General features: G+C 44.6%; 52 protein-coding genes (2 of these 52 cut by a window edge). 27 read left to right on the top strand and 25 right to left on the bottom strand.

Annotated elements, in window-relative coordinates:
- Both JN178_RS15850 and JN178_RS15845 read left to right on the top strand, forming a co-directional pair.
- Positions 1-751 carry the 3' portion of an HD-GYP domain-containing protein gene (locus JN178_RS15850; protein WP_202262366.1) on the top strand. It extends 389 nt beyond the left edge of the window, so the window shows 751 of its 1,140 coding nt (coding positions 390-1,140); its start codon lies off the left edge, out of view; the stop codon is at positions 749-751.
- A 242-nt stretch (positions 752-993) separates the two neighbouring features.
- A complete protein-coding gene (locus tag JN178_RS15845; RefSeq protein WP_202261595.1) occupies positions 994-1,944 on the top strand; it encodes an IS110 family transposase in 951 nt (316 codons plus the stop codon).
- Between the two features lie 102 nt (positions 1,945-2,046).
- On the opposite strand, the gene glnG is transcribed toward JN178_RS15845, so the two are convergent.
- The 4 genes from glnG to glnA all read right to left on the bottom strand — a co-directional run bounded on the left by glnG (position 2,047) and on the right by glnA (position 6,802).
- Positions 2,047-3,456: a nitrogen regulation protein NR(I) gene (gene glnG, locus JN178_RS15840; protein WP_202262365.1), complete on the bottom strand. Its 1,410-nt coding sequence runs from the start codon at positions 3,454-3,456 to the stop codon at positions 2,047-2,049.
- Positions 3,446-4,531 (bottom strand): nitrogen regulation protein NR(II), encoded by a 1,086-nt coding sequence (gene glnL / locus JN178_RS15835; RefSeq protein ID WP_202262364.1) that lies wholly within the window; start codon positions 4,529-4,531, stop codon positions 3,446-3,448. The genes glnG and glnL overlap by 11 nt, the downstream gene beginning before the upstream one ends.
- Positions 4,532-4,662: 131 nt before the next feature.
- Complete coding sequence (locus JN178_RS15830; protein ID WP_232369597.1) at positions 4,663-5,289, bottom strand: DUF4124 domain-containing protein; 627 nt, start codon at positions 5,287-5,289, stop codon at positions 4,663-4,665.
- Between the two features lie 103 nt (positions 5,290-5,392).
- Positions 5,393-6,802 carry a glutamate--ammonia ligase gene (gene glnA / locus JN178_RS15825; protein ID WP_202262363.1) on the bottom strand — a complete coding sequence of 470 codons (1,410 nt, stop codon included), beginning with the start codon at positions 6,800-6,802 and terminating at the stop codon, positions 5,393-5,395.
- Positions 6,803-7,248: 446 nt separating this feature from the next.
- Here glnA and typA point away from each other — a divergent pair, with 446 nt between their 5' ends.
- From typA to JN178_RS15810, 3 genes are all read left to right on the top strand, one after another.
- Positions 7,249-9,081 (top strand): translational GTPase TypA, encoded by a 1,833-nt coding sequence (gene typA / locus JN178_RS15820; protein WP_202262362.1) that lies wholly within the window; start codon positions 7,249-7,251, stop codon positions 9,079-9,081.
- 241 nt (positions 9,082-9,322) lie between these two features.
- Positions 9,323-9,709 carry a response regulator gene (locus tag JN178_RS15815; RefSeq protein WP_202262361.1) on the top strand — a complete coding sequence of 129 codons (387 nt, stop codon included), beginning with the start codon at positions 9,323-9,325 and terminating at the stop codon, positions 9,707-9,709.
- 97 nt (positions 9,710-9,806) lie between these two features.
- Positions 9,807-10,970 (top strand): MalY/PatB family protein, encoded by a 1,164-nt coding sequence (locus tag JN178_RS15810; protein ID WP_202262360.1) that lies wholly within the window; start codon positions 9,807-9,809, stop codon positions 10,968-10,970.
- Between the two features lie 106 nt (positions 10,971-11,076).
- Here JN178_RS15810 and JN178_RS15805 read toward each other — a convergent pair whose 3' ends face one another.
- Entirely contained in the window at positions 11,077-12,273 is a 1,197-nt protein-coding gene (locus JN178_RS15805; RefSeq protein ID WP_202262359.1) for an Nramp family divalent metal transporter, read from the bottom strand.
- Between the two features lie 315 nt (positions 12,274-12,588).
- Here JN178_RS15805 and JN178_RS15800 point away from each other — a divergent pair, with 315 nt between their 5' ends.
- On the top strand, positions 12,589-13,161 hold the full coding sequence (locus JN178_RS15800; RefSeq protein WP_332460850.1) for a UPF0149 family protein: 573 nt from the start codon (positions 12,589-12,591) through the stop codon (positions 13,159-13,161).
- 69 nt (positions 13,162-13,230) lie between these two features.
- Here the strand turns inward: JN178_RS15800 and JN178_RS15795 are convergent, their stop codons facing one another.
- The 3 genes from JN178_RS15795 to JN178_RS15785 all read right to left on the bottom strand — a co-directional run bounded on the left by JN178_RS15795 (position 13,231) and on the right by JN178_RS15785 (position 15,665).
- Positions 13,231-13,422: a hypothetical protein gene (locus JN178_RS15795; protein WP_202262357.1), complete on the bottom strand. Its 192-nt coding sequence runs from the start codon at positions 13,420-13,422 to the stop codon at positions 13,231-13,233.
- A 136-nt stretch (positions 13,423-13,558) separates the two neighbouring features.
- Positions 13,559-13,987 carry a CopD family protein gene (locus JN178_RS15790; protein WP_159626537.1) on the bottom strand — a complete coding sequence of 143 codons (429 nt, stop codon included), beginning with the start codon at positions 13,985-13,987 and terminating at the stop codon, positions 13,559-13,561.
- Position 13,988: 1 nt separating this feature from the next.
- Entirely contained in the window at positions 13,989-15,665 is a 1,677-nt protein-coding gene (locus tag JN178_RS15785) for a chloride channel protein (RefSeq protein WP_202262356.1), read from the bottom strand.
- Positions 15,666-15,858: 193 nt separating this feature from the next.
- Between JN178_RS15785 and JN178_RS15780 the strand changes: the two genes are divergently transcribed.
- The 12 genes from JN178_RS15780 (at position 15,859) to JN178_RS15725 (ending at position 27,878) form a co-directional block, all read left to right on the top strand.
- The gene (locus JN178_RS15780) at positions 15,859-16,566 is read left to right on the top strand and encodes a DUF6776 family protein (RefSeq protein WP_202262355.1); all 708 of its coding nucleotides are present in this window, start codon (positions 15,859-15,861) and stop codon (positions 16,564-16,566) included.
- A 60-nt stretch (positions 16,567-16,626) separates the two neighbouring features.
- Complete coding sequence (locus JN178_RS15775) at positions 16,627-18,012, top strand: class II fumarate hydratase (RefSeq protein ID WP_202262354.1); 1,386 nt, start codon at positions 16,627-16,629, stop codon at positions 18,010-18,012.
- 217 nt (positions 18,013-18,229) lie between these two features.
- Positions 18,230-18,988, top strand: coding sequence for a septum site-determining protein MinC (gene minC / locus JN178_RS15770; RefSeq protein ID WP_202262353.1), 759 nt, complete (start codon positions 18,230-18,232; stop codon positions 18,986-18,988).
- A 55-nt stretch (positions 18,989-19,043) separates the two neighbouring features.
- On the top strand, positions 19,044-19,853 hold the full coding sequence (gene minD / locus JN178_RS15765; RefSeq protein WP_159626547.1) for a septum site-determining protein MinD: 810 nt from the start codon (positions 19,044-19,046) through the stop codon (positions 19,851-19,853).
- Complete coding sequence (minE, locus tag JN178_RS15760) at positions 19,853-20,110, top strand: cell division topological specificity factor MinE (protein WP_159626548.1); 258 nt, start codon at positions 19,853-19,855, stop codon at positions 20,108-20,110. Before minD ends, minE begins: the two co-directional genes overlap by 1 nt.
- Before the next feature lie 192 nt (positions 20,111-20,302).
- Positions 20,303-21,760, top strand: coding sequence for a sensor histidine kinase (locus JN178_RS15755; protein WP_202262352.1), 1,458 nt, complete (start codon positions 20,303-20,305; stop codon positions 21,758-21,760).
- Positions 21,757-23,232, top strand: coding sequence for a sigma-54-dependent transcriptional regulator (locus tag JN178_RS15750; RefSeq protein WP_202262351.1), 1,476 nt, complete (start codon positions 21,757-21,759; stop codon positions 23,230-23,232). The genes JN178_RS15755 and JN178_RS15750 overlap by 4 nt, the downstream gene beginning before the upstream one ends.
- A gap of 62 nt (positions 23,233-23,294) precedes the next feature.
- On the top strand, positions 23,295-23,711 hold the full coding sequence (locus JN178_RS15745) for a hypothetical protein (RefSeq protein ID WP_202262350.1): 417 nt from the start codon (positions 23,295-23,297) through the stop codon (positions 23,709-23,711).
- Positions 23,712-24,016: 305 nt separating this feature from the next.
- Positions 24,017-24,661, top strand: coding sequence for a sugar transferase (locus JN178_RS15740; protein ID WP_202262349.1), 645 nt, complete (start codon positions 24,017-24,019; stop codon positions 24,659-24,661).
- A 452-nt stretch (positions 24,662-25,113) separates the two neighbouring features.
- The gene (locus JN178_RS15735; RefSeq protein ID WP_202262348.1) at positions 25,114-26,067 is read left to right on the top strand and encodes a glycosyltransferase family 2 protein; all 954 of its coding nucleotides are present in this window, start codon (positions 25,114-25,116) and stop codon (positions 26,065-26,067) included.
- On the top strand, positions 26,064-26,879 hold the full coding sequence (locus JN178_RS15730; protein WP_202262347.1) for a glycosyltransferase family 2 protein: 816 nt from the start codon (positions 26,064-26,066) through the stop codon (positions 26,877-26,879). The genes JN178_RS15735 and JN178_RS15730 overlap by 4 nt, the downstream gene beginning before the upstream one ends.
- Before the next feature lie 9 nt (positions 26,880-26,888).
- Entirely contained in the window at positions 26,889-27,878 is a 990-nt protein-coding gene (locus JN178_RS15725; protein WP_202262346.1) for a GGDEF domain-containing response regulator, read from the top strand.
- 18 nt (positions 27,879-27,896) lie between these two features.
- On the opposite strand, the gene JN178_RS15720 is transcribed toward JN178_RS15725, so the two are convergent.
- Entirely contained in the window at positions 27,897-28,715 is an 819-nt protein-coding gene (locus JN178_RS15720) for a polyphosphate kinase 2 family protein (RefSeq protein WP_202262345.1), read from the bottom strand.
- 198 nt (positions 28,716-28,913) lie between these two features.
- Between JN178_RS15720 and erpA the strand changes: the two genes are divergently transcribed.
- The 4 genes from erpA to JN178_RS15700 all read left to right on the top strand — a co-directional run bounded on the left by erpA (position 28,914) and on the right by JN178_RS15700 (position 32,833).
- Positions 28,914-29,258 carry an iron-sulfur cluster insertion protein ErpA gene (gene erpA / locus JN178_RS15715; protein ID WP_159626566.1) on the top strand — a complete coding sequence of 115 codons (345 nt, stop codon included), beginning with the start codon at positions 28,914-28,916 and terminating at the stop codon, positions 29,256-29,258.
- A gap of 250 nt (positions 29,259-29,508) precedes the next feature.
- A complete protein-coding gene (locus JN178_RS15710) occupies positions 29,509-29,994 on the top strand; it encodes a (2Fe-2S)-binding protein (RefSeq protein ID WP_202262344.1) in 486 nt (161 codons plus the stop codon).
- On the top strand, positions 29,994-32,219 hold the full coding sequence (locus tag JN178_RS15705) for a xanthine dehydrogenase family protein molybdopterin-binding subunit (protein ID WP_202262343.1): 2,226 nt from the start codon (positions 29,994-29,996) through the stop codon (positions 32,217-32,219). Before JN178_RS15710 ends, JN178_RS15705 begins: the two co-directional genes overlap by 1 nt.
- Positions 32,220-32,260: 41 nt before the next feature.
- Entirely contained in the window at positions 32,261-32,833 is a 573-nt protein-coding gene (locus JN178_RS15700) for a glutathione S-transferase family protein (RefSeq protein ID WP_202262342.1), read from the top strand.
- Between the two features lie 20 nt (positions 32,834-32,853).
- On the opposite strand, the gene JN178_RS15695 is transcribed toward JN178_RS15700, so the two are convergent.
- Entirely contained in the window at positions 32,854-33,855 is a 1,002-nt protein-coding gene (locus JN178_RS15695) for a D-2-hydroxyacid dehydrogenase (protein WP_202262341.1), read from the bottom strand.
- 153 nt (positions 33,856-34,008) lie between these two features.
- Here JN178_RS15695 and JN178_RS15690 point away from each other — a divergent pair, with 153 nt between their 5' ends.
- Entirely contained in the window at positions 34,009-35,811 is a 1,803-nt protein-coding gene (locus tag JN178_RS15690; RefSeq protein WP_202262340.1) for a trans-sulfuration enzyme family protein, read from the top strand.
- Positions 35,812-35,960: 149 nt separating this feature from the next.
- Positions 35,961-36,407, top strand: coding sequence for an SRPBCC family protein (locus JN178_RS15685; RefSeq protein ID WP_202262339.1), 447 nt, complete (start codon positions 35,961-35,963; stop codon positions 36,405-36,407).
- 61 nt (positions 36,408-36,468) lie between these two features.
- Here the strand turns inward: JN178_RS15685 and JN178_RS15680 are convergent, their stop codons facing one another.
- The 3 genes from JN178_RS15680 to JN178_RS15670 all read right to left on the bottom strand — a co-directional run bounded on the left by JN178_RS15680 (position 36,469) and on the right by JN178_RS15670 (position 40,263).
- Complete coding sequence (locus JN178_RS15680; RefSeq protein WP_202262338.1) at positions 36,469-37,590, bottom strand: alkene reductase; 1,122 nt, start codon at positions 37,588-37,590, stop codon at positions 36,469-36,471.
- A gap of 141 nt (positions 37,591-37,731) precedes the next feature.
- Positions 37,732-38,931, bottom strand: a complete 1,200-nt coding sequence (locus JN178_RS15675) for an anhydro-N-acetylmuramic acid kinase (protein WP_202262337.1) — start codon at positions 38,929-38,931, stop codon at positions 37,732-37,734.
- Between the two features lie 6 nt (positions 38,932-38,937).
- Positions 38,938-40,263, bottom strand: coding sequence for an OapA family protein (locus tag JN178_RS15670; RefSeq protein WP_202262336.1), 1,326 nt, complete (start codon positions 40,261-40,263; stop codon positions 38,938-38,940).
- Positions 40,264-40,669: 406 nt separating this feature from the next.
- On the opposite strand from JN178_RS15670, the gene tyrS reads away from it, so the two are divergent.
- The gene (gene tyrS, locus JN178_RS15665; protein ID WP_159626585.1) at positions 40,670-41,869 is read left to right on the top strand and encodes a tyrosine--tRNA ligase; all 1,200 of its coding nucleotides are present in this window, start codon (positions 40,670-40,672) and stop codon (positions 41,867-41,869) included.
- Positions 41,870-41,950: 81 nt separating this feature from the next.
- On the opposite strand, the gene JN178_RS15660 is transcribed toward tyrS, so the two are convergent.
- The 10 genes from JN178_RS15660 to JN178_RS15615 all read right to left on the bottom strand — a co-directional run bounded on the left by JN178_RS15660 (position 41,951) and on the right by JN178_RS15615 (position 49,341).
- Positions 41,951-42,304: a DUF1428 domain-containing protein gene (locus tag JN178_RS15660; RefSeq protein ID WP_159626587.1), complete on the bottom strand. Its 354-nt coding sequence runs from the start codon at positions 42,302-42,304 to the stop codon at positions 41,951-41,953.
- Between the two features lie 99 nt (positions 42,305-42,403).
- Positions 42,404-43,738, bottom strand: a complete 1,335-nt coding sequence (locus JN178_RS15655) for an NAD(P)/FAD-dependent oxidoreductase (RefSeq protein ID WP_202262335.1) — start codon at positions 43,736-43,738, stop codon at positions 42,404-42,406.
- A 21-nt stretch (positions 43,739-43,759) separates the two neighbouring features.
- A complete protein-coding gene (locus tag JN178_RS15650) occupies positions 43,760-44,332 on the bottom strand; it encodes a GNAT family N-acetyltransferase (RefSeq protein ID WP_202262334.1) in 573 nt (190 codons plus the stop codon).
- 54 nt (positions 44,333-44,386) lie between these two features.
- Positions 44,387-44,827 (bottom strand): DUF2721 domain-containing protein, encoded by a 441-nt coding sequence (locus JN178_RS15645; protein WP_202262333.1) that lies wholly within the window; start codon positions 44,825-44,827, stop codon positions 44,387-44,389.
- Positions 44,828-44,903: 76 nt separating this feature from the next.
- The gene (locus tag JN178_RS15640) at positions 44,904-45,308 is read right to left on the bottom strand and encodes a rhodanese-like domain-containing protein (RefSeq protein ID WP_159626595.1); all 405 of its coding nucleotides are present in this window, start codon (positions 45,306-45,308) and stop codon (positions 44,904-44,906) included.
- Positions 45,309-45,357: 49 nt separating this feature from the next.
- Complete coding sequence (locus JN178_RS15635; protein ID WP_202262332.1) at positions 45,358-46,272, bottom strand: cobalamin-binding protein; 915 nt, start codon at positions 46,270-46,272, stop codon at positions 45,358-45,360.
- A gap of 49 nt (positions 46,273-46,321) precedes the next feature.
- A complete protein-coding gene (locus JN178_RS15630; protein ID WP_202262331.1) occupies positions 46,322-47,269 on the bottom strand; it encodes a cobalamin biosynthesis protein CobD/CbiB in 948 nt (315 codons plus the stop codon).
- Positions 47,270-47,971 carry a 5'-methylthioadenosine/adenosylhomocysteine nucleosidase gene (locus JN178_RS15625; protein ID WP_202262330.1) on the bottom strand — a complete coding sequence of 234 codons (702 nt, stop codon included), beginning with the start codon at positions 47,969-47,971 and terminating at the stop codon, positions 47,270-47,272.
- Positions 47,972-48,125: 154 nt separating this feature from the next.
- Positions 48,126-48,713 (bottom strand): DUF2726 domain-containing protein, encoded by a 588-nt coding sequence (locus tag JN178_RS15620; protein WP_159626600.1) that lies wholly within the window; start codon positions 48,711-48,713, stop codon positions 48,126-48,128.
- A 172-nt stretch (positions 48,714-48,885) separates the two neighbouring features.
- A complete protein-coding gene (locus JN178_RS15615) occupies positions 48,886-49,341 on the bottom strand; it encodes a hypothetical protein (RefSeq protein WP_202262329.1) in 456 nt (151 codons plus the stop codon).
- Positions 49,342-49,707: 366 nt separating this feature from the next.
- Here JN178_RS15615 and JN178_RS15610 point away from each other — a divergent pair, with 366 nt between their 5' ends.
- A complete protein-coding gene (locus tag JN178_RS15610) occupies positions 49,708-50,613 on the top strand; it encodes a TolB family protein (protein ID WP_202262328.1) in 906 nt (301 codons plus the stop codon).
- Positions 50,614-50,723: 110 nt separating this feature from the next.
- Positions 50,724-53,363, top strand: coding sequence for an aminotransferase class V-fold PLP-dependent enzyme (locus JN178_RS15605; protein WP_202262327.1), 2,640 nt, complete (start codon positions 50,724-50,726; stop codon positions 53,361-53,363).
- Positions 53,364-53,457: 94 nt separating this feature from the next.
- Here JN178_RS15605 and JN178_RS15600 read toward each other — a convergent pair whose 3' ends face one another.
- Positions 53,458-54,873, bottom strand: a complete 1,416-nt coding sequence (locus JN178_RS15600; protein WP_202262326.1) for an FAD-dependent oxidoreductase — start codon at positions 54,871-54,873, stop codon at positions 53,458-53,460.
- A 13-nt stretch (positions 54,874-54,886) separates the two neighbouring features.
- Positions 54,887-57,671 carry the 3' portion of a glutamate synthase large subunit gene (gene gltB, locus JN178_RS15595; protein ID WP_202262325.1) on the bottom strand. The gene runs 1,682 nt beyond the window's last position, so only the last 2,785 of its 4,467 coding nucleotides appear in the window; the start codon falls outside the window, past its right edge; its stop codon occupies positions 54,887-54,889.

Here is a 57,671-nt window from a genome sequence, read left to right as displayed (position 1 = left end):
TAGCCGTATTACGCCTGACAATGCTTCAGAGCATGAAAAACGACTTACCGAAGCTGTGCTATTACTCAACCCGGCACTTGACGTTATCGCTGACGATGACAACCCTGATAAAGTGCAAATTAAGCCGCCAGCTCTGTCGTCTACAGGTATTCCAAAAGATATCAGTAGTGAGAAAAAGCAAGATATCTTATTTTTCCGTGATTTGATGCAAACCATTGAACGTCGTTCCGATTACTGGTCTGGGCGAGGTGACCGAATTGCGAAGTTGGCAAAATATATCAATGACGTAGCAGGTAACCCTATTGATGAAGACCAGCTTGCTGTAGCCAGTTACGTTCATGATTTTGGCATGGCATTTATGCCGCTTAAATTGTTGCACAAAGGCGACGCGCTAAGTGAAATAGAATTCAATTTAATGCGTTCACATGTTTATAAAAGTGCGCGATTGTTAGAGCATCTTGACCAATGGGATATGGCGCGCAAAATAGTGATGCAGCATCACGAGCGAACCGATGGTACGGGGTATCCGTTAGGCATAAAAGAAGACGATATTTGTGACGGCGCAAAGCTTTTAGCCATTGTGGATACATACGATGCTATGACTCACCCACGGGCACACAATCAAGATAATGTACTTTCAAAGAAAGATGCCGTTATTGCCATTAACCGTAGCGCAAAAGGGCAATTTAGTATGAAGTGGGTGCGTGCTTTCAATAAGGCAATGACCCAACTATTGACTAAAGGCCATTGAATTTAGTGTTTTGTATGGATAATTTTTCCCTAAATACACCACATTTCCTTTTCAAAGATGGGTAAAGTGAGGCCCAGACTTTGGCTGCAACCAAAGTTGGCTGTGTGGCAGTTCGATTTAGTGCAGGCTCCTCAATTGAGAGACCGATAACAAACATGAACACCACGCAGTGCTCCAAGCAACATACTCGAATAGTCGACTGGGCCCCGAGCTCGCATTTAGCAAACCAGAGTTAGCTTATTATGAAAAAATCAGTAGTGCAAAACATAAACGTGGGTGTAGATGTAGGCAAAGATTGTCTCGATATACATATTCGTCCGTTGGAGGAATATTTAAAAGTAAGCAACGACAAGAAAGGGATAGGTGAAGCGTTAAAAAGGTTAAGGCAATTAACGGTTGAGCGCATTGTTATTGAAGCGACAGGCCGCTATGAAATGGCGTTTGTATCTGCTTGCGCGAAAGCAGCATTACCTTTTAGTGTCGTCAATCCTGTTCATGTTAAACGCTTCGCTGGTGCGATTGGCCGTAAAGCTAAAACGGACAAACTTGATGCGGCGTTGATAGCGCATTTTAGTGAGGTAATTCAACCTGCCTTGTCGACACTAAAACCCGAGAACATTCAGAAGATGGCTGACGCGGTAGCCCGCAGAAATCAGCTTTTAGAGATGCAGACCCGTGAGAAAAACCGCCTTCAAATTATGCCAAAAACTGTTCAATCAAGTATAAAGGCAATGCTCACCGTGTTAAAAAAGCAAATTCAAAAGATGGACGACGAATTAGCCGATTTAATTCAAAGCTGCCCAGAATACCAGGCAAAAAGTGAACTGGTTCAAAGTATGCCGGGCATTGGCAAGGTGTCGGCTGCGGCCCTCATCAGCTATTTACCAGAACTTGGTTTGATGAATAGCAAACAGGTAGCCGCCCTTGTTGGCGTAGCCCCCATGAACAAAGAAAGTGGCCGATACAAAGGTAAGCAAGTGACTCAAGGAGGACGTCACCAAGTCCGAACGGTTTTGTTTATGGCCATGATGTCGGCGATGCAGTGTAACGCTAAGTTTAAAGCCACCTATGAGAGGTTGGTTGCCGCTGGTAAGCCTAAGAAAGTCGCCATCATTGCCTGTGTGAGGAAGATGGTTGTCATACTAAACTCAATGGTTAGAAATGGCGTTATGTGGGAAGAAAAAGCGGCTTAATGTTTAAGTTGACACCATAGTCGTTTGTTAAACGCGAATGAACTAAAAAAAGGCACGCTATTGTGCCTTTTTTAATTTTTGTCTTTCTCTTTTTAAATGGCGCTAATTGACCCCGAGCTCTTTGAGTTTTCTGGTAAGTGTATTGCGCCCCCAGCCCAAACGCTTTGCTGCATCTTGTTTATGCCCGTGCGTGTGAGCAAGCGCTCGTTCTAGCATTACGCGCTCAAACGTTAGCATGGCATCGTTTAAAATGTTGTACTGACCATCTCTAAGTTGTTTATCGGTCCACGATGCGAGCAGATCAGGCCAATCCGCTGATTCAGATAAAGGTTTATCTACGCTGCTATCAGCATGGATCTCTGGTGGAAGGTCGCTCGGTAACACTTCTTGGCCACTTGCCATCACCGTAAGCCAACGACACACGTTTTCAAGCTGTCTCACATTACCCGGCCAAGGTAACTGCGACATGACGCGCTCGGCTTCTTTTGAAATACTTTTGGCCTCAACATCAAGTTCTTTTGCGGCGCGTCGTAAGAAATGTCTAGTCAACAGAGGAATATCTTCACGGCGCTCAGCAAGAGAGGGGAGGTGTACTCTGATCACATTCAAACGATGGAACAAGTCTTCACGAAATTTCCCTTCAGCTACGCGCTGCTCTAGATTTTGGTGCGTTGCAGCGATGATCCTAACATCTACACTGACCGATTGATGGCCGCCTACTCGATAAAACTGCCCGTCTGCCAAAACGCGAAGTAAACGCGTTTGTACATCAAGCGGCATATCGCCAATTTCATCTAAGAACAATGTACCACCATCGGCCTGTTCAAAACGACCTTGTCTAGCGGCTTGAGCACCAGTAAATGCGCCTTTCTCATGGCCAAATAGTTCTGACTCAACGAGGTCAGCGGGGATCGCTGCCATGTTTAGTGCAATAAAGGGTTTGCTTGCACGAGGGCTGTGACGATGCAAAGCATGGGCGACCAACTCTTTACCAGTACCGGATTGACCGTTTATCAATACACTAATAGAAGAGCGAGATAAACGACCTATGGCGCGAAAGACCTCCTGCATTGCAGGCGCTTCACCAATAATTTCGGTTACCACATCATCTTGCTGTACGTTACTAACAGTAGATTGCTCTCTCGCGTGAGCAAGTGCTCGCTGCGTAAGTGTTACTGCTTCATCAATATCAAAAGGCTTGGGTAGATATTCGAATGCACCTTTTTGATAAGCGTTCACAGCACTGTCTAAATCACTGTGCGCTGTCATGATAATGACGGGCAGCATGGGGTGAGATGCGTGAACTTCGTTAAGCAGTGCCATCCCGTCCATTTGTGGCATTCTGATATCTGAAATGATGACTTCTGGCGCCTGACCACTTTGAAGCTGAAGCAACAGGTCTTCAGGGTTTTCAAAGCTTAAACAGCTAATATTGGCTGTTTGTAAGGCCTTTTGCAGTACCCAACGAATTGAACTGTCATCATCGACAATCCATACTGACTCATTCGTCATCGTCTGTCTCCTTACGATCTATTGGAATGTAAATTACAAATTCGGTATGGCCCGGGTAGCTATCGACGTCGATTTTGCCACCGTGATGGTTGATAAGCGTTTGGGAAATTGACAGCCCGAGACCAGATCCATTTTGTTTACTGGTTACCATGGGGTAAAACAGTGTGTCTTTTATTTCTGGTGGGATCCCAGGACCGTTATCAATAATCTTGATTTTCGCAACCAAGGCGTGGCGCTTTGTTTGAATGGTCATTTGACGTTCAATACGTGTAACGATACGAATCTGAGGATGCTCAGTCTTGCTCTCGATAAGCGCCTGAACGCTATTTCGTATGATATTAAGCACTGCTTGCTGAATCATGTCAGGGTCAAGCATTAAAGGTGGAATACTCGGGTCGTAATCGCGCACTATGGTTATCGGATTTTCCGAGTCAACACGCATTAGGCTGCGCACTTTCTCTAGTGCTTGATGTACATTGCTCCACTCAAAGCGCGGTAGAGAGTTAGGTCCGAGTAAACGGTCAACTAAGTTGCGCAGCCGATCAGATTGCTCAATGATCATTTGCGTGAACTCTTTGTGTTCCTCACTAAGTTCTTTTTCAAGAAGCTGTGCGGCGCCACGAATGCCGCCTAGCGGATTCTTAATTTCGTGAGCGAGCCCCCGCACTAACTCGCGAGCTGCAAAGTGTTGTGCATTTTGTAAATTTTCTCTGGAAATACGTTTTTGCTGATCGATTTTTTTTACTTCAAACAGCAAGCGAGGGCCATCTTCAAGATGAAGGTTGGTTACCGTTAAGTCGGCTGAAACGTAGCGATTATCGCGAAATGCTAACTTAATTTCGTTTTCAGTGAAGTCTTCACCTTTTCTAATTGCGGCTTTTAATCGCGTGGTCTCAATTGTACCGGGCAGAAAAAAGTCTTGCAGAGGGTGGCCAAGCAATTGCTTTTTACCCGTCTCAAACAATGCTTCCCCGGCATGGTTGGCGTAAACGATAGTTAGCTTGCTGTCTACCATCACCAGTGCGGTATTGAGGCTATTTATTAGCTGCTGTGTCTCTAACTCGGTTGTTTGCATCCGAGCTCGTCTCCTTTGCACCATTATTGTGCATTGTAGCGTGCTAATGTGCCAAGTGCGATTTTTTATTCAGTGATGGATCTCAATGCTGAACCGCCTTGGTGCGCTTATTGCGCTTGCGTTGCACGCTATTAGTTATTAATTAACGCCGATGCCTGATGTAGGTAAAGGGTTTGTAAAGGAGACGATGCAAGAGTCTTGCCCGTATTATTAGTTAGCTCAACTTTAAATGTGTGTGCCCCGCGATTGATACCTTCTAACTTGAATATGCCTGAACTATTGCTTGCATATTGGGCATTATCAAAAATTAGTCGATAGAGAGGCGCTTTTGGTGCATTGGGTTGAGCTGCACGAATAGTCAGCTCACCCAAGTTGTTGCGGATAGTCGCTTCTGGTGCAGGCGTGAGAATCGACACAGCATAATTGGGTTTCTTTTTTTCAGGCGGTGGTGGCGGCAAAGTAGGGGGAGTGGCAGCGGTGACAACGTTTTGAGTTTTACCGTCAAATGACATGGGAGTGGCATTGGCTGAAGGTTTATCGGTAAAAGTCACGCTGCCATCGTCAGCGACTACTTTGTAAATTGTATTTGCTTTAGCGCCTTGATGGCTATCATTTAAAGTCGTCGTTGAATCGGTATCCTCAGCGCGTTGTTCAAGCGCGTCACTTGGTTGTGGCTGAGAGGTTTGACAAAACGCAGTAACGCTTTGCAGTGAAGCAAGTAACACTAGAACTGAAATGGCTGTAGACGTAATCTTCACGAGCACCGACCCTGATAAGCTTGATATCGTTATAGTAGTTAAACAATAGACATAAAAAAAGCCCGCAATGCGGGCTTTAGTATGATTCTAAATACTGCGTGAATTAAACGCTGTAGTACATGTCGAACTCAACTGGGTGAGTTGTCATGTTAAGTTTAGTGACTTCTTCAGACTTAAGGTCGATGTATGCATCAATCATGTCGTCAGTCATAACACCGCCAGCTTTAAGGAAGTCACGGTCGTTATCAAGAGCTTCAAGCGCCATTTCTAGCGAGCTTGCAACAGTTGGGATTTCTGCTGCTTCTTCTGCCGGTAGGTCATACAAGTCCTTATCCATCGCATCGCCAGGGTGGATCTTGTTCTTAATACCGTCGATACCCGCCATAAGCATAGCGGTGAACGCTAGGTATGGATTAGCTGTTGGGTCAGGGAAACGTACTTCGATACGGCGCGCTTTATCGCTTGTTACGTGCGGAATACGAATAGATGCAGAACGGTTACGTGCAGAGTATGCAAGCATTACCGGTGCTTCGAATCCTGGAACTAGACGCTTGTATGAGTTAGTAGAAGCGTTTGCAAACGCGTTAATTGCACGCGCGTGCTTGATGATACCACCGATGTAGTAAAGTGCTTCTTCAGAAAGGCCTGCGTACTTGTCACCCGCGAAAATGTTCACGCCATCTTTAGAGATAGACTGGTGGCAGTGCATACCTGAACCGTTGTCACCAACTAGAGGCTTAGGCATAAAGGTAGCCGTTTGGCCGTATGCGTGCGCAACGTTGTGAACAACGTACTTGTAAACTTGGATTTCGTCAGCTTTCTTAACTAGCGTGTTGAATTGACAAGCAATTTCGTTTTGGCCAGCAGTTGCTACTTCGTGGTGGTGCGCTTCAATTACAAGGCCCATCTCTTCCATAACCAAACACATTGCCGCACGGATGTCGTGTGCAGAGTCTACTGGTGGTACTGGGAAGTAACCGCCTTTAACGCCTGGGCGGTGTGCCATGTTGCCGCCTTCAAACTCTTCACCAGAGTTCCATTTTGCTTCTGAAGAGTCGATCTTGTAGAAAGAACCCGCCATGTCAGTGTGGAAGCGAACGTCGTCGAAAAGGAAAAACTCTGGCTCTGGGCCAAAGAAACATGTGTCACCGATGCCAGTTGATTTTAGGAATTCTTCTGCACGACGAGCAACTGAGCGTGGGTCACGCTCATAACCTTCCATTGTAGAAGGCTCAACGATGTCACAACGAATGTTTACTTGTGTTTCTTCAGCAAAAGGATCTACTACGCAGCTTGTTGCGTCTGGAAGAAGAACCATGTCTGATTCATTGATGCCTTTCCAGCCAGCAATTGAAGAACCATCGAACATTTTACCTTCTTCGAAAAACTCTTCATCAACAACGCTCGCAGGAATAGATACGTGTTGTTCTTTACCTTTCGTATCGGTAAAACGTAAATCTACAAACTTCGCTTCACTTTCTTTAATCAGCTCTAATGCCTTTTCTACTGACATCGTGTCCTCCAGGTTTAATGTAAAAATGCGGAATGATCAGCTTCACCCCAACAGTGGAAAAAGTGAAAGCGATTATCATGCCATCTATATGTATGCCGTATTTTGTGGCATCGCACGAAAAGCATCACTTTCGAATTGAAATATTTGCACTATGTTGGTGCAATATTGCACGGTTATGGTTCATGTTGTATGTTGCCGCCGTGATTTAGACTAGATTACTTTATGAACGCTTACCACCCAAAATGCTAAAATGGATGGGTAAAGCAGGAAATCTTTAGTGGAGTTAAGGTTTCGCATCTATTTTTTAAAAAAAGATGCGCAAACGTCGTGGTTTTTCTGTACAATCCGCGCAAATTTTTCTATCTGCATTTTTTTGCAACAAATCTACTGCATACTTTTTCATTTCGAAATAAGTCGGCATCGATTTACACAGGCTCTATATAAGCATGAATACCACTGATATTAGTAAATTGCGTAACATCGCAATCATCGCCCACGTTGACCACGGTAAAACAACCCTGGTAGACAAACTGTTACAGCAGTCTGGCACACTCGAGTCTCGAGGCGAGCAAGAAGAGCGCGTAATGGACTCGAACGACATCGAGAAAGAGCGTGGCATTACCATCCTTGCGAAGAACACCGCGATTAACTGGAATGACTACCGTATTAACATCGTAGATACTCCAGGACACGCCGACTTCGGTGGTGAAGTAGAGCGCGTTATGTCAATGGCCGACTCTGTACTTCTACTTGTAGATGCGCAAGAAGGTCCAATGCCACAAACGCGTTTCGTTACGCAAAAGGCATTTGCTCAAGGTCTTAAGCCTATTGTTGTTATTAACAAAATCGACAAGCCTGGTGCACGTCCTGATTGGGTAATGGACCAAGTATTCGACCTATTTGATAACTTAGGAGCAACAGATGAGCAGCTAGATTTCCAAGTTGTTTACGCTTCTGCACTTAACGGTTGGGCGTCATTGGATGCAGATACCAAAGAAGACGATATGACGGCGCTGTTCCAAACTATTGTTGACCAAGTGTCTCCACCAGATGCTGATATCGACGGCGCGTTCCAGATGCAAATCTCTCAGCTTGACTACAACTCATATGTGGGTGTAATCGGTGTAGGTCGTGTTAAACGTGGTTCTGTTAAGCCTAACCAGCAAGTTACTGTTGTAACTGCTGACGGACAAAAGCGTAACGGTAAAGTTGGCCTTGTGTATGGCTATCTTGGTCTTGCTCGTCACGAAGTTGAATCTGCACACGCGGGTGACATTATTGCGATCACGGGTCTTGGCGAACTGAAAATTTCTGACACTATCTGTGACGTAAATACTGTTGAAGCACTTCCTCCGCTAACGGTTGATGAGCCGACAGTAACGATGACGTTCCAAGTAAACACTTCACCGTTTGCGGGTAAAGAAGGTAAATACGTAACGTCACGTAACATTCTAGAGCGTTTGAAAGACGAACTAGTGCATAACGTTGCATTGCGCGTGGAAGAAACACAAGATCCAGATAAATTCCGCGTATCTGGCCGCGGTGAGCTTCACCTAGGTATTCTTATCGAGAACATGCGTCGTGAAGGTTACGAGCTAGCGGTATCACGTCCGGAAGTAATTCTGAAAGAAGTTGACGGTGCAACGCAAGAACCTTACGAAACCTTGACTATCGACTGTGAAGAACAGCACCAAGGTTCAATCATGGAACAGCTTGGTCTGCGTAAAGCAGAAATGACTGATATGTCTCCAGATGGTAAGGGGCGCGTGCGTATCGACTTTATCATTCCAAGCCGTGGTCTAATCGGTTTCCAAACTGAGTTCATGACATTGACGTCAGGTTCTGGTTTGCTATACCACACATTCGATCACTATGGTCCGTACAAAGGCGGTATCATTGGTAAGCGTAAGAATGGTGTACTTATTGCGAACGCAAACGGTAAAGCATTGACTAACGCTCTATTTAACCTTCAAGAGCGTGGTCGCCTATTCATTGGTCACGGTGTTGAAGTTTACGAAGGTATGGTCATTGGTATTCACAGCCGTGACAACGACCTGACGGTTAACGCGCTTAAAGGTAAGCAGCTTACTAACGTTCGTGCTTCTGGTACTGACGAAGCGCAAACACTTGTTCCGCCAATCAGAATGTCTCTTGAGCAAGCGCTTGAGTTCATCGATGACGACGAGCTAGTAGAAGTTACACCTGAGTCTATTCGTATTCGTAAGAAGCTTCTTACTGAAAATGAGCGTAAACGCGCATCACGCGCACCTAAGTCGTAAGCGACTAACACGCCAATAGCTTTGAAAAATGCCAACATCGAGTTGGCATTTTTTTGTCCTTATAAACGTATTTAAATAGATACTTTTACTACAACCAAATTCGACCAAAGGTTAGTAGCGATAAGCGACTTTACTGCCTATCCTAGTGATGTAGAGTTGCGTTTTTTTATCAGTGCCATGGGTTGCTGGTTGATGTAACGAGCTTTCAAACTTCATCAGAATAATAATTAAGGGGTAGCGAGTGCTTTCAGTTGCAGTGGTTGAAGACGATCAAATTACGCTGGATTTAATTGTTGAGGCGTTAGAAACACAATTAGACGCCACAGTACATCCGTTTAGTCGAAGCAAGTTTGCTCGTGACTTCATATTGCAGCAAACGCACGACACGCTGCAGTTAATCATCAGCGACCAAGTAATGCCCGATTACGATGGTTTGAGCCTGCTGAAAACCTGCCATGCAGCCAGATTAGATATCCCGTTTCTATTGATTACTGCTGACCCTAGCAAAGCGCTAGTGGTAGAAGCTAAAGCACTGCAGGTCGCAGGATTTCTCGCTAAGCCACTGGATATGACCGAACTTGTTTTCAAGTCCAAAGAAGCCCTAGCCAGAACAACATCCGCTATTTAAGTTCATTTTGGTATAGCAAATCGTCGACTGGTGCTAGTTTCTCATAGCTGAAACTTTTACACTGGAGCAATCTCAGTAAGTAGCAACAGGATGAACAGTGAGCGCGCTATTTGACAACACTCCTTCAAGAAAAGACACGTTTTCGTTTAAATGGCAAAAGTACAAAGGTAAAGACGTTATTCCAGCGTGGGTAGCTGACACTGAGTTTCGCTGTGCCCAACCTATCTTGGACGCCATTAGCACGCACGTTGAACATGGCAACATGGGTTACATTTTGCCTGCACACCACGAAGGTGCTATTAATGCGGTATGCCGCTGGTTGAACGACAAGCACAATTGGCAGATTGAACCTGAATGGTTAGTGTGGACACCTGGCGTAGTGCCTGCATTTAATGTGGCGATAAAAGCGACGTGTGAAGAAGGTGATAAGGTACTTATCCAAACACCTAATTACCCACCATTGCTCGCTGCGCCCAAGTTAAATGGGCTAGAGCGTGTTGATATTGGCACTGTGATAGAAACCACGCTTGATAGCAAGGGGTCAAAGGTTGAGCGCTATACGCTTGATTTCGAAGCGTTGGAAAGAGAAGCAGCCGATCCAAAATGTAAGCTATTCATCTTATGCAACCCAATGAACCCTGTTGGTTCGGTATTAACGCAAAGCGAACTCGATCGTATTGCCGCTATTTGCAGTCAACATAACGTCACGCTTTGCTCAGATGAAATTCATTGTGATCTGATTCTAGAGAAAGGAAAGTCGCACATTCCAGCGGGAAGAGAAGCGGCGTTATCACAAAACAGTATTACCTTAATGGCCGCAAGCAAAACCTTCAACATTGCAGGTCTAGGCACTTCGTTTGCCATTATACCAAACCGAAAGTTGCGATTAGCATTTACCCAAGCCGCTGCAGGCATTGTACCTTGGGTAACTGTATTGGGTTTGGCCGCGACAGAAGCAGCATTTACGTTATGTGACGATTGGCATCAAGCACAAATTCAGTACTTACGTGAAAACCGCGATCGCGTTGTTGAGGTGATAAATAGTATTGATGGCCTAAGCATGCTTAAAGCCGATGCAACCTTTCTTGCGTGGGTTGATGCAAGTGGTTTGGGCGTGGAAAATGTACTTACGTGGGCTGAAGAAAAAGGCGTTGGCCCGTCGCCCGGTGTCGATTTTCATAAAGCGGATCACTTTAGAATTAACTTTGGCTGCAGCCGTGACATGCTAGACGCTATCTTAGCGCGCTTGTCGGGTTCTTGATTGACGAGCGTTTAATAGAAAGGCGCTTAATTGGTTAGGGCTCTAATGAAAGGTCAATTAAAACAGCGCTTCATCGATAACGCATCGTGAAGCGCTGTTTTTTGTATTAGCTAAAAACACCAATAAGCTTATAAGCGCCTAATGCTACCACAGTGCCTACTACTACAACGCCTGCTAAGTTACTTTTCCATGTATTTCTAAACTCGCCCAAAGCGTTACTTTTGTTCATCACCACCAACAGAAAAATGGCGATAATGGGCAACAATAAGGCATTAGTTGCTTGGGCAAACAATATGGCGGGCAATGGTTTAAAACCCAAAGCGGCAACGCCAACGCCGATTGCGATAATAACAAACCATACCGTTTTGAACCCTTTACTTTGCATATCATCTGACATACCTAATGCACCGGTAACTGCGTAAGCTGCAGCGAGTGGGGCGGTGATAGCACTTGTTAGTCCGGCCGCAAATAAACCAAGCGCGAAGAACCGTTGTGCTTTATCACCGAGCACTGGCTTTAGTTGTTCGCCCATATTGCTGGCGTCCATTGAGGCAGCTTGACTGAAAAATGCCATCATTGCCGTGGCCATAACGATCATGGTAATGAGGCCGCCCATACTGATGGCTCTCGCTGACTGTTGTCGACAGGCAGTTACTGCCGCAATTTTATCTTGCCCCCGAGATGATTTAGCCACTAAGCTGGCATGCAAAAAGAGGTTGTACGGTACTATGGTAGTGCCAATTAGCGCCAATACAGTGGTAATGGCGTCTGTATCGAGCCGAGGAGAGAGCATTTGTGAAAGCATAGCGCTAACATCAGGCTTGGCGACCAGTAGCGTTACAAGAAACACACCAGCCATAATAAACACCAAATACACTAATACCGTTTCTATCCACTGATAGCTTCCAGTCCACAAAAGTGCTATCGCAATTACGCCTAAAATACTTGCCCATGTGCCAATCCCAATATTAACAAATGCATCTAAGCCAATGGCGGCCCCTGTTAAATTACCCGATTCATACGCGGCATTACCAATACCAATAGCGGCGACAATAAGCACGATAAAAAAGTGTTTTAGCCAAGGCTTGTAGGCCATGTTTTTCATCGCGCTGGCCAGCCCTTCTTGACTGGCTACACCCAGTCTTGCGGCCATATCTTGAAGCACTATTGTGGCAAAAATAGAGAAAAGTAGGGCCCAGACAAGATGGAAGCCAAAGTTTGCACCTGCCAAGCTTGCTGTGGTTACTGTACCTGGGCCAATAAAGGCGGCCGCGATAATATATCCTGATTTATCTTTTGCCATTGCAACGACTCTTAGTTAAGTTTTGCTATCATGACAATAGGGCTGCGAGTACGCAACACTCTCGCTACACCAATTCAATTTGTTGAATTGATATTAACCCTATTGTCGCGTACCCAGCTCTGAGGTGGAGTAAAACAGCCAGTTGGCCATTGCTCTCAGAAAAATGGCTGCGCAGCCTAACGTTTCACAAAATAGAACGCAAATTAAAATGAGAATTAAACGGTGAGTGAAGAGTTTCCGATACATATCATTTCAAACACAATCGAGCACCCTTGCTTTAAGCAAGTACTTCCCTCTGTACCAAGGGTCGATGGAATGATTTTCGCAGTCGCCGCAGCGCCTGAAATTCCAATGCCAGAACAATGGATGCCATGGGTTATCACCAATAGTGCGAGTCATCTAATAGACAAAGACGTCGATAAACTTGCTGAAACATTAATGGATGGGCTTCGTGCTCATTTGGGGTTTATGCGCAGTGATGCCATCCCGTTACCTGCTCATATGTTTGCGCCTGAGCAAACTGACGAGGGCGTAAGACCAACAACTGCGCTAGCCGATTGGCTCAATGGTTTATTGCAGGCGCACAAGCAGGTGGAACCCGTATGGCAAAGCGCATGGGAAGTTCATGCAAAGAAAAATGTTGTTAACACGGACGATAACGAGGCGCCTGAAGTACGTCTGTCGCGGTGTCTCAAGCTCTTCTCAACCCTTGCCAATATTGATCTTGCGCTTCAATACCGCAATGAAGAGCAAGCGCAACAGCTAAATAACAATCTCGCACTGTTAATTAAACAGCTGCCTGCCTTGTTAAAAGATTATACGCAGTTAGCCGGTGAGTTAGCAGAAGCTTTACCTAATCAGTTTGAAACCTTCGTCAAACCGCAGTAAATATTCACTATTGGTTAAGTGCATTTAAGGTAGCGTATACCATTTCAGTGTGGCGAAAGCACCGTGTATTCAGCGATTACGGTGTTGATGGTGACGCTGAACAAGGGAATGCTTTAGCGATGCAGTATAGCTATCAAGCTCAAGTTTTGCGCGTTCATATTGTTCGTGTAAAGGCAATGATGCAGGGTCGCGCATAAGCGCTTTAAATGCGATGTCGGTTTGCTTAAGAAGGTGCTTCAAGTGTTGGTTACTATCATCCATGTATTTGTATTCCGTCATCAACGAGTAAAGTAGCTGAGCAAATGCACCCTGGCTCAGCAGCGGTTTAAAGATAACACTGGCTCCTTGAGTGTTATCTTTAATACTACAGTTTTTTTCCGCTAGCGCTAGCTTATATTTACAAAGGTTTAACAACTGCTAGGCAGACTATGGCAAGTATCAACAATACCGGCGCTTCGTTGATAATTCGATAAAAGCGTGGAGTATGCCGATTTTCGTCTCTTGCAAACTGCTTCATTAACTTAAACAAATAGAAGTGGTAGCCATAAAGTGCAAGTAAAAGCAGTAATTTTATGTGCAACCATCCCGACATTTTAAACCATGTTCCCCCGTAGCTGGCAATAAGCGCTACGCCGAATACCAGGGTTAATAGGGCGAATGGTGTAACGAAAAACCACAAGCGCCGCTCCATGACTTTGAACTCGTCTTTGACGACTTGAGAGGTTGTCGACGCGTGGTACACAAAAAGGCGAGGAAGGTAGAAAATTCCCGCCATCCAAGCAAGCATGAAAAAGATGTGTAATGCTTTAAACCATAAAATGTACATACTAGTATTGGGCCTTTTGTAAGAAACTTTGCAATATATTCCACGTAATAACGCCAATAATATCGTTTAGTTCCTGATCGTAAATATACACTGCGCCAGAACGCGAGTTTTTAAGATGTTCGTAAACTTCGTGAAGTGTTGACTGTGCGTTAATGCCTTCCATCTGGTAATAACTTAATGCGGTGGCATCGTGTTCTAAGCTTACGTTGTATTGGACCAGTTTATACTGCACATCTATTTCAAATTTTGATTTTTGAATAACAATGGTCGTCGGGTTTTTCTCAAGAAAATCCGTTAATGCCTTTTCTGGTGCGTCGTGAAACAGTTTGTAGTCGGTGTTCATCGCTGCAAGTACCCCGGTTTTTTCTAATGCTTCACGAATTGAAGAAATTGCATAGGGCAGGTTTTGATAATCAAGCTGTCTGATGAATATTGAGCGGTTGCCAAAAAATTGGGTAGACGTTACGTAGGCTGGCACAATGACAAGCATAGCGGGCAAGATAATTTGAGGGCTGTAAGAGAGCTCCATCACAGCAGACAGTGCCGCAAGAGGCGCGTGCAACACGGCTGTTAGCATGCCTGCGATACCTAGTAAGGCAAAACTATTGGTAAACTCAGGAACATCAATAAAATAAGAAAGTGGTAGTAATAACACGGCGCCCGCCAACATGCCGATCACCATTACTGGGCCAATAATGCCGCCAGGTATACCGAGACCAATTGCAAAGACCGCCAATATAACTTTAAACACCAGTGTTGATACAAGTAATAGTGTGCTGGGCGAAGTGTCAAACAAGTGCTCCACATCAACAAAGTTTGCCCCTAGCGCTTCGGGGATAAACATGCCGATAGTACCAGTGATAACGGCGGCCAATACTAGACGCCAGACCATCGAAACCGGTCTAAATAAGGTCATAACGCGCATGAGTTGGCTATTGAACAAGACTGCCAGCATGCCTAACAAAATGCCGAGCAATACCAAGTAAAAATACATCCATTGACTGAACGCATTAAACGACAAGAAAGACAGTTCGTTAATTTCGCCAAATACAATGCGCGTCAGCACTGAACCGCATGCCGCAGCTAGCATTACTGGAACAAAGATATGAATTTTGTACTCTCGTAACACAACTTCCATCACAAAAATGACCGCGGCGAATGGAGTATTAAATGACGCTGAAATACCGGCGGCAATGCCACAGCCCGCCAGAATACGAATACTGTTGTAAGGTAAACGAAGCCACTGTCCTAAAAAGCTGCTTCCCGATGCGCCCATGTGAACACTCGGGCCCTCGCGGCCAACAACAAAACCACCCGCGAGTGCTAGCATGCCGCCAAAGAATTGATTTATTGTCGTTCTGAAAGGAATATGGCCGTAAAAGTATTTAACGCGATGTATGACAAAGGGAATGCCGAGGCGGTAATGCTTGAACCCGGTTAAAAAAGCAATAAACAAGATAAGCGCAACGCTTATCAACGGCATAAGGAGCCACACTAGCCAGTCGTGCTTTAAGTACGATTGCAATGTAGTAATGCCCGTGGCTTGCAACCATTCTACGCAAAGTCGAAATAGGATAATAATGAGCGCTGCACTTGTGCCCCCAACAATGCCAAGCACGCACAACTGCACTGATGTACGTGGGTGAGCTACTTCCTCTCTTAAAGCCTGCAAGCGCATGATGTGATACAGTAGATTCGACGTAACTGGAAGCTTACCATAAACACTTAAATTTCATAATGTTTTAGGCTCTATGTCGAGTTCGCCTATTCGTGCGAGTATTACTAATATTGGGTGACGTATAAAACCACCGCCAAGCCGTGTTTTAACGTGCGCTGTGGTATTGAAGGTGCGTAGTTGGAAAATTGCAATAATGACAACCGATCAATTAAAACAAATCGTAGGTAACTACAAATGGACTTTCATCGTCGCCATTGCGCTATCTGCAATGGTGATATTTGGTTATCAACTAGCACGCGTTGTTGACCAAGGCGATAGCAAAAAAGTGGCGGCACAAAATGAAACTATTGCCATTTTGTCAAATGAAAACAACACGCTGACTACACAAGTTAATCAACTTGAAGTAGCGCTAGAACTAGCAAAGCGTGAAACAGATTCAATGACTAAAAAAGTGAGTGAGCAAAAAAGAGAACTAGAAGCACAGCAAGAGTTGCTGACGTTTTATGAACGCGTTATGGCGCCTGAAAAATCTGAAGCCATGCTGGCTATCGAAGGCGTTGAAGTATTCAAAATTGATAAGAATCGCTTTCAACTTCGTATGGTGCTGTTGCAATCTCGTCAACAAAAAACAGTGATTAACGGCAATTTGAAAGTGAGTCTGCAAGGCACGAAAGAGGGCCGTGAACTTAGGCTTAAATCAGGCGAAGCCCTCTTCCTGTCTGAGGATATCAAGTACCGCTTTCGTTTTTTCCAAGCAATTAATGTAGAAATAGTACTACCTGAGGGCTTTGAGCCCGACACCATTTTGTTTTCATCATCGGTGTATCAATACAAAACGCGCAAAGAAACGTTTGAATTAAGTGTCCCGTGGGAGCAAGCGCTCGCCGTAGAGCTAGAATGATCGTATCGCTGTTTTTTACCTATAAAAGAACAATACGCTCTGATAGGTAAGGAAACGACGATGGCAGAAACGCGAATAGAAAAAGACAGTATGGGGGAGTTGGCCGTGCCGGTGGACGCTCTGTACGGTGCGCAAACCCAACGTGCAATAGAGAACTTCCCTATAAGCGGGCAGGCCATGCCAGAAGCGTTTGTTCGTGCGCTTATTACCATTAAAAAAGCCGCCGCTCGCGCTAACCAGAAATTGGGTGTGTTAGACGATACACGCGCACAAGCAATAATTGATGGGTGTGACAGCCTGTTAAGTAACGCTAACATCATGAAACACTTTCCGGTAGATGTGTTTCAAACGGGCTCGGGTACGAGCTCTAACATGAATGCTAATGAAGTTATCGCGTATTTGGCGAGTAAACAATCTGATAGCAATGTACACCCCAATGACCACGTTAATTTAGGGCAAAGTTCAAACGACGTTATTCCTACCGCTATTCATGTTAGTGCTGCAATAGAGGTAAGCAATGAATTAGTGCCAGCCCTAGATATACTCATAAAGATAATAGAAGACAAAGCCCAAACCCTTAGTGCTTATTGTAAGACGGGGCGCACCCATCTTATGGATGCTATGCCAGTTAGAATGGATCAGAGTATTACGGCGTGGGCATCGCAGTTAAAGCAACATCGCTGGCATCTAAAGACCCTGCAAGCTCCCTTACATACGTTAGCCCAAGGCGGTACTGCGGTAGGAACAGGGGTGAACTCCCATCCTGAGTTTGCGACGACTTTTTGTGATGTACTATCGCAGTTAACCGGGCTTGAATTTACACCGGCACAAGATTGCTTTGCCTTAATAAGCGCACAAGACACGGCGGTAGCCCTGTCGGGAGTGCTCAAAGGAATTGCGGTTACATTAATGAAGATAGCTAATGACCTGCGGTGGATGAATTCAGGGCCATTGGCGGGCTTAGGTGAAATTACACTACCAGCGCTTCAACCAGGCTCATCCATTATGCCAGGAAAAGTAAATCCAGTAATTCCAGAAGCGGTCGCGATGGCCGCCGCGCAAGTGATGGGCAATGACACTACAATTTCGATAGCAGGTCAGTCTGGAAACTTCGAGTTAAACGTTATGCTTCCCTTGATAGCTAATAACCTTCTGACAAGTTTGTCGCTAATCACCAACAGTGCAGTTGCCTTGGGCGAGAAAGCAATTCGCGACTTTTCTGTGAATCAAGACAACTTAGCGTCGTCGTTATATAAAAATCCAGTATTAGTAACGGCGTTAAACCCTATCATTGGCTATGCAAAAGCCGCAGAGATTGCCAAAGCCGCCTATAAAGAGAAAAAGCCAGTGGTAGAGGTGGCTGCACGCATGACTGATATCCCAAAAGACGAGCTTGAAGCGTTGCTAGACCCAACAAAATTAACGTCAAAACAGCCCCTAGATTAATACCGTTTTATTTTGTTTATTTCAGCCTGCTAGCAATTAGTAGGATGGGGTTGGTTATTATATGACCGGTTGTTGGCACGTTCTTCGCTTATTCATGCTTTCTCGCTGCTTAACAGTTGCCGTAGAAAGGATTTTTGATACAGTGACGTCATAAACAGGCTTGGCCTTTAATGTATGTAAAGGTTGTGAGGTTACAGAGCCTTTTCGGGAAGAACAAATGACAGAAACGTGCTTTCGCATGAAAGGCACAACGCTAACCAGCATTGTGCTAGAAGTAGTAGATTTTGAACCAGATGTTTTTGAGTCGCAGTTAAGCCAAAAAGTGGCAAGTGCGCCTCAATTTTTTACCCGCTCATCACTCATACTGCACATAGTGAAGCCGCTAGCGGCAACAGAGTTTGAACTACTGGTAGCGCTATGTAGACGCTTGCAGTTGCAACCGATGGCAGTAAAAGGTGAGGTCGGGGAGTTAAAACCCATTATCAATGACTTGGGCTTAGCAGATGTTAGCCAAAGCAAATTTACTGATTCTGCGCTTAAGGCGCAGCGAGTAGACGTTGCAACTCAAGACGACACCAAGAAAAATAGTCAAGAAACGAGTGACAAGATAGCACCGCAAGTTGCTAAACCACAAGTTGCACTATTTAAGCCAGCAAAAGTAGTGGCTCGTCCAGTGCGTTCTGGGCAACAAGTGTATGCAGAGGGAAGTGATTTAATTGTAACTGCGTCGGTGAGTGAAGGCGCTGAATTGCTTGCTGATGGCAATATACACGTGTATGGCACACTACGAGGAAGAGCGCTCGCAGGTGTTAAAGGTAATACACAAGCTCGCGTGTATTGTCAGGCGCTCGATGCAGAGCTTATTTCAATTGCTGGGCAGTTTATTATGCATGAATCGGTTAAAGGTGACTGCTGGAAAAAGCCTGCTCAAGTGTATTTAGAAGAAGAAACATTACGCATAGTGCCTTTGGCATAAAAACGTTAAAACAATCGCGCTAAAAATGTGCTGTGTGAAAAATAGGAATTAATAGATGGCAAAAATAATCGTAGTAACATCGGGTAAAGGTGGCGTTGGTAAAACAACATCAAGCGCAGCAATTAGTACTGGCCTTGCGTTAGCTGGACACAAAACCGTTGTCATTGATTTCGATGTAGGCCTTCGAAACTTAGACCTAATCATGGGCTGTGAACGCCGAGTTGTGTACGACTTCGTTAATGTAATTAATAAAGAAGCTACGCTGAAACAAGCGCTTATTAAAGACAAGCGCACTGACAACTTATTTATCTTACCTGCATCTCAAACGCGAGATAAAGACGCACTGACCATTGAAGGTGTGCAAGCGGTGCTAGATGAGCTTAAAAATGACTTTGATTTCATTATTTGTGACTCACCTGCAGGTATTGAACAAGGCGCACAAATGGCTCTTTACTTTGCGGATGAAGCCATTGTAGTAACAAACCCAGAAGTATCATCGGTACGAGATTCAGACCGTATTCTTGGTATTTTACAGAGCAAATCGTTGCGCGCAGAAAAAGGTGAGTCGGTTAAAGAACATTTGCTATTGACGCGCTACAACCCAACACGCGTAGAAAGTGCAGAAATGCTTAGTGTTGCCGATGTAGAAGAAATCCTTGCTATTCCGCTTCTAGGTGTTATCCCAGAATCAGAAGCGGTACTTAAAGCGTCTAACCAAGGCCAGCCGGTCATTTTAGATTCTGAAGCTAACGCGGGGCAGGCATACTCTGACGCGGTTAAGCGTTTGTTGGGCGAGAGTGTGGAGCATCGTTTCCTTGAAGCCGAGAAGAAAGGATTCTTTAAACGCTTATTGGGAGGGAAGTAATGGGCATTTTTGATCTGCTGAAGAAAAAGCAAAAACCAAGTACAGCCGCAGTGGCGAAAGAGCGTTTACAAATTATTGTTGCACACGAACGCAAAAAACGCAGCGAGCCTGATTACCTTCCTATGATGCAACAAGAGATCATTCAAGTGATCAGGAAATACGTGACTATCGCGGATGACCAAGTTTCGGTTCAACTTGATAACAACGATGATTGCAGTGTCTTAGAGTTAAATGTGACGCTGCCTGACTCACAGTAGCGAGCAATTTGATACTTCATTTATAAAAGCGACCTAGCCTGTCTGACTAGGTCGCTTTTTTTATTTGAAATATAAAAAACTATTCTTTTTTCAAAGACTTTATACGTTTGGCTTATGTACAAAGTGTGTTTCTAATCTAAACTGAAAAAACACATAACGCATCAGTGGTCATTGTTTTCATAGGAAGTCGATATGCAACGGAGTTTAGAGCAAGAAGTTGCGCACCTCAAAAGGCGGCTAGAGCGCGAGAAAAAAGCGCGTGAGTCTGCAGAACAATTACTCGACGATTATGCAAAAAAGACCTTTATTGCTAACGAAAAGCTGCGAGACGCTGTTGCTGAAGTTGAGCATAAACAACAAGAAATAGAGTTCTTTGTAAAATCAACAACTGAATCAACCAGCGCAGAGAGTAATCAAACCTTGGTAGAGTCTTTACTTGGACTCTGCGCCACGTTTACTGACGCGAAATTTGCGGCGAGCTTTTATACCAATAATGGTATGCAATGCGAATCTCCAAGGGTTATTCGAAATAGCTTTAATACCACGCAAATAACGGATATCGAGCAATTAATCCCGTTTGACACTGAAGGTCTTCTTCCTTATTGGTGCATTCAAGAGCTAACATCGCCTGAAGCCGATAATTTATCTACGTGGCTGGTTTATTCCAATTTTCATTATGTCGATGGTGTTGATGGGTGGCTTGCCATGCTCATAGATTCAGCAGCTATTGATGAGGAAAAGCTTTACGTGCTTGACGCACATATTGCCCAGCTTCGACATAGCTTGGAAAAACTGAATGATAAAAGCGATACAGAGCAAATAGACGGCCTCAAAGTTGAGCTATCCGACGCGCGTAAGCAGCTTACTATAGCAGATAGGATGTCCTCTCTTGGCTTATTGGCCAGTGGTGTTGCCCACGAAATCAATAACCCTCTTGCGTTTATATCGGCAAATAACCGGTACTTAAAACAAGCATTGCTTCCGGCTATTAGTGGTTTGAAGCAAATTGCCGAGCAGTATGAAGGCACTGAGGCTGGTGATGCCATTCAAAATAACAATTTGGTTCGCCTTGAAGAAACGATTGCTGAAGTGTTGCAAGATAACATGGATGGAATAGACAGGCTTAGCAAGATAAGTGATAGTTTGCGAAAATTTGTTCATACCGGAGCAGATGAACTTTCTGCTGTGAATGTAAATGATGTTGTAAGTAATGTGGTTAAAATGGCATCGTTTAGTAAACAGAACAGCCAGCGTATTGATGTCGAGTACGCAAGTGGTAGCGCAAATGTAAATGCTAATCTTGGCGAGCTAGAGCAGGTGCTTCTAAATATAACGATAAATGCACTTCACGCTACCGAAAACAGCGGCAGTGTAACTATTAGTGTTGACGAGCACGTTGATAGTGTGTGTATCCACGTTAAAGACAATGGCGTCGGTATAAGCAAAGAAAATATGGCTAAAATTTTCTCACCGTTTTTTACCACTAAAGAGGTAGGAAAAGGCACGGGGCTGGGGCTGGCTATATCAAAAAGCATTGTAGAGGCCCATGGAGGCTCACTTGATGTGGAGTCTGAGTTGGGGCAGGGGACGTGCTTCACAATAGCGCTGCCTAAGGTAATGACAGCAGTAAATGCAGAGGCGATGGAATGACAGATAAATTAGATATCTTATTGGTTGATGACGAAGTAGCCGTCCAGCGCGCGCTTAAACGTACTTTAGAGTGCCTGATACCCTCCAATATTGATACGGCAAGTAGCGGAGAAGCTGGGCTTGAAGCGTGTCAAAACAAAACTTATGACATCGTTATCAGCGATTTATCTATGCCTGGTATGAGTGGTACCGAATTTCTTAAGCAGCTTTCTCATTCAGCACCTGAGACAATTCGCATAATGCTAACGGCGCACAGCGAGGCAGAACATGTTTTAGACGCCGTGAACGAAGCTAATGTATGGAGCTATCTTAAAAAACCATGGGACGATACACGGCTTGAGCTTGTTATTGGTCAAGCCGTGAAAATGCGCAAGACATTAATCGAGCGCAGCATGTTGCGTACAGCACTGGTTAAGGCTGAGTCACGAAGAAAGCGCACGGTTGAAGGTTTTATTGGTGAGTCAAAAGCGCTCAAAAATGTGTATTCGATTATTGAAAAGGCAGCGCCAAGCTCGGCCTCGGTATTTATCACCGGTGAAAGTGGCGTGGGTAAAGAAGTAGCAGCCTCTGCTATACATAACCTAAGTAAGCGCAAACACGACAATTTTGTGGCGCTTAACTGCGCCGCTATTCCCTCTGAGTTAATGGAGTCGGAAATTTTTGGTCATGTAAAAGGTGCATTTTCTGGTGCAGTTTCAAATCGTGACGGTGCAGCAACGCAAGCTGATAATGGCACGTTATTTTTAGATGAACTCGGCGAAATGGACATGGGGTTGCAGGCAAAAATTCTGCGCTTTATTCAAACAGGCACATTTCAGCGGGTAGGCTCGGGCAAGCTGGAAAAAGTGAATGTGCGCTTTATCGCCGCGACCAATCGGCAACCCCTTGAGGCAATAAAAGATGGGCATTTGCGAGAAGATCTGTTTTACAGGTTAAACGTGATAGCTCTTCATTTACCACCATTGCGGGAACGTGGAGATGATGTGTTGCTGTTAGCAAATCATTTTATGCGTTGCTATATGTCAGAAGAAAGTAAGATGTTCTCTGGCTTTTCTGATGATGCAAAAGCACTGCTGCGTAAGTTTTCTTGGCCTGGCAACGTACGCCAGCTTCAAAATTTAATCCACAGTTGTGTGGTAATGAACGACGGTCCATTGCTGACAGCAAGCATGTTAGCGTCTCAGCTTCCTGTAGAGCAAGCGCGTATCCAAACGGTTGCTGAACAGGAATGCGGGTCAATAGATGCAGCGTCTCATGAGACTGCGATTGCCGAGGAACCTTATGAGTCTGCTGCTTCACTGTCCAGTAAAGAGACGCCTGCACTGAACGAAAGTGATATCCACACGCTTGCGGATGTTGAACGCAAAGCAATTCAGGATGCAATTGCTTATTACGAAGACAATGTCGTTAAAGCAGCCAACGCGCTTGGTGTTAGTCCCTCGACACTATATCGCAAAATTCAGCAGTGGTAGGGCGTTTGGTCGGTACGTGTTGTTAAATACTTGCCTATTTACCTAAGCGAAAAGGGGGGCGTATGTCAAAAAGTAGTGAGCAGTCACACCCAATGCACGACCCTACAGTGAAAAGTCTTATGCAGCGTATGGAGCCGCATATTGCACAAAGCTTCACTGTAGAGCAACAGCTGGCACTTGCACGCGTTGTGGGCCTGCGTGGTGGTCGTGTGCATAGCATTGATATGCGCGCTACGGTCAAATTCCCGTTTTTGCCATGGAGTTTTTATCTTGTCTTTCTGGCAGGGAAAAACAGACGCCCACTTACGGCGAAAGAAAAGGCCTTTGCAGCGGCGTCGCTTTTTCTTATTGCCACATTAACTGTCATGATATTGAGTTTGTTAGGCCTCGTTGCGCTCTACATCATAAAATCACTTTTGGGTATCAATCTATTTGAAAGTTTCTCGCTTGGACTTTTCGACTGGCTAAAATCATCCTGACACGCCTTTAAAGCAGTAACTTATTAAAAGGGCTAAAAGCCCTTTTTCATTTTGAGAAAATGAAAACCTTTCTCTCTCGCAAAATGCCTATTCTTTTTCAGATTAAAAATCGCCCAGCGCCAAAATTTAGAGGGTAATATTTCTTTTTTCTTGTAAGATTTTGATTTTAATTGGTTTTGTCGGGTTGGCAAAAGCTTTGCAGTGTTGAGGGTAACCAAGCGCGATTACAAAGCATCAATAACGTACTTTGTAATCTACAGCAGTATTTTTCTTAGGCACGCAGACTGTGTCTTAGTAGGAGAAAGATGATGAAAACAGTATCCACAAAGTTTAACCACAACGCGACCAATCATAAAGGGTTACCTATTGCAGCACAGAAGATAGTGGCCCTACTTGGATTAGTTGCCTTATCTCCGCTGCTTATCATTGTCGCAACCTTAATAAAATTGGAAAGCCGCGGCCCACTTATTTTTTCACAAACTCGAGTTGGTGAACAAGGCCGTCAATTCAAGTGTTTTAAATTTCGGTCAATGTATACGCCAGACTCTCCTCAATGGGAAGTGGCAGCAAAAATGAAAAGTGACAGAGAAGGCATCTGTCAGAAAATGTACAGTGACCCGCGTATTACCCGTGTTGGCCGTGTTATTAGAAAGCTGTCCATCGACGAGCTACCTCAGCTATTTAATGTGTTAACGGGTGATATGGTGTTGGTAGGACCGCGCCCGCATCTTACGTCTGAGTACGAACAATACGATACAGAAACACTTGTACGTCTTAACTGTAAACCTGGCTTAACCGGCTTATGGCAAGTGTCAGGCCGCGCTGATACAACGTTTGAAGAGCAGTTAATGCTTGATAAAACCTATATTGCGCAACAAAGCTGGTTTTTCGATGTAAAAATTTTATTGGCCACCGTTCCCGCTGTTGTTACTGCAAGAGGCGCTTACTAATCTCCTTGTGTGCGCTGGTTGCCCTAAGCAGCATGTTGTTTATCAGCATGCTGCTTTTTTTATTTTTCAGCGATTATCCTAGTTCTCACTTTCCTTCCAACCCATTCTGTATCGCCTAGTACTGTTGAAAATATTTTGCCACTTGCGCTTTTGAATGCCGCCCGTTAATCCCGTCCGTTGTTTTCTTTTTTTCTTTTCATTGGTTATTTCTATAGGCAGATCTGAAATCGAATGAGCGGCGCACTCTCTTTTGCATCCTGCTTTTCGAGCGTTTCTTGTATTTTGCAAAATGCATAAAATGATGCTGTGCAAAATGAGAATATCACAACCTCGGAATAATGATTTGTGTGCTGGTTTTTGTTTAAGTTTATGAAATGTAGGGTTTTTTATGAATTGGCACTTCCTTTGCTGAATACCTTATAAGTCAGTGTTCTCAGTAGGAAGTAATCAACATGAAAGCATTATCTGTTGTTATCACCATGTACAATCAAGTGCAAAACATAGAAAGAGCAATCAAAAGCGTTCAGCGTCAAGCGCTGAAAGTGAATGAGATTATTGTTGTCGATGACGGCTCGACAGATGGCAGCGTTGAGCTTGTTCGCAATTTGAATGTCGAAAATCTAAACGTGGTTGAACTTTCTGGTTGCGGTATTGCAACAATGCGAAATGAAGGTGCAATGGCTGCAAAGAGCAATTATGTGGCTTTTCTAGGTGCTGATGATGAATGGCTTCCCTTCTTTACGCATGAAATGAGCCAGCTTCAAGAGAAGTATCCTACCTCAGATGTTTTCGCTACTCGTTATCAGTGCATGAGCGATAATGGCACACTGAGAGACGCTGACATTTACTTAAACTCGGTAAATCCTAACGGCTATTTACTGACTGACTTTTTCAAAATGGCAACGCTAGGAGATTTGCCCTTTACCGTATCTTCTATGATGGTGAAAAGGAGCAATTTTTTGGCCCTTGGTGGGTTTGCAGTAAGTGAGCATACCCGTGTACCCAAAGACTTTATTTTGCAAGCTGCGCTTGATGGCACTATTGCATATAGCCCAAACATTCATATGCACTGTCATACTCAGTGTCATAACCCAGGTGTAGAAGACTTGTTTCCCGTCGGTAATTACTCCTCAGCTGAGCGTTTGTACTCAATGGTGATGGCAGGCAATTATTCTGCTCAAATGCTTAAAAGTGTTCAGCGATACTGTGCAGTGCAGGGGCTAAATGCAGCGAAAACGTTTATCAAAAACGGCAATAGTCATATGGCAAAGTCTGTTTTGACCATGCCCATGTGCCAACACTATACGCGCTATTACTTGGCAATGTTTACACTGGTAAAACTGCACGCCGCCAAATCGCTATTAAGCAACGCGGTCGCCGCTCTTCGCAAGGAGTCGCAGGCATGAAAATCAATGCAATCATGTTGATAAAAGATCACGTTGATATAGTGGAAGAAGCGCTGCTGTACGCGATGAAGTTCTGCCATAGAATTTATATTTACGATAATCACTCTACAGATGGTAGCTGGGAGTTGGTAAATGAAATGGCATCTCGTTTCAAAGAGCTCGTCATTTTCGGACAAACAGACGAGCCAAGTAACCGCGGATTGCTTAATCGTATTTATAACCGCTATCACAACGAGTATACAAACGAAGACTGGTGGTATGTGTTACACCCAGATGAGTTACTCAGTGAGTCACCACAGGGGGATTTAAAAAGCGCATTGTTGGCAAACAAGAACGCAATGAATGTGTGGGTGGCACGTTTTTACTTAACTAATCAAGAAGTCACTGAGTTTGAGAGCGAAAATGTAAATGCCTCGATAGTGAAGCGCCGTAAATACTATTCAGTCAACAAAAGCGAACCGCGCTTTTTCACCAACGACCCTGTTCGCAAGTGGGAAGAGTCTTCATTATCACGTATTCCTGCATGGGCAACATCGGTGTCAAAGGATTTTGTTGTGTCGCGCAGTTACCCGATGAGAACGCCACAACAGGTAGAAAAACTGGCGAACAAACCCATGGCATTGAATGATTATCCCTGTGCTAGTTCACTCAACGAGTATCAAGGTGACGGTCACTTTATAGTGGGCAAGTCTGTGAAGCTGAGAGCGTTATTAGCGCGTATTCGAGGTGCCTTTTTAAAAAAACTTGGTATTCGTGTTAGCGCGACAGCAAACACGGTAAAGCACAACGTTACAACAACCAAACCAGTGTAGGAGTAAGTTATGCATAACCGCGCAAAAGCAAAAAAATACAGTGTGCTAATAGTGGAAGATGATGCATTGGCTCGCGCTACGCTTATTGGTATGTTGTGTAAAGAGTTTGACTGTAGCTATGTTGATGATGGCTTAGAAGCAATCCGATATTGCCAAAAGCATGAAACGCCGAATGTCATATTGATGGACTATCACATGCCTGAAGTAAACGGTGTAGATGCCTGCATTAAATTACGAGAGTGCAGTCGTTCTAAAGATATTCCGATAATATTTTTTACCGCAGACGAAGATTGTGAGTTACAAAAACAGTGTTGGACTGCTGGTGCGTCAGACTTTGTTGCTAAACCAGTTAAAGCCGATGTCTTAAAAATGCGGATATTGCATCAAATTAGCGTTAAGGCAAAAGAGCGTCACTTAGAGTCTTTAGCATGTAAAGATCAACTAACGTCATTACCCAATCGTCAATTTCTTATGCAAAGTGCACCGAGATTGATTAAACAGCTGAATCGCGAAAAAGCGAGTTTGTCGGTATTGATGGTTGATGTTGATAATTTCAAGAAGTACAACGATACCTATGGGCACCTTGACGGCGACAAAGTGCTAAAGGCCGTGGCAGGCGCGTTAAGTCAGTGTGCCAGAAGGCCGCTCGATTGCGTAATGCGCTTTGGTGGCGAAGAGTTTTTGATTTTGCTGCCCAAAACCTCGTTAGAAGATGCAGAGTTTATTGGTCATCGCATGACGCAAGCTGTTGAAGATTTGCTCATTACCAACAAGCACGCTAATCATGGTGTGGTAACGGTGAGTATAGGACTTGCATCAACGAAGCAGAAAGGAGCTATCAAGTTTGTCGATTTGATCAAACAAGCCGATAAAGCGCTGTACCATGCAAAGGCGACGGGTAAAAACCGAGTTTCGACAGGAGCAACAGCACGAGTTACTCCGGTAAAAAAGGCTACCTTACAACCTGTGTCGCCGTTAGTGGCTTATAGTTTTGGCTAATGGCTTTACAGACGGAATTCATTTTAACTGGGCTCTGTTAACATTAAGCTGTTGAGAAGCAAGCTCAATAACCTTGTCATCCAGTGGTGGTGGTGTGATATCAACACCTTCACAGAGCATATCGACAATATAGCGCAATGCATCCACCCTGGCTTGCCACTTGTGTTCGCCGTTAATAATATGCCATGGTGCATGGCTAGTGTGTGTTTGGACGAACATGTCATTAATAGCCTGAATGTAGTCTTTTCGCTTGCGTCTGTTGTGTAAATCTTCTTCTGTGAGTTTCCAGCGTTTAAAAGGGTTGTGAAGACGCTCTTCAAAGCGTTTTTTTTGCTCCTCTTCTGAGATATGCATGTAAAGTTTGATGACGCGAACTCCGCTATCACAAAGTGTACGTTCAAACTCGTTAATTTCTCTATACGCCCGTTGCCATTCACTTTGTGTGGCCAAACTATCCACGCGCTCAACGAGCACGCGTCCGTAGTGTGAGCGGTCAAATAACGTTAGTGAGCCCGGTGATGGAATTTGCTGCCAAAACCGATAGAGAAAGTGTTTGTCTTGTTCTTCTTTTGCTGGCTTAGCAACGGGAAATACATGCACACCCCGTGGGTCTAGTTTTTCAGTAATACGTCGAATTGTGCCTCCCTTACCTGACGCATCCCAGCCCTCAAAAATAATCAAGGCGCGACGCTTTTGATGAAAATAGGCCTGCTGGACGTGAAAAAGCGTTTCTTGGATAGACGCTAAGGCTTGCTTATAGTCTTCCTTGTCGCCGAATTGCGATTCAGGGAAGTCATCGAATAATACGGGGGGCGCACTTGCTGTACTAGATTCCATTGTTTGTTCACTATTAAGTAAAGCAGACGTTTAGAGTAAACATTTTTCAGCCCCGCGCCAACTAAGGGGAGTGCAATCCGTTGCCTTCACTCTTGATTCATTAAGTTTCGCCCCAATAGTTGATGAAATTAGTCAAGTATTAGATAATTGCGCATAGTGTTTGTGCGTTAGCACATTAAGTCCGGTTAAGAGGTGGGTATGTCTGTAGAAACGGCGTTGCCAATTGAGTTTTCTGATGCAGCGGCAGCAAAAGTGAAAACCCTTGTGACAGAAGAAGAAAATCCTGATTTGAAGCTACGTGTTTATGTAACAGGTGGTGGTTGTTCGGGGTTCCAATATGGCTTTACATTCGATGAAAAAGTCAATGAAGGTGATATGACCATCGAAAAAGACAGCGTAACCTTAGTGGTTGACCCTATGAGTCTTCAGTATCTTGTTGGTGGCGTTGTTGATTACGTCGATGGCCTTGAAGGCTCACGTTTTCTTGTTCAAAACCCTAATGCCACAACAACATGTGGTTGTGGTGCAAGCTTCAGCGTTTAGCATTTAAAACGCTTATACCTTTCTATGGCATGGTGATTTCTTGCGCCATGCCGACATGTTCTCACTTTCCTTTTTGTTTATTACTATCGTTGGCGCCTTGCTGACAATACTGCCTTACCGCTTTTGAACTTCTATTGGGTCAATTGACCTGTCTTGCCGATAAAGTGCATTGTCTTCACTCCTTAACTTGTCTAAGTTAACAATATAATTACAAGCATCAACATGCGACAACAGGCAAAAAGGAAAAAACATGAACAAAACCTTGTTCGTCAACGGGACCGAATACCCTATTGATGTCCCCGATAACATGCCACTATTGTGGTTTTTACGCGATAGATTGGAATTTACTGGCACCAAGTTTGGTTGTGGAAAAGGTTTGTGCGGTGCCTGTACAGTTCACGTTGATGGCCAAGCTACGCGCGCCTGTGTAATGCCTGTTAGCGCACTGGCAGGGCGCAAAATAACCACCATTGAAGGATTGTCTGAAGATGCTTCTCATCCGCTTCAAAAAGCCTGGGTTGAAGTAGGCGTCCCCCAATGTGGTTACTGTCAAGCTGGCCAAATAATGAATGCGGCAAGCCTGTTGTCTAACAACGCCACGCCAAGTGAGCAGGACATTGATAATGCGATGCAAGGCAATATTTGTCGTTGCGGCACTTATCAGCGTATTAAGAAGGCGATAAACATCGCGGCAAGTGAGTTGGCAAATTATGATTTGGCCAAGGAGGTGTCGTGATGCGTGCAAATATCGAAAGTTTGCTTATTACCCAGCGCGAAAAACAAGCGCAGTCATATACCGTAAAGCCATTATCGTTAAATCGCCGTCAGTTTTTGAAGGCAAGTGCGATTGGGGGCTGTGGGCTCATGGTCGGTGTTTCGCTTAATGTTAACGCGAGTAAGGTGGAAGCGGCAGAGTTTAGTCCCAATGCGTTTATTCATTTGCAACAAGATGGCAGTGTACTTATTTACTGCGGTCGTTGTGAAATGGGACAGGGGATCAGTACTGCTTTACCGTCGGTAGTGGCCGATGAAATGGAAGCTGATTGGTCGAAAGTCACTGTAGAGCAGGCTGAAGGCAACCAAGACAAATACGGTAGCCAAGCGACGGGAGGCTCTGCCAGTATTCGAACCATGTATGAACCCATGCGCAAAGCTGGTGCTGTAGCTAGGGAAATGCTGGTGGCTGCGGCAGCCAAGGCATTCAATACAAGTCCTGACAATTGCTATGCTCAAAATCATTTTGTTATTAACAAGAGCACAAATCAGAAATTAAGTTATGGCGAGTTGGCATGTGTTGCTGCAACAATGCCAACACCTGAAAATCCAACACTGAAGTCAAAGGCTGATTTTCGCTATATAGGCTCTCACTTGCCTCGCCATGATGTATCAAAAGTCGTACAAGGTAAGCGCGTTTACGGTGTAGATACCAAAGTTGCAGGAATGCAATATGCCGCTATTGTGCATTGTCCCGTGATGGGCGGCACATTGAAGTCGGTAGACAAAACTGAAGCCATGAAAGTGCAAGGTGTTACCGCGGTGGTCGAGATTGCGCCTATGAAAGTGCCATTTGGTTCGCTTGGTGGCGTTGCTGTGGTCGCAAATAACTCATGGTCTGCACAACAAGGCGTTGAAAAATTAAAAGTAGAGTGGGATAGAGGCGTACACGGCAGTTACGACACCACCTCCTACATGAAGACGTTAGTTGAAAACGTTGAAAAGCCCGCGAATAAAATTGCTGAGCGAGGGGATGTAGAATCGGCCTTTGAAAATGCTGACCAAACCCTATCGGCGACATTTACCGAAGGGCATTTAGTCCATGCTCCGATGGAGCCGAATGCCAGTGTTGTGTCGGTAGGCGATGGTGCTTGTGAGGTATGGGCATCCACACAAAGTCCTGACGATATTCAATCAGTACTTTCACAGTTTTTAGGTATCGATAAGAAAGCGGTAAAGGTTAATGTCATGATTAGTGGCGGTGCATTTGGACGGAAGTTCAAGTGTGACTACGTGCAAGAGGCCGCGGCTATATCAAAGGCGGTGGGAACACCCATACAGCTAACATGGACGAGAGAAGAAGACACGCGAACCGGCTTTTACCATTCAAACAGTGCTCAACATATTAAAGCGGCGCTAGATAAGGATGGCAATGTCACAGGTTGGCTGCATCGTGCCGCTTTCCCTTCAATAAACACGTTGTTTGACCCTTCAGTGCAATTTGCACCCGCGAATGCCATGAGTGAAATAGAGAACCACCCTTATGGTATTGCCAATTTACGCAGCGAGTCTGGTTTAGCGCCAGCACACACCCGTATTGGCTGGTACAGAGCAGTTTATGCTATTTTTTGGGGCTTTGCTTATGGCGTATTCACTGATGAGCTGGCTGAGAAAGCCGGTATAGATACCGCGACAATGTTGCATCGTTTATACGATAGTAATACTAACCCAGAACAGGCTGAACAAGTAAAACGCTCTAAAGGTGTACTTGACTTAGTCATTGAAAAGTCAGGCTATGGAAAGACGTTGCCTGAGGGAGAGGGGATCGGTATAGCGGTGCATTATAGTTTTCAGACATACATAGCCATGGCGGTGCATGTGCGTATGAAAGGTGACGACTTTGAAGTGCTTCGTGTGGATTCTGCTGTAGACTGCGGACAAGTGCTAAACAAAGACGGTGCTGCGGCGCAACAAGAGGGCGCAGTGGCGATGGGGATCTCATTGGCTAAGTACTGTGAAGTGTCGTTTAAAGACGGTGCAGTGGTAAACAGCAACTTTCACGACTACCCCGTTATGCGTATTACTGACATGCCTGAAGTTCATGTGCATTTTGTCGACTCAGATGCAAAGCCCACAGGACTTGGTGAGCCGGGTATGGCACCGTTTGCGCCAGCGCTAAGTAATGCCATCTATCATGCTTCAGGTACGCGTCATAGAAATCTACCAATCCAGCCAATGCGCACCTAAATGGTGTGTATTGGTTTATTCGATAATGAGCAGGTAACGTTATGAAACTGTACGGTTCTACCACATCACCATACGTGCGTCGTATACGCATTATCTTGGCGTCAACAGAGCATGAATTTCTTAATTTGCAGATTTTTTCTGGGGAAGATCGTGCGCTGTTGGCATCCCGCAATCCCACGTTAAAAGTGCCGTGTTTAGAAGACAACGGGCAGATGATTTTTGACTCGCGCGTCATTTATAATTATCTGGCGGATAAACTCGATTTAGATGGCCTTACGTGGGAAGAAGAGAATCAGCTAACGCTCATTGATGCGGCAAATGATTCTTTTGTTCAAATGATGCTGCTCAAGCGTTCAGACTTCGATATCAGCCAAGACAAAATGTACTTTACGCTTCAGCGAGAACGCATTGAGGCGGTGCTTGAAAGTCTCTGTGAGCAGCTTGATGCTGGCGGGTTTAGTACGTGGACCTACCCTGAAATATGTTTGTACTCTATGGTCGATTGGGTGCTTTTTCGAGAGCTTCACGATATGAAAAACTACCCCCAATTGCTCGAGTTTCATGAAAAGCACCACCACCGTATTGAAGTAACCGCTACCGACCCTCGCGGATAATAAATGCGCCTACAAGCGGGTTAATAACCTTTATCAAAGTCGAACTGATAAAGTAATGGCTCGCTTGCTAGGTAGCGAAAGGCATTTTCTAGAAAGACACTGGCGACATCCGATGGCTGAGATTCAGCTGCGGTGTGGGCAGTAATCGTTATTTTTGGATGTATCCAAAATGCATGGTCTTTTGGCAAGGGTTCTTGTTTAAAGACATCTAACACCGCGTGTTTTAAATATCCTGCATTTAAACACTTAATCAAGGCTTCATCATCTACTGCATTTCCGCGCCCTGCGTTAATGAAAACGCTGTGTGATTTTAGCGCTTTTAAAATGTCATCGGATATGAAGTTTTGAGTTTGTGGCGTATCAGGCATAAGGTTCACAAGATGATCAGCTTGACCTGCAAACTCCACTGCTGATTCTTGCGTGTACATGGCGTGTACACCATCAACAGCAGCTCCACTTCTACTTAACCCTACAACACGCATTTCAAAGGCGTGTGCTACAGGGATAAGTGCTTTGCCAATACTGCCAAGTCCAAGGATCCCCAAGGTTTGTCCGTGCAATGGTATACGTGGCGAGGCTTCCCACTTCGGTGGTTGCGCCTGTTGATTTTGGCGAAACATGGATGTGTTTCTGGCGTGTTCCAACAAATAAGCAAATACATATTCGCGCATTAGTTTACCAAAAATACCTTTTAGGCCGGTAAGGGTGTAGTCGGTTTTACTCGCACGCAGCAAAGGTGCATTACCTGCCCATGTCGACTGACACCATTTGATATTATGACATTGCTCAATTATCTCAGCTGCTAAATCGGGATCTGCAAGCAAGATATTTACGGCTTCAGGTTCAATTTCCTTAGGTGAGGTAGCAATTTTTTCAATATGAATTTTTGTATTCTTGCCCATTGCCAGGCTGTGGGATGTCGCGTTGCTTTCACTTAACTGCGTTGAAATTGCAGTTGCAATATCGTGGGCTTCATCACTTAAAATGGTGACTGATAAGCATGCATCAGCGCCTGAATTCATTCGCTTTTTTCTCCCAGAGTAAACTTTTCTTTCCTAATTAGTCAGCGCTTTTCGTGCGCAAGGTTGTTCTAATAATGTGATTTAAGTTTTACATTTTTGTAAATGAATTGATGTGTAATACATCGAGTTGGTATCAATATTAACGGAATAACTATGCAGTCTACTACGCAGTCTTCAATAAACGTTGCACACGCTAAAGTGCTATCACCAAAACGTAACACTACTGTTGCCGAAACTACAGAGGCACTGGTGGCCGAACAGCTTTCTCATTTTGGTATCGATGCATCAAGTGATTACGGCAAAGCGCTTGCTAATACCGCACACCATTTGTACGGCGCACAATCAAGTGTGATGCAATTGTGGGACATTACCAACAATACACTGCAAGGACTCGATAAAGAGGACAGAGTAGCTTATTTTAACGCCAAAAAGTTCCTTTCTTTCCAAATAGCGAAAATATTAGACACACTGCAAAACCCCTTTAGAGCAACCTATCAGAGTTTATCTGGTGGCAACGGTTCGCAAGGTCATTACCCGCTGTTTGATAACGTTACTGCATTGTTTTCAGCAACCCCTGTTGTGGTGCGCACGGCGACTTACGTGTATGCCTGTACCGAATGGGTAGATGACGCTTTTCAGGGTAAAGAGTTTACTCACCAAATTTATTCGCGTCTTCTCAACCCAACAAATATCTCTTTGGCAAACGCGATTGTTGATATGGAAGCAGGCCCTTATGCTGCAGAGTATTTAGCGTGGAACTTTAACTCAGGCATGGCTGCAATTGATGCGTGTTTGTCGAACGTATTGAGTCATGGTGATGTATTGATTGTATCGCGTAATGTGTATGGTGGTGTTTATCAATTACTGCATGATTATTTTGCTCGTAGTAATCGAATGGATATTCAAATCGCGTGGTTTGATGGTTACGACAAAGAAAGCTTTGCCGAATTTATGCAAGAAACCAAAAAGAAACATGCTGCGCGTTTGGACAACGGCGCTCGTATGCATGTGTATCTAGAGTCGCCATGTAACCCACATGGCTACGTACTCGATGTCCCAGGTATTTGTGAGCTTGCGCACGCTGAAGGCTCGCTGGTTATGCTTGATTCGACGCTAGCGACGCCTGTGCTGCATCAGCCTCTTCAGCACAAAAACAAAGCAGCAAGACCCGATTATGTTATGCACAGCTACACCAAAGACTTGTGTGGTAGCGGCGCGACTACTGCTGGTGTTGTTATCGGCGAAGGCCACAGAATGTTCCAGCCCAAAGGCAGTAATATTAATGGGGTAGATTGGTCTGAAACCATGTTCTGGGATGTGTACTACATCAAGGGCGCATTCTTAGATTCAGAAAAAGCCTTTGATGTGCTTAACGGTATGAAGACGCTAGAACAGCGCATGATGACAAAGGTCATCAATACCGAGGTGTTTACTTCTTTCCTTAATGCACACGAACAAATTCGCGTTAACTGTCATGCATTGCCACAGCACAGCAACGCGGGCCTGCGTGAAAAACAGCATACACACGGTTGGCCTTGCACGCTATTTACGGTCGATATGGCACCAGCGAATTTACCTCGAGATGTGTTCACGCGTTTCTTTGATGCGTTAGAGCCTGCCTTTAGTCACCAAGTGAGTATTGGACAGAACAACACCATCATACTTTGCCCTGCCTTAACGTCGCATTCTGAATTAAGTACAGAAGAGCAAAAGAAAGCGGGTATCGAGCTTACTACCATGCGTATTGCGATGGGTACGGACAACGTTAAACAGCTTATTGCGCATTTCATGTTGGCGGCGAAACACTTTATCGAACCTCATGCCCCCGGTTTCTGTAACAAGTTTATGGCCATGGATGACATCGACACCTTATATCTGAGCGTTAGTGAGCGCGTGTGTGCCCAGCATTTTGGTAGTAAGCCAAGTATGGCATCACTGATGAAAGGGCATGACTAAGTCGAAGCTCACTTAATACTCGCTGCTGTACTTATACTCAAGTAATTAAAGCGGTAGTCGATAATTACAATGAGGATGTACTCCTTCTCCCGGGCCTTTCCTTACGCGGGCTCGGGATTTTTTTTGCTCACGGTTATTAAGGCAGCGCTATGCACCAGTTTAAAATAGATGTCACATTAGATGCATCATTACCCTTTGTTTTTGCGGCATTTCATGAACCTGAATATTTATCAGAATGGTTTGCGCCAGGCGATTGCGTTGTGACACAAATCATGAGTGATTTTAAAGAAGGGGGGCGTTACCGCATTAAGCTGATGGAGCCTAGCGGTGTGGAAATGTCATTAACAGGGGAATACACGACGATTTTGGCCAATGAGCAATTGACCTTTTCGTGGGCGTGGGAAGATGACTTAGAAGACTCTGTGATGACGTCGGTAGACATTCATTTTGAAAAGACTGAAGAAGGATATGTAAGGCTGGTGCTAGTGCAAAGTGGCTTTGCTAACAAAGAAGAGTGTCAGCAGCACAATCATGCCTGGATGTCGTGTCTTGAAAAACTGGCGGTGTTAGCCAATCAGAAAACAGGGTTTAACTGATTCACTCAGTCAGTCAATCAATTAAGGTGGAGCAAGGCCCCACCTTTTTTAACTAATGCAGTTAACATAATGCTTCAAGTGCATCTTTGCCTGTTTCTTCCTTATAAGTAGTGAAATCATTGTAGCCTTCTACGCTATTTCCATACCAGCTAGCAGGATCATCGAATGCGGTTAATGGGTAATCGTTTGCAAAACGAGTAGGTAAATCTGGGTTAGTTATCCACGGTCGGCCAAAGGCCACCATATCACCGTCACCATCACTAATGCGTTTTTCCGCGTCTTCTTTTGTATAGCCACAGTTCCCAATTAGCATGCCATCAAAAAGCGCTCTGAACTCGGCCAATGTCATTGGTTCACCGCGTTCGTGAAATCCAAAGGCAAGTCCGTCCATAACGTGTAAATATCCCACCTTGAGCGCATTAAGTTGTTGTGCAACGTAGGTGAAGGTTTCTCTGAAGTCATCAGCGCCCATGTCGTTAAATACGCCATTTGGTGATAGACGCACACCAACCTGTTCTGCCGGCCATACACTTAGCACCGCATCCATAACTTCAGACAAAAAGCGGTATCTGTTCTCAAGTGAGCCACCATAATTGTCATCTCGTTGATTACTTCGGCTGTCAAGGAACTGATTGATTAGATAGCCATTTGCAGCATGCACTTCAACGCCGTCAAAACCTGCAGCTTTCGCATTAATAGCTGCTTTTTTGTAGTCTGCGACTGTGCGCTTAATGTCATCCAACGTCATGGCCCTTGGGACTTCGTACTCTTTTTTACCTTTGGGGGTGTGAATTTCATCGCCCTCAATTTTTATTGCAGACGCCGATAAAGGTAAATCGCCATTGTGGAAATCACTGTGCGATGCACGCCCCGTATGCCATAACTGCAATACCATTTTTCCGCCCGCTTCGTGAACGCGGTTTACTACCGAGCGCCAACCTTCGACCATGGCATTGGTATAGATTCCTGGCGACTCTACCCAACCATTCCCTTCTTCAGAGATAGATGTTGCTTCTGAAATAATAAGGCCTGCTTCAGCACGCTGAACATAGTGATCGCCGATAATCTTGTTTGGTACACGGTCAGGTCCAGCGCGACCTCGTGTTAGTGGGGCAAGCACCATTCGATTTTTCAATGTTTGGCCAGCCCAATCGAAAGGCTTAAAAAGTACTGAGTCTGTCATTAGTTGTCCTATATCTTTGTTAGTCAAAGTTAATGTGATTACAGAGATAGACACTAATTGGATTGATTCAAGCGCTGCTTTTAGCGCGTTTTGATATAAAAAAGGTCAGCATGCTCTAATGACGGGGCTTGAAACGAAAAACTACTTTTTAAACAGTGCACCGAGCACCGCTGAACGCGATGCGCCCGTGACCTCTGGTACATTTCCGGGGATGTTGTGTAGATACGCATGGGCAAGCCACGCAAAGGCAGCACCTTCTACGTGCTGTGGATGTATGCTAAGAAAGAAACTATCACTGACCTGAAATGGCGCTAGCTGTTGTTTAAGCATGCTCATCAGTGCATTGTTGAATGCTCCGCCACCGCATATTATCACTTCACTTTGCTCATTTGCGCCGTTTTGCTCAGGTAAATGCGCTTTTATATCATTAACGATAGTTTTAACCGTGAACGCAAGTAACGTGGCTTGAACGTCAACAGGTTGCATATTTCCACCAACACCGGGGAGTGAATGCGATGGTGCGGATTCAAAAAAATTGCCTAAGCTGTTACTCAGCCAGTCAATGTTGAAATACTCTCTACCCGTGCTTTTAGGGGCTGGTAAAGTGAAATAACTATCAGATAAAAGTGTATCGAGTAACGCTGTACTTACATTGCCAGAGGCTGCCCATTGCCCATCTTTGTCAAAATTATGGTTTAAATGAAGCGAAATCCATCTGTCCATCAGCGTATTGCCAGGTCCTGTGTCGAAACCACGAACTGGTTCTGACGAATATTTGGGAGGTAATAACGACACATTGGCAATTCCCCCTATGTTTACCAGTGCGCGGTACTTGGTATCATGGGAAAATATGGCATTGTGATAAGCGGGTACTAGAGGCGCACCTTGGCCCCCTAAAGCAATGTCTTTGCGCCTGAAATCGGCAATAACATCGATGTTGGTAAGCGCCGCAATCGTATTCGGGTCACCTATTTGGCAGGTGAAGCCGCGTAAGGCCTCAGTACTAAAATGGGCAGATATCACTTTACCTTCCGGTTGGTGGCGCACGGTTTGTCCGTGTGAACCAATAGCCGTAATATCGTTTGCAGATAGATTTGTTTTATTAAGCAGCCCTAATACTGCCTGAGCGAAAGTTTCTGCCACAAGCCTATCAGCAATTGCTAACGTATTTAGCTCGTCTAGGCCCTCGCTACAAAGGGCATTAAGTGCAAGTAATAACTCTTGAGGATACTCGACAGTATGAGCTGCAAGGGTTGTGCAGGTGGAGGGCGATATTTCGCATAGGACGGCATCAACACCGTCCATGCTAGTACCTGACATAAGGCCAATATATTTAGCCATTACACGCTATTTCATAGCAAGCATAATACGCTTGTTGTTATCGAGTTGCTCTTGTCGAAGGTTGGCAATTTCCATAAAGCGCTCGCGCTCTTCTTTGGCAATAGGCAGTGCCTTGGGCAACTCTACAGTACGAGGGTTGCGGTGCACACCGTCAACCAAAAATTCATAATGCAAATGGGCACCGGTAACCATTCCTGTGCTACCTAAATAGCCAATGGTTTGACCTTGCTTCACGGTATCACCAACTTTCACTGCACGCTTCTTAAAATGAAGATACTTGGTCGTATATTTTTCACCGTGCTGAATAAACACGTGATGACCATTGTATTTGTCGTATGCGGCTTTAATTACCTTACCGTCACCAGCAGCCATAACCGGTGTGCCCACTGCGGCCACATAGTCAGCACCGCGATGTGCTTTCCAGCGTTTCTGCACAGGGTGGAAGCGCGCTTTCGTGAAGTTTGAACTCACATATCTAAAATTAACAGGGGCGCGCAAAAAGCTCTTGCGCATGCTACGACCATCAGGCGTATAGTAGGTGCCATCTTCATGCAAAATAGCGCTGAATTGCTCGCCTTGGTTGGTAAATTCCGCCGCTACAATATCACCATAGCCAACAAATTCACCATCGATGTACTGCTCCTCGAATACCACATTGAAGGTATCGCCAGAACGGATTTCCATAGCAAAGTCGATATCCCAGCCAAAAATGCCAGCGAGGTTCATAATTTGATTGCTAGTAAGGCCAGCATCGACCGCTGCATTCCAGAAACTTGAATTAATTTCGCCTTGAGCGAAGTTATATCGAATATCAACGTCGCGTTTCTCTAGCTCAGCGGTTAACGTTTTGCCGTTTTCCTCTGTGCTTGGGCGAACAAAAAGGGTTTCAGTAGACGAAAGCTTATATTTAAGTTCACCAAAGCCACCGTCACTATTAGCTTTAAATGACAACTCATCGCCAGGAAGTAAAGTAACAAGTGTTTTGGCTAGTTCTCCCGCTTGGGTAACGTTGTAAACGTCTCGTGCAGTAAACCCTGCACGTTTAAATAGTTTAGCCAACGTATCGCCACTGCGTACCTTGTACGTTTGCCAACTTGACTCTTCTTCGCCACTAAACACATCTGTAGAAGGCGTAATATGCAGCTCTACCGGATAGCGCACACCCGCATCAAGAATATGTGCTTCTTGATGACGGCTTGCTTCAACCGATTCCGACGGCAAAAGAATAAGCCCGCCTAGAAATAGACTAGCCACTGCTAACCCAGTTCTATGCTGCTTTGGTAATTTTTTGAATAGATTTAGCGCCTTAGAGGCGTCTATTGTCTTTCTCATACTACTGCCCACCTGAGAAATGTTACGTGCACAACACTATTTCACATACGTTGCTTAAAAATGCAACTTTTCTCGTTATAAATGTTATTAAATTGTTACACCCAAAGGCTCTTCGGTGAACGGATATTGACTAGTCGCGAGCAGGGGGGAAGGGCTGGAGCAAACCCTCCACCGCAGGGATGCGGTGGCGGAGCGCCCATGGATGGGTTTACCGCGTGTTTGCGGAAGCCCTTCCCCCCCTGATCTGCGAAATCAATGTCAGTTCGTTCGACTCAAAGCCTTTGGGTTTAACAACATGACGCATTGTAATCCGGTTTTTGACGTCAAAACCTTTTAATGGTTCCGTTGTACGCGTAAAATGCCGGCCAAAATTGAATTTAGTCTTATCAAAGAGTGTGACTTACAAATGAAAGATTGGCAAACAGCGTTGGCTGAGATTAAACGGGGTGTTGATGAAATACTCCCCGAAGAGGATTTAATTGAAAAACTAAAATCCGGCAAAACCCTGACGATTAAGGCGGGTTTCGATCCAACAGCACCTGATCTGCATCTTGGTCACACAGTTTTGATCAATAAGTTGCGCACTTTCCAGCAACTGGGCCACAAGGTCGTTTTTCTTATTGGTGATTTTACCGGCCTTATTGGCGATCCTACAGGTAAAAATGTAACGCGCAAGCCTTTAAGCAAAGAACAAGTATTAGAGAACGCTAAAACGTATCAGGAACAAGTGTTCAAAATTCTTGATGAAGATAAAACGGAAATTCGTTTTAACTCTGAATGGATGGACCAGCTCGGCGCTGCGGGAATGATCAAGCTTGCTGCCAGCCAAACCGTTGCGCGTATGCTTGAACGCGATGACTTTAAAAAGCGCTATAACAATGGCCAGCCTATTGCTATTCACGAGTTCTTGTATCCACTTGTTCAAGGATGGGACTCAGTTGCACTTAAAGCAGACGTTGAGCTTGGTGGTACTGATCAGCGCTTTAACTTGCTAATGGGTCGTGAGTTACAAAAAGAGCAAGGTCTAACGCAGCAGTCAATTGTAATGGTACCGCTATTAGAAGGTCTTGATGGCGTTCAGAAAATGTCAAAATCACTGAACAATTATATTGGTATTACTGATGCGCCAAACGATATGTTCGGTAAAGTAATGTCAATTTCTGATGATTTGATGTGGCGTTATTACGACTTATTGAGTTTCCGTCCGTTAGAAGAAATTGCTGATCTTAAAACGCGTGTTGCCAATGGCGAAAATCCACGTGATATTAAGATTATGTTGGCCAAAGAAATTATTGCGCGCTTCCACGACGACGCTGCCGCTGAAGGCGCACATCAGGACTTTATTCAACGCTTCCAAAAAAATGCAATTCCAGACGATATGCCGGAAGTGGAAATTGCGCTGGGCGATGAAGGTATTGCCATTGGAAACCTGTTAAAAGAAGCAAAGTTGGTAGGCTCTACTTCTGATGCAATGCGCATGATTAAGCAAGGCGCAGTAAAAATTAATGGCGATAAAGTGGAAGACACTCGTTTAGTGATTACTGAAAAAGGCGAGAATGTTTACCAGGTAGGTAAACGCAAATTCGCACGTATTACACTGGCCTAAGCTTTGCAAAATACGCTCAAAAATACGGCCCATCTTAACGATGGGCTTTTTTATGTCTTCTTACTTACTTGAATCAACGAACTAGATTTCTAGCAATATCTCGAAGCCACCATAGATAAGCCGCTTTCCGTCAAATGGCATGGGGTTTTCATCGTTTTGCATTCGCGGGTCTTCCATAACCTTTTTCCATGCTTCATCTCTAACGGCTTTTGACGGCCAAAAAGCAATTGAAAATACTACCGTTTCGCCTTCTTTTGCTTGTACCGCCTTTAAAAACGAGGTTACCTCTCCGTCAGGAACATCATCTCCCCACGCCTCGATAATCTTTAATGCGCCATACTCCTTAAAAATACCACCCGCTAATGTGGCATGCTCCAGATACAACGCTTTATTCTCATTAGGTACTGCGACCGCAAATCCATCTATATAAGACATGGCAAAACTCCTTGTTTTCAATGACGAGGAAGGTGAATTTGAATTGCTGTTTAATAAGATAGCTTAAAAAGTGAGCGTGCGGCTAGCGATAGTACGTTTTTAACGCTCGGCAATTTTGGCCCATTGATAAAGCCCCCTTAATGCCACTCTTCGGAAGGTAGCAAATGGAAAAGTGGGAAGCGGCGATTGATACAAAGGGAGTGATAAATCAATATCTTCATTGCCTAGCATACGTTGGGCTAAGCGCATTCCTGCAAATGCAGCAAACGATACCCCTGAGCCACAATAGCCCATGGCATAACCAAGCGAGTCATTGTTCTTTGTATCAATGAATATTCTTGGCATATCATCAAGTGACACGCTCACCCAACCACTCCAAAAGTGCGTCATTGCAATTCCTTCAAGGGCCGGAAAGCTTTTAATCATTGCCCTATACAAGCGGGCCTTTTCACTGGGATGCTCGCTGTGCTTGCCCAATACTGCACCGCGCCCACCAAAGAGTAGCCGCCCGTCGGGTAATACGCGATAGTAATATTTCATCATACGCGTATCCATAAAGCTCATTGGTGTACTTAAACCAGTTTCCGCTTGTTGTTTTTGGGTCAGTGGCGCAGTAACAAAAATACTCGATTGTACAGGAAACTGTTTGTTATCTACTGCGTTATGAAACTGTTTGGGTGTATAGGCGTTGCTTGCAATTAAGACATTGTTTGCGCGAATGTTCCCCGATGGGGTTTTCACCAAATAAGTAGAACCATCTTTAAGGATGTCGAGGGCCGGGGTGTTGTAGTAGAGATGGGCGCCTAAGCCTTGTGCTGTTTTGGCATATTCGTCTGCAAGTTTTAAAGGGTGTAGGCATGCTCCCTCTACTTTTACACCGCCATAGGTGCTATTTATCGAAAACTGACGTTCAACGTCGTTTTGGCTAAGCAATGTGCTCTTTGCACCAAATTTTGTTTCCTGGATTGATGCTGCATGGTGCAGTCGCTTTGCGTGTTTTGTAGAGTGGGCAAGTTTGAAGTAGGGACCTTGGCACAAATCAACTTGCATATTATGACGTGCAATACGTTTATGCAGTAACTCAACAGCGCCCTCGAACTCCTGCTGCATGCCCTTTGCCGTACTTTCTCCCCATTTGTCTTCAATTGCGCTTAGCGATAAACGTCCGCTACCGGATAGAATAAATCCACCGTTGCGACCGGCACAACCAAAGCCTACGGAGTGTGCATCAATAAGTACAACATGTTTTCCCGCTTCTGCCAGCGTGATTGCCGCTGATAAGCCTGTATAGCCTCCGCCAATAACCAGGTATTCAGTATTGATATCGCGGGCGAGTGCTTCATAGTGCACGCAATTATGGGTACTGTGCCAATAAGTAGTAGGTGCAGGTAACGAGGGCTGCACATGTTTGGAAACAAGGGGGTCGTATTGCATATTGCTTTGGGCACCAAACAACTAAAAACGCAGCAGCATTTCAGCACCTTCACATTCACAGTAGCCGTCACAAACTGGACAATCGTAACCTTCGTGAATAGAGATATAACGCCACTTGTTAGGGTGCTTTTTAATAAGCTCGCCGCCATTTTTTGAAAAATACTTAAACGCGCTATTTCCGGGGCTGGCAAGCCAGATATGTGCTAAGCCAGCTTGTGCACCTTGCGCCTTAGCGCGCTCAATCGATTTCTTTAACAAGGCGCTGCCAATGCCAGTACCTTGCATATCAGGTGATACGGTGTTGCACTTAAAATAACACACCTTATCTGCATCAAGTTGCCACAGTGAGGGAGTGCACCAGTTATCCACTTGCCATTGGCTATGTGCGAAGGTCAATCTAAAACCTACCACCTTGTGATTGTGCAATGCTACCCAGCTAGCATTGATCTCATTGTGAAAGCTTTTGTTGTAGTAGTCGTTAATGAGTTCATCGGTGAGATAGTTGTCTCCATGAACAGCGTTACCTAACTCAATAACACCGTCGAAGTGTGTATTCGCCAACGGGGCATATTCAATCTGTGTCTTGTTTTGCATATGTCTTGTTTTGGATAATCTTGCGTGTTGTAGGGTTGAATGGTGACAAAGGGGTTATTGTATATGTTCTACGCGTTTCTTATCTGAGGTTGCTGCGCTTTTACCCGATTTATGAGCATGCTTCATGCCATCAAGGTGTACGTCTAGTGCTTCGACAGAAATAAGAATTTCACGCACAGACATCCAAAGTGAATAAAGCAATGACACCAAGCTTGCTGCAAATACCCAGTTACCCACTTGTTGGTAGGTGAGGTAAATAGCAAGCATTGATACTACACATAAAAAGAAGCTACCAACCCCTGCGATTTGCATGCGTTTGATCAACTGAATACGCAAGCGAAGGTTTTTAATTTGTGCCAGTGTATTGTCGTCGCGCTCTTCTTTTGAGAAGTTTCTGATGATTGTTGCTAAAGTCAAAAAGCGATTTGTGTAAGCTAAAAGCAACAAGGAAATTGCTGGAAACAGCATAGCTGGTGTAGCGATATCTATTTTCATCACAGTTCACAAAATGAGAGAAGGTCAAAAAGTGTATCACAGCCAAAACTAATGCACACAACCATGTAGAGAGAATCTACATGCGGTCGACTGACATACCTGCTGCGCTCCAACCTAACATGTCGCCTTCAAGGTGCATAACTTCAGAGAAGTCGAGTTCTTCAAGTACTTTCATAGCAAGTTTAGCTCGACGCCCAGAGCGGCAATAAATAATAATGGGTTTGTCTTTATGGTCTTTCAAATCATTAACGTAGTCATTAATGTTTTCATGAGGCATGTTTATGGCGCCCGGAATATGTCCTTCGGCAAATTCTTGAGGTGAACGTACATCAATCAGTAACCAATCATTATTAGCGACGCGTTCTATGAGGTAGGGAGATGCTGCAACTGAAGCTTGGGACGATGCTTTTGCGGTGCACTGAAGCGACACAAAAAGTGCCACACTTGCAACAATAAGAAAGCCTGCAACCACAAATTTCATTACGTTTCCATTTTCACCTATACGCTAATATTCAACTTTAGTATAGCGCTTATGCGTTTTCGTTTATACCTTTGCACAATATTTTTAGTTCATTAATTATACGAAGTGAGAAGCGGCTTGTAACATCTGGGTTTACTACAATAAGTGGGGCAGAAAGGTGTTCGCGATGGGGTTGCCAGAATATTTCCAATTCATCTTTTGATGATTTACTTGCTGCAACCAGTACCTTGGGTTGCCTAATGAGGACATCTTTGACGGAAACTTGCGGATAATCGACAGGGCTATCAATAAAGGTGGTTTGCGCACCGCAGACTTTAAGCAATTGATTTGCCCACGCATTCGAACCAATTGACATTAGCGGTGCGGTCCACGAGTAATAAAATACCGATGTGGGCGCAGTCGATTTATACCGTATTCGTAGTTCGTCAAGCGTAGTACTGAAATGCGCGGTTAACTCCTTTGCTTTTGACTGAGTGTGAGTCAGGTTCGCAAGACGAGTTATTTCCGTTGCAATATCGTCAATAGTGGTAATTCTGCTTTTAAAAACATTGAGCCCTAGTGCAACAAGTTTGTTCATATCCTGAGGCTTATTACCGCCATCCCAAGCAAGAACTAAATTGGGCTGTAGTGCAACTATGCTCGCTATATCTGCACCTTGATAATCAGCCACGCGAGGAAGGAGCGTTGCTTCCTTTGGAAAGTCACTGTAATCACTTACTGCAACTAAATGCTTATCGAGCCCTAAACTGTATACCCACTCGGTAAGGTGGGGGGCAAGGCTCACTATTTTATAGTCTTTTGGTAACGGTGATTCAGTGTGTTTCGCTGCGTTTTCGATATTAGCCGTGGCGGTATTGTTTGTTGCATCAAAGGCTTCGCGATGAATATCAGGCGCTGCGCTAGATGCATTCACTATGCATAAAAAAAAGAATTGAACAACGAATAGCGTTAGTCGCGAAATCACAAAAGTTTCCCTTATTTAAGCCTTGAATGAAAGCGTATCACGCCGCCCATTACGGTATTTTAACCAATATAATAAGAGACAAAGAGGCCAGTGCGCCAAATGCAATCATGGCGTACACAACTGTATTACGTGCTAACAGCATGTGTGAATATCTCACGTCTTGGTTGCCGCCAACTCTTGGATATCGGTACTTTTTATTTGCATAAATAGCAGGGCCTCCCAGCTTGACATTAAGGGCCCCACCGAAAAGCGCTAAAAGGAGCGATGTTTTATCTCTTGCCGTGGCATTTTTTATGGCGTTAACACAACGTATGGGATTGCTAACGAGCAAGGTTGTTAGTGCGCCGCATAGTGCTGGAGGGAGCACCAAAATTGCCACTAGCTTTCTTACGGGAAGCGCAAAATATTTCATTGCATTGTCGCGATAATGCCATTGCCAAGAGGTTAGCAATAGCAATCGATAAATTAATGCGCCAATTGGCCCTGCCACTACAAAATAGAATATAACTCCACAGTACAGATAGAGAAACTTAAGCCATAGAGACTCAATAGCCGCTTTTGCAATGCCGATGTCTGTTAGACGGTCACATTCTCTTGCCGTAATTGTGGCAACCATTTCCCGCGCCAAAGACTTTTTATTTCGCCCAACATTGGCTAGTACTTTTTTGTACTGTTGTCGCTGATACCCGAAGTCGAGAAGTACAACCATGATCACCGCTTCAAAGAAAATGGGATACTGGGCCATATAGACGAGTATTGCCAAGCACACAATTAACGGCGTAAGTAAAACAAGTGCAGCGAGGGCGCCCGAAATATAGTGTTGAGTAGGACCAAAATCCGATGACGGGAGCACTTTATGCCCCATTTGACGAACAAGGTAGCGCATAAAAGTCAGTGGGTGGGTACGCTCGGGCCATTGCCAGACTGCGTCAATGGCAATGGCGAGCCATAAAATAAGTAGCGACTGATAGTGAATGCCGCTAATTAAGTCACTCATTTATTTGGCAAGTTGTTTAATCATTGCCATCACAAGCTGTGCAGAGTGTTTGGCTGCAGTGTCGAGGTATTCTTTAAAGCTTACCGATGATGTTTTACCCGCAATATCAGATAAAGATCGAATGACTAAGAATGGGGTGTTTAGCATATGACAGGTTTGTCCAATTGCTGCACCTTCCATTTCCACCGCTTTCATGTCAGGGAAGTTAGCGCGAAGTTCTGCTACGGCTTCATCGCTACCAATGAAAGCGTCACCAGTACAAATTAGGCCTGTGGTAGATTGAAGATTCTCAATATCCGCCGCAGCACGGCCAGCGGCAGTCATTAGTTGCTCGTCGCAGCGATAGTCTTCAGGCATGCCTGCACATTGACCAAGTTTATACCCAAAGTGGGTAAGATCGGCATCATGGTGAATAACGTGACTAGCAATAACTAAGTCGCCAATATTCAAATTTTTATCAAAACCGCCTGCAGAGCCAGTATTAACTACAGCATCAGGAGCGTACTGCTCAATAAGAACCGCAGTCGCTATAGCTGCAGCTACCTTGCCGATGCCGCACTTGACCAACACAACATCCATTCCACTTAAGCTTCCCTCATAAAATGTAAGGTGTTTCCATTGTGTTTCTTTGAGGTTATCCAATGAGGCTTTTAGCAATGCAACTTCTTCGTCCATTGCGCCTAAAATACCAATTTTATTCATAATGCTACCGATAGGTTTTAGGAATGCGTTTTACGCGAGTGCGTTAATTGTATAAGGAATAAAACGAAACTGACAGAAAAATGCCTTTGTTACCGTTATTTGAGAGTAAGAAAATAACAAAGCAACAAAGGCTAGGGGAAGCGTTACATCGTATTTAAGCAGCAGCTGGGCGACTAGAGCGAATAGGGCGCGTCGGACGTTTGGGCGGCTCAGGATTGTGTGTAGGTAGCTGAGCCATTTTTTGTTGTATGCGGCGATAAGGAATAAGCTTGTTCTCTAGGCATTCTCTGATGTCATCCACACTATAACCAGATTTTACTTTAATTCGTGCGTGGGGAAGGCCCGCGGCATCAAGTGCCCCCGTTACAAACCAATCTTTTTGCGTTTTATAGCCGTCTTTACCTTGATTGTGAACTAGGTCAATAGCAAGAACAGGGCTCATGTCGTTCTTGTCGACCAAAACAAAATCTAACTGCCTACTAGAAGCTCGACTTAACGCTTGGCTTGCAGTCTTTTTGTTCGTTGTTTGACGAACCGCAACAAGATCATTTAAACGAACGCGACAAATAATTCTGAATTCTCTGCCCATGGCTTGCTCAATTAAATTTAAAAAAGAATGTTCGACAGGTGTGAACAACTGAGGCTTTCGTCTAAAAGGGAAAGATACTCCGCCATCTGACAATTTAATGGCGCCTAGGGCGACGACAATAAGTAACATCATTAAAATAATTGCCAATTCCATCATATTCCTCGCAAATATCAGTCAAAAATGGCGTCATAAAAATGACGCTATGATTAAACCAAGGGGTTCTGTAGTTGATTTTGCAAGGCAGATGCCAGTTTTATATGTGCACTAAGATCTAATTAGAGTGTTTGGCGTACCGCGAGTTAGTTTGATGTTTAAATTATTGATTTTATTGTGTGTTAGTTTTTGGTGTAACAAGTATGTCGACTTGTGCACCAGTATTGTCTGGTGAAATAACAATGCGAGTATAGTTGTTTTCTGAGGTAAGAAGGGTGCGCTGATTTACTGGCGCGTGAACGGTTAACGCCGACATATTTGCTTGGTAAAAAGCAACAACGTCGTTTGGCTGTTGCTTGGTGTGATATACCATTGCAGCAGGGACTTGTGTTTCAAACTGCTGGCACTGCGTAGCGTCATCGGTAATGGTAACGTCGTGAAATGCTGCAGGGCAAGACACCGTATCTGGTTGTGTTAACGATACAGACGTTTTTGCTGTAGGCGCAACTTCGTTACTTTCAACTGACAGTGTATCTGCCGTTACCGATGACAGAGAAAGCACATAAAAAGCCAATGCTGAAGCGAACGCAGGGCGTGAAATAGATGATGCAGTTTGGCGGTAATTCATGGCGCTTTCTCGTTTTTTACTAGTGAAATAGTGTTACAAAAATAGTAGAGCCGAATGCCAATCAGTTCAACTACCTTACTAGGCAAATCGACCGCAAATTAACCTATTTTAGGTATGCGGTTTTCAGTCAAGGTATTAGGTATAAATGCTGTTTTTCCCCTCACGCTTTAGGCAGTAGTATGACAAATGTCGTAAGCTACGACGCTATCAATATCTCTTGTATTAGGATTAAGAGCGTGTTTTACACGTCAGTTAGCAGAGCCTTTCCATACCCTAACAATTTACACTCGTTACCTTTATATAACGCAACAGTTTAGGCAAGTAACAGACTAACCTGATGCTTGCGCAGGTTTCTTAAGGACTGACATGAACTACATTTTCAAACTTGAACGATACAACCGATACCTATTTTGTTCTATCGCGCTTTCGTTTTTATTTTTTCCTCAGGCTAATGCATTCGACGCTGAGTCCTACGCGCTTATTTACTCGTCGTTTGAGGGAAAGAAGCGTGAAATTTATACTATTGATTTAGTTGAAAAAAAGAAAACTAAACTTACCAGTTATACGTTAGCAGATGGTTATCCCGTTATATCACCTGATGGAACTCAAATCGCTTTCTATGGGAAATATGATAGTTACAAAACCTGGTCTATTCACTCAGCTAATGTTGACGGTAGCCACGTTGTTAGGTTAACCACAGACGCAAACGTATGGGATGCTGCTCCTTCGTGGTCGCCTGATGGCCAACATATTTTGTTTTCCAGAAACAAAAAAAACGAAGATGGTAGTACCAACGAAGAAATTTGGATCATGAATGCTGATGGCACTGAACAAAAAAAAATTCAGGGACTAAGCGGTGGCGGTGCCTCATTTATGCCTGATGGGAGAATTGTTTTTCATTCTAAGACAGGGACAAGTGAAATATCCATAGCAAATCGTGATGGTAGCAACATAATAACGCTAACAAATAATGATGCTGAGGACTGGCATCCGGAAGTTTCTCCCGATGGCAAATACGTTGCTTATATGTCTGATAGAGATGGCAACCGGGAAATTTACGTAATGGATATCAATGGGGAAAATGAAAGGCGATTGACCAATAACGAACTCTCTGACTGGGATCCTGTCTGGTCTCCTGATGGATCACGAATTGCTTTTGTCTCTGATAATGTTGAGGGGTTGTATGATATCCATATCATCAATGTTGATGGGTCTGAATTATATCGAATTGTCAAAAATGCCTCGCAACCTTCTTGGATTGAGCTCAAATGATATCAAGTTGCTGACGTAAGTCTTACCTAGTTTAACGTCAGCATATCATATAGTGAATTGTTAAAATTTTGTGGTAGGATGGTTAAAAATTGCCCAGGCGAGGCGCTGGTATGCACTTGAAGTCATTTGTTGGTGAATATGGATTGTTCCCTTTTTTTGAGCAACTATCTACCACTCAGTGTTGGTCAGACGCAAAACTTATCATTGAGAAGCATTTAGCTGGGTATCCCTCTCTAGCGCTTCAAAGTCAAAAGCGAAACGAAATACTATCACTAGCGAAGTCGTTGCCATTCTGGCAAGCACAGTTGAATGATATAGAAACCTTCGAGCAAATTCCGCTGACGTATAAGTCAGATTACGTCACTGGCTTTCCCGAGCAGAATGTACTTCCTCACCGTAAAGAAGAGCATCAAACCCTAGCGTCAGGCGGTACAAGTGAAAGAATGACAGTTGTAACTGATTTTGCAAAGCGGGATCGTTTGCGCGCTCTAGAAAATGTCAATATAGCGTTAAGTCATCAAACCTTTTGGGCAAGAAAAACACTTGATATACCACCATCTGCATGCAACGTAACGTGTGGGCTAATTGATAAGGGGCCCGAGGCTATCTGGCCTTTTTTGCGCTGGGCGACACTCACAAGACAGTGGAGCCATGAAGATACGATGAGTAACTTGAGAGGGAGAATCGAGCGACAGTGGCTTATGCAAAGAACTACTGTGAGCCCAATAACAGCAGGCGATTGGTCGCATATCTGTAAACAGATTGATCCCATCTTAGCGTTGTTGGCTAAAAGTCGCACTGAAATACTTCGCGGCTACCCCTTGTTCATCTACTGGATTGCGTTGCGTGCAGCAGAGTTGAATACTGTTTTACCGGCTTTGTCGACGGTTATTCCATACGGAGGACTGGCTGCTGAAAACATGGTGAACACCATCAAGCAGTCGTTAAAGGTAAACTTTGTGAACCTGTATGGCACTGGTGAAGTGGGCAGTATTGGCGCAAGTCCTGTGGACCAGCATGCCGTATCTATTTATCAAGACGACATTTATGTGGAATTGCTTGATGACAACGAACGTCTCATTGTTGAGCCAGGTATTCTAGGGCGCGTTGTCGTTACTGACTTAAACAATAGGGTAATGCCGATTATACGATACGCGATTGGTGATACAGCGCAATGGCAAAACCTAGCAAACGGTCGCAAAGCGCTGCTGGTTCAAGGACGAGTTGTAGAAAATATTGTAACGGTGCATGGCAATATAATGACGGCTAGAATGCTACAAAACTTTGTGCTCTCTAACCCTAATGTTGTTAATTTTGTTTTGGTACAGAACAAGGTAAATCAGTTCACTTTAAAAATAGTCAAAAGAGGCGAGGTCAGCAACTCTAGCTTCACAGCACTGCATGAAGCTTTAGGCGGGAAAAGTGTTCAATTGAACATAATTGAAGAGCCATTCTTGACGCCCAAAAGCAGTGGGAAGTATTTAGCAAGCGAACCAATTAAAAATACGCCAGAGTTGCTCGCCGAAGACGTTGTAGAGTTTGTGCCGATAGAGTCGACAAAATGCACTTTGGTTGAGCATTTTTCCTTGCGAGAAGTGCGTTCCCCGATGGGGAAAAAAGTATGCTATTTGGATAATGCAGCAACTACACCTAAACCTAATGTTGTTGTGAATGAAGTTGCGCGGGTACTATCTAAAGCGACAGGAAATGTGCATAGAGGTGCTCACTTTCTCGGCGATGCAATCACCGAACAATTTGAGCAGGCACGCGCTGATATAGCCCGTTTTATCGGCGCAACTCCAGCTAACATTGTATTACTGAGAAATACAACAGAGTGTTTAAACCTTATCGCGCAACAATCATGCTTTGCAAATGTCATTACCAGTGCTGCTGAACATCACGCTAACTTCTTACCTTGGAAGCAAAAGTCGGTTATCAACTTAAATGATGCACTTCATGTAGATTTCTTTGCGTTAGAAAAAGAGATGCAACGAGCACCACATAGCTTGGTAACGCTAGCGCATATCTCCAACGTAACAGGCAATTTACTGGATGTTGACAGGGTTGTGGAGTTAGCCCGGAAATACCACTGCAAAGTACTATTAGATGCAGCGCAGTCAGTACCGCATATGCCTATTGATGTGAATAAACTCTCAGTGGATTTCCTCGTCTTCAGTGGACACAAAATGGGAGGGCCCAGCGGGGTTGGCGTACTTTGGGGGCGAACAGAGGCATTAGAGCAGCTAAGTCCAGTTCAGTGGGGTGGGTCGATGGTGGAAAAAGTGAGCTCGCAGCAGAATATCTTAAAGCCCATACCTTGGCGCTTTGAAGCAGGTACTCCTGCAATGGAGAATGTGGTCGGTTTGGCCGCTGCTGCTCGATTTCTAATGGATATTGGAATGGACAATGTACAGCAACATGTAGATGGCCTAACTCAGAAACTAAGGCGAGCACTTAAAGCATCTTATCCTGCACTAGTATTAGGAGACATTGATGCTCCTGGTCCTGTGTCGTTAAATCCAACGTCGATGTCGGCCCAATTTATTGCAAATATTTTAAGTGAAAGGGATGGGATTTGTGTTCGCGCTGGGTTTCATTGTGCACAACCTCTTCATGAACAGATAAATAGTCAAGGTACGCTAAGAATTAGCCCTTGGCTTATGAATACCGATGAAGACATTGATAAATGCATAGATGCAGTGAGGCGTGTGTTAGCCTCTGACGCAGAAGCGCATAAGGTCATTGCGTAACGCATAAAAAAGCCCAGTAACAGGTTACTGGGCTTAACATTGACGTGCTTCAGACTCACTTCAAGTCAAAGCAGGTGTTTATGAATGGAATACATCAAACACCGATGTAATCCATGATCCCTTCTGCTGCTTTACGGCCTTCATCGATAGCCGTCACTACCAGGTCACTACCACGCACCATATCGCCACCGGCAAATACTTGCGGATGTGAGGTTTGGTAAGCAAACTTACCAGCAGCAGGAGCTCGTACACGACCCTTTTCGTCTAGCATAATACCAAACTCAGCAAACCATGGGGCAGGACTTGGCTGGAAACCAAATGCGATAATTACGGCATCTGCTTCAAGTATGTGCTCTGAGCCTTCAACTTCAACAGGGCGTCGACGACCATTTGCATCAGGCGGTCCCATCTCAGTTTTTACCAGTTTAACGCCACAGGCTTTACCGTTTTCATCTACGGCAATGTCTAACGGTTGGAGGTTAAACTTAAACTCAACGCCCTCTTCCTTGGCGTTCACAACTTCGCGGCGAGAGCCTGGCATACTTTCTTCATCACGGCGGTACGCACAGGTAACTTGCGCAGCGCCCTGACGAATAGACGTTCTTACGCAGTCCATGGTGGTATCACCACCCCCGAGCACTACTACGCGCTTGCCTTTCATATCAATGTAATCGGCAGGGTCTTTTTCAAGGCCCATCACGCGATTGGTGTTAGCAATAAGGAAAGGTAGTGCTTCGTGTACGCCCTCTACTTGCTCGTTATCAAAACCACCTTGCATAGACTTATATGTGCCCATGCCAAGGAATACTGCATCGTATTTATCGAGCAAGTCTTGGAATTGAATGTCTTTGCCAATTTCGGTGTTAAGCACAAACTCAACGCCCATTTCAGTAAAAATTTGGCGGCGAAGCTTGATTACGTCTTTCTCTAATTTGAAAGACGGAATACCAAATGTAAGTAGGCCACCGATTTCTTCGTATTTGTCGTAAACAACAGGTTTTACGCCGTTACGTACCAAAATATCAGCACATGCGAGACCTGCTGGGCCTGCACCTACTATAGCAACTTTTTTGTCAGTCCATACCACGTCCGACATATCAGGGCGCCAGCCCATTTTAAATGCAGTATCGGTAATGTACTTTTCAATACTGCCGATAGTGACTGCACCAAAGTCGTCATTTAGCGTACATGCACCTTCACACAGTCTGTCTTGTGGACAAACACGACCACAGACTTCCGGTAAGCTGTTGGTTTTATGCGAAAGTTCAGCCGCTTCTAGAATGCGCCCTTCATTCGCCAAGCTCAACCACTGTGGTATGTAATTGTGAACGGGACATTTCCACTCACAATACGGGTTACCGCAGTCCAAGCAGCGATCTGCTTGGCCTTCGGTTTGAGACTGGCTTAACGGTTGATAAATTTCCGCGAACTCTTGTTTACGCACCATGATCGGCTTTTTCGGCGGATCGATACGTTCAACATCGACAAATTGATATACGTTCTTTGCCATAAACTAAATCCTCCTACTGAGCCTGAATGCGTAATTCAGCACTTGAACGACTGATGTGACCAAGCAAGTTTTTCACATCGCTGGTTTTGGGTTTAATCAACTTGAAGCGTTTAAGCGTGTCAGCAAAGTTTGTCAGTAGCGACAACGAATGCTCACTGCCCGTTTCTTCATAATGTTGATTAATCAAACCACGTAAGTGTTCAGCAAGAATGGCTTTATCTTCTATCGACATAATATCAACAAGCTCAGCGTTAACACGGTTATCAAGGTCGTCGTTATCATCCATTAGATACGCGAAACCACCTGTCATACCTGCGCCAAAGTTAACGCCAACCGGGCCAAGTACTGCAACGATGCCGCCTGTCATATATTCACAGCCGTTATCGCCAATACCTTCGACTACTGCGATAGCACCAGAGTTACGTACACCAAAACGTTCGCCTGCACGGCCCGCTGCAAATAGCTTACCGCCAGTGGCACCGTATAGACATGTGTTACCCATAATGGCGCTGTCGTGCGCGTCAAAGTTAATGTTGCGTGGCGGGTGAATTACTAGCTTACCGCCAGTCATACCTTTACCCACATAGTCATTTGCATCACCTTCAAGGTGCATATGCAAACCACCTGCGTTCCACACACCAAAGCTTTGGCCGGCAGTGCCGGTAAGCTCTATTTTTATCGGAGTATCTTCAAAGTCGTGGTTACCGTGGTGCTTAGCAATTTCGCCTGACAACAGAGCGCCAACCGAACGGTCAGTATTGCGTATTGGGTATCTTAGTGTAGTCGATTTACCATCGATAACGGCTTGTTGTCCGTCTTTAAGCATCTGCGCATTCAACTCGCCTTTATCTACAGGCGCGTTGGTCGTTTCTGAACAGAATAACCGCGTGTGCTCACCTGCTTGCGGCTGCACTAATAACGGTGATAAATCTAAACGGTTTTGCTTCGCGGTAATGCCGTCTAATACTTTAAGTAGTTCAGTACGGCCAACAAGATCGTCGAACTTGGCAACACCTATCGATGCCATAATTTCACGTACTTCCTGCGCGATAAACTTAAAGTAGTTCATCACCATTTCAGGAAGACCGATAAAGTGGTCGTCACGCAGTTTCTGATCTTGAGTTGCAACACCGGTCGCACAGTTGTTCAAGTGACAAATGCGAAGGTACTTACAGCCTAACGCTACCATTGGGCCAGTACCAAAACCGAAGCTTTCTGCGCCTAAAATACCCGCTTTCACTACGTCTAAGCCCGTTTTTAAACCACCGTCGGTTTGAACGCGTACTTTGTGACGCAAGCCGTTTTCGATTAGGGCCTGTTGTGTTTCAGACAAGCCTAGTTCAAAAGGACTACCTGCATATTTAACTGACGTTAGCGGGCTTGCACCTGTACCGCCGTCGTAACCTGAAATGGTAATCAGGTCGGCATAGGCCTTTGCAACACCAGTAGCAATGGTGCCTACACCTGGTTCAGATACCAATTTCACAGAGATAAGTGCAGTTGGGTTGACCTGTTTTAAATCGAAAATTAGCTGAGCTAAATCTTCAATTGAATAGATGTCATGGTGTGGTGGCGGAGAAATAAGGGTTACGCCAGGTACAGAGAAGCGCAGCTGCGCAATGTACTTGTTCACCTTATCACCCGGCAACTGACCGCCCTCACCAGGTTTTGCACCTTGCGCTACTTTAATTTGAATTACGCTAGCATTAACTAAGTAGTGTGGTGTTACGCCAAAGCGACCTGAAGCCACCTGCTTAATCTTTGAATTTTTCTCAGTACCAAAACGAGAAGGATGTTCACCACCTTCACCAGAGTTAGACTGACCACCCAAGCGGTTCATAGCAATGGCCAGCGCTTCATGCGCTTCTGGACTTAGTGCACCAATAGACATGGCTGCCGTGTCGAAACGAGGGAATAAGTTTTCCGCAGCTTCTACTTCGCTAACATCAATTGGGTCACAGTCAGGGTTTAACGCCAGCAAATCACGAATATGTGCAGGAGCGCGTTCGTTAACAAGTTTTGCATAAACCTGATAGTCGTCATAGTTACCTGACACAACCGCTTTTTGAAGTGTACTTACTACGTCTGGGTTATAGGCGTGATATTCACCGCCGTGGACGTATTTAAGAAGACCGCCGTGGTCAACTGATTTACGTTTAAGCCAAGCAACGCGATTTAGGTTAATTAAATCTTGTTGGAAATCATCGAAGCCGGCGCCTTGAATACGTGAAGTAACGCCATTAAAGCAAAGCTGCATTACTTCGTTATTAATACCAATGGCCTCAAACAGCTTAGAGCTTCTGTAGCTGGCAACGGTACTAATACCCATCTTCGACATAATTTTGTACAAACCTTTGTTGATACCTTTACGGTAGTTCAACGTGGCCTGCATTGGTGTGATATCAAGCTCGCCTTTCTCGCAAAGTTGCTCAATAGTTTCATAGGCAAGGAAAGGATAAATCGCTGTTGCACCTAAACCAATCAGCACCGCAAAGTGATGCGGATCACGTGCACTGGCGGTTTCAACAACTATGTTGGCATCGCAGCGTAGTGACTTCTCAACTAAGCGACGCTGTACAGCTCCAACTGCCATTGCCGCAGGGATAACTAAACGGTTTTGCTTGATATTTCTATCTGACAAAATAACGAACGCAGCACGTTTGTTTTTCACCAGCATTTCAACTTCATTACATACGCGTTCAATGGCTTTCTTTAAGCCTTCTTGTGGAGCATATTGAAGCTCTACTACTTCGGAGTAATAGTTGTCTGGGTTAAATTCACGTAGCTGTTTCAGGTCG

The organism is Alteromonas sp. KC3 (assembly GCF_016756315.1).
In the GTDB taxonomy this organism is placed as follows: domain Bacteria; phylum Pseudomonadota; class Gammaproteobacteria; order Enterobacterales; family Alteromonadaceae; genus Alteromonas.
Note: the sequence above shows the minus strand (reverse complement) of the source record. Positions and strands in the feature narration are given on the sequence as shown.

Excerpts from the sequence above, each read along its gene's own strand:
- JN178_RS15845 (WP_202261595.1), top strand. The coding sequence starts at position 994 with ATGAAAAAATCAGTAGTGCAAAACATAAACGTGGGTGTAGATGTAGGC.
- glnG (WP_202262365.1), bottom strand. The coding sequence starts at position 3,456 with ATGACGAATGAGTCAGTATGGATTGTCGATGATGACAGTTCAATTCGT.
- glnL (WP_202262364.1), bottom strand. The coding sequence starts at position 4,531 with ATGCAAACAACCGAGTTAGAGACACAGCAGCTAATAAATAGCCTCAAT.
- glnA (WP_202262363.1), bottom strand. The coding sequence starts at position 6,802 with ATGTCAGTAGAAAAGGCATTAGAGCTGATTAAAGAAAGTGAAGCGAAG.
- typA (WP_202262362.1), top strand. The coding sequence starts at position 7,249 with ATGAATACCACTGATATTAGTAAATTGCGTAACATCGCAATCATCGCC.
- JN178_RS15805 (WP_202262359.1), bottom strand. The coding sequence starts at position 12,273 with ATGGCAAAAGATAAATCAGGATATATTATCGCGGCCGCCTTTATTGGC.
- JN178_RS15800 (WP_332460850.1), top strand. The coding sequence starts at position 12,589 with ATGATTTTCGCAGTCGCCGCAGCGCCTGAAATTCCAATGCCAGAACAA.
- JN178_RS15795 (WP_202262357.1), bottom strand. The coding sequence starts at position 13,422 with ATGGATGATAGTAACCAACACTTGAAGCACCTTCTTAAGCAAACCGAC.
- JN178_RS15790 (WP_159626537.1), bottom strand. The coding sequence starts at position 13,987 with ATGTACATTTTATGGTTTAAAGCATTACACATCTTTTTCATGCTTGCT.
- JN178_RS15785 (WP_202262356.1), bottom strand. The coding sequence starts at position 15,665 with ATGCGCTTGCAGGCTTTAAGAGAGGAAGTAGCTCACCCACGTACATCA.
- JN178_RS15780 (WP_202262355.1), top strand. The coding sequence starts at position 15,859 with ATGACAACCGATCAATTAAAACAAATCGTAGGTAACTACAAATGGACT.
- JN178_RS15775 (WP_202262354.1), top strand. The coding sequence starts at position 16,627 with ATGGCAGAAACGCGAATAGAAAAAGACAGTATGGGGGAGTTGGCCGTG.
- minC (WP_202262353.1), top strand. The coding sequence starts at position 18,230 with ATGACAGAAACGTGCTTTCGCATGAAAGGCACAACGCTAACCAGCATT.
- minD (WP_159626547.1), top strand. The coding sequence starts at position 19,044 with ATGGCAAAAATAATCGTAGTAACATCGGGTAAAGGTGGCGTTGGTAAA.
- minE (WP_159626548.1), top strand. The coding sequence starts at position 19,853 with ATGGGCATTTTTGATCTGCTGAAGAAAAAGCAAAAACCAAGTACAGCC.
- JN178_RS15755 (WP_202262352.1), top strand. The coding sequence starts at position 20,303 with ATGCAACGGAGTTTAGAGCAAGAAGTTGCGCACCTCAAAAGGCGGCTA.
- JN178_RS15750 (WP_202262351.1), top strand. The coding sequence starts at position 21,757 with ATGACAGATAAATTAGATATCTTATTGGTTGATGACGAAGTAGCCGTC.
- JN178_RS15745 (WP_202262350.1), top strand. The coding sequence starts at position 23,295 with ATGTCAAAAAGTAGTGAGCAGTCACACCCAATGCACGACCCTACAGTG.
- JN178_RS15740 (WP_202262349.1), top strand. The coding sequence starts at position 24,017 with ATGATGAAAACAGTATCCACAAAGTTTAACCACAACGCGACCAATCAT.
- JN178_RS15735 (WP_202262348.1), top strand. The coding sequence starts at position 25,114 with ATGAAAGCATTATCTGTTGTTATCACCATGTACAATCAAGTGCAAAAC.
- JN178_RS15730 (WP_202262347.1), top strand. The coding sequence starts at position 26,064 with ATGAAAATCAATGCAATCATGTTGATAAAAGATCACGTTGATATAGTG.
- JN178_RS15725 (WP_202262346.1), top strand. The coding sequence starts at position 26,889 with ATGCATAACCGCGCAAAAGCAAAAAAATACAGTGTGCTAATAGTGGAA.
- JN178_RS15720 (WP_202262345.1), bottom strand. The coding sequence starts at position 28,715 with ATGGAATCTAGTACAGCAAGTGCGCCCCCCGTATTATTCGATGACTTC.
- erpA (WP_159626566.1), top strand. The coding sequence starts at position 28,914 with ATGTCTGTAGAAACGGCGTTGCCAATTGAGTTTTCTGATGCAGCGGCA.
- JN178_RS15710 (WP_202262344.1), top strand. The coding sequence starts at position 29,509 with ATGAACAAAACCTTGTTCGTCAACGGGACCGAATACCCTATTGATGTC.
- JN178_RS15705 (WP_202262343.1), top strand. The coding sequence starts at position 29,994 with ATGCGTGCAAATATCGAAAGTTTGCTTATTACCCAGCGCGAAAAACAA.
- JN178_RS15700 (WP_202262342.1), top strand. The coding sequence starts at position 32,261 with ATGAAACTGTACGGTTCTACCACATCACCATACGTGCGTCGTATACGC.
- JN178_RS15695 (WP_202262341.1), bottom strand. The coding sequence starts at position 33,855 with ATGAATTCAGGCGCTGATGCATGCTTATCAGTCACCATTTTAAGTGAT.
- JN178_RS15690 (WP_202262340.1), top strand. The coding sequence starts at position 34,009 with ATGCAGTCTACTACGCAGTCTTCAATAAACGTTGCACACGCTAAAGTG.
- JN178_RS15685 (WP_202262339.1), top strand. The coding sequence starts at position 35,961 with ATGCACCAGTTTAAAATAGATGTCACATTAGATGCATCATTACCCTTT.
- JN178_RS15680 (WP_202262338.1), bottom strand. The coding sequence starts at position 37,590 with ATGACAGACTCAGTACTTTTTAAGCCTTTCGATTGGGCTGGCCAAACA.
- JN178_RS15675 (WP_202262337.1), bottom strand. The coding sequence starts at position 38,931 with ATGGCTAAATATATTGGCCTTATGTCAGGTACTAGCATGGACGGTGTT.
- JN178_RS15670 (WP_202262336.1), bottom strand. The coding sequence starts at position 40,263 with ATGAGAAAGACAATAGACGCCTCTAAGGCGCTAAATCTATTCAAAAAA.
- tyrS (WP_159626585.1), top strand. The coding sequence starts at position 40,670 with ATGAAAGATTGGCAAACAGCGTTGGCTGAGATTAAACGGGGTGTTGAT.
- JN178_RS15660 (WP_159626587.1), bottom strand. The coding sequence starts at position 42,304 with ATGTCTTATATAGATGGATTTGCGGTCGCAGTACCTAATGAGAATAAA.
- JN178_RS15655 (WP_202262335.1), bottom strand. The coding sequence starts at position 43,738 with ATGCAATACGACCCCCTTGTTTCCAAACATGTGCAGCCCTCGTTACCT.
- JN178_RS15650 (WP_202262334.1), bottom strand. The coding sequence starts at position 44,332 with ATGCAAAACAAGACACAGATTGAATATGCCCCGTTGGCGAATACACAC.
- JN178_RS15645 (WP_202262333.1), bottom strand. The coding sequence starts at position 44,827 with ATGAAAATAGATATCGCTACACCAGCTATGCTGTTTCCAGCAATTTCC.
- JN178_RS15640 (WP_159626595.1), bottom strand. The coding sequence starts at position 45,308 with ATGAAATTTGTGGTTGCAGGCTTTCTTATTGTTGCAAGTGTGGCACTT.
- JN178_RS15630 (WP_202262331.1), bottom strand. The coding sequence starts at position 47,269 with ATGAGTGACTTAATTAGCGGCATTCACTATCAGTCGCTACTTATTTTA.
- JN178_RS15625 (WP_202262330.1), bottom strand. The coding sequence starts at position 47,971 with ATGAATAAAATTGGTATTTTAGGCGCAATGGACGAAGAAGTTGCATTG.
- JN178_RS15620 (WP_159626600.1), bottom strand. The coding sequence starts at position 48,713 with ATGGAATTGGCAATTATTTTAATGATGTTACTTATTGTCGTCGCCCTA.
- JN178_RS15615 (WP_202262329.1), bottom strand. The coding sequence starts at position 49,341 with ATGAATTACCGCCAAACTGCATCATCTATTTCACGCCCTGCGTTCGCT.
- JN178_RS15610 (WP_202262328.1), top strand. The coding sequence starts at position 49,708 with ATGAACTACATTTTCAAACTTGAACGATACAACCGATACCTATTTTGT.
- JN178_RS15605 (WP_202262327.1), top strand. The coding sequence starts at position 50,724 with ATGCACTTGAAGTCATTTGTTGGTGAATATGGATTGTTCCCTTTTTTT.
- JN178_RS15600 (WP_202262326.1), bottom strand. The coding sequence starts at position 54,873 with ATGGCAAAGAACGTATATCAATTTGTCGATGTTGAACGTATCGATCCG.